The 57,671-nt window shown below is 45.3% G+C and carries 47 protein-coding genes, 14 tRNA genes and 1 pseudogene (2 of these 62 cut by a window edge); 36 read left to right on the forward strand and 26 right to left on the reverse strand.

What is annotated here, in order from left to right:
* Both L5M29_RS05520 and L5M29_RS05525 read left to right on the forward strand, forming a co-directional pair.
* Nucleotides 1–53, forward strand: the 3' end of a protein-coding gene (locus L5M29_RS05520) for a DoxX family protein (protein ID WP_263166641.1). It extends 430 nt beyond the left edge of the window; the window shows 53 of its 483 coding nt (coding positions 431–483); the start codon falls outside the window, past its left edge; it ends in the stop codon at nucleotides 51–53.
* A gap of 97 nt (nucleotides 54–150) precedes the next feature.
* Nucleotides 151–966, forward strand: coding sequence for a DODA-type extradiol aromatic ring-opening family dioxygenase (locus tag L5M29_RS05525; RefSeq protein ID WP_263166644.1), 816 nt, complete (start codon nucleotides 151–153; stop codon nucleotides 964–966).
* Between the two features lie 146 nt (nucleotides 967–1,112).
* Here the strand turns inward: L5M29_RS05525 and L5M29_RS05530 are convergent, their stop codons facing one another.
* Nucleotides 1,113–1,988, reverse strand: coding sequence for a 1,4-dihydroxy-2-naphthoate polyprenyltransferase (locus tag L5M29_RS05530; protein ID WP_028761099.1), 876 nt, complete (start codon nucleotides 1,986–1,988; stop codon nucleotides 1,113–1,115).
* Between the two features lie 342 nt (nucleotides 1,989–2,330).
* Between L5M29_RS05530 and L5M29_RS05535 the strand changes: the two genes are divergently transcribed.
* From L5M29_RS05535 to L5M29_RS23745, 4 genes are all read left to right on the forward strand, one after another.
* The gene (locus L5M29_RS05535; RefSeq protein ID WP_173243966.1) at nucleotides 2,331–3,269 is read left to right on the forward strand and encodes an SDR family NAD(P)-dependent oxidoreductase; all 939 of its coding nucleotides are present in this window, start codon (nucleotides 2,331–2,333) and stop codon (nucleotides 3,267–3,269) included.
* 236 nt (nucleotides 3,270–3,505) lie between these two features.
* Nucleotides 3,506–4,372: an acyl-CoA thioesterase II gene (tesB, locus tag L5M29_RS05540; protein ID WP_263166646.1), complete on the forward strand. Its 867-nt coding sequence runs from the start codon at nucleotides 3,506–3,508 to the stop codon at nucleotides 4,370–4,372.
* Nucleotide 4,373: 1 nt separating this feature from the next.
* Nucleotides 4,374–4,775 (forward strand): YbaY family lipoprotein, encoded by a 402-nt coding sequence (locus L5M29_RS05545; protein ID WP_028761096.1) that lies wholly within the window; start codon nucleotides 4,374–4,376, stop codon nucleotides 4,773–4,775.
* A 739-nt stretch (nucleotides 4,776–5,514) separates the two neighbouring features.
* Nucleotides 5,515–9,414, forward strand: coding sequence for a S8 family serine peptidase (locus tag L5M29_RS23745; RefSeq protein WP_317633245.1), 3,900 nt, complete (start codon nucleotides 5,515–5,517; stop codon nucleotides 9,412–9,414).
* A gap of 91 nt (nucleotides 9,415–9,505) precedes the next feature.
* Here L5M29_RS23745 and L5M29_RS05565 read toward each other — a convergent pair whose 3' ends face one another.
* Nucleotides 9,506–10,387, reverse strand: coding sequence for a LysR family transcriptional regulator (locus tag L5M29_RS05565; RefSeq protein ID WP_028761094.1), 882 nt, complete (start codon nucleotides 10,385–10,387; stop codon nucleotides 9,506–9,508).
* A gap of 162 nt (nucleotides 10,388–10,549) precedes the next feature.
* Between L5M29_RS05565 and L5M29_RS05570 the strand changes: the two genes are divergently transcribed.
* Nucleotides 10,550–11,797: an MFS transporter gene (locus tag L5M29_RS05570; RefSeq protein ID WP_219234031.1), complete on the forward strand. Its 1,248-nt coding sequence runs from the start codon at nucleotides 10,550–10,552 to the stop codon at nucleotides 11,795–11,797.
* A gap of 16 nt (nucleotides 11,798–11,813) precedes the next feature.
* Here the strand turns inward: L5M29_RS05570 and L5M29_RS05575 are convergent, their stop codons facing one another.
* From L5M29_RS05575 to L5M29_RS05630, 12 genes are all read right to left on the reverse strand, one after another.
* On the reverse strand, nucleotides 11,814–13,193 hold the full coding sequence (locus L5M29_RS05575) for a sigma-54-dependent transcriptional regulator (protein WP_173497699.1): 1,380 nt from the start codon (nucleotides 13,191–13,193) through the stop codon (nucleotides 11,814–11,816).
* Between the two features lie 4 nt (nucleotides 13,194–13,197).
* Complete coding sequence (locus L5M29_RS05580) at nucleotides 13,198–14,994, reverse strand: ATP-binding protein (protein WP_028761091.1); 1,797 nt, start codon at nucleotides 14,992–14,994, stop codon at nucleotides 13,198–13,200.
* Nucleotides 14,995–15,123: 129 nt separating this feature from the next.
* Nucleotides 15,124–16,521, reverse strand: a complete 1,398-nt coding sequence (locus L5M29_RS05585; RefSeq protein WP_028761090.1) for a TRAP transporter large permease — start codon at nucleotides 16,519–16,521, stop codon at nucleotides 15,124–15,126.
* Entirely contained in the window at nucleotides 16,521–17,177 is a 657-nt protein-coding gene (locus L5M29_RS05590; protein ID WP_173497702.1) for a TRAP transporter small permease, read from the reverse strand. Before L5M29_RS05590 ends, L5M29_RS05585 begins: the two co-directional genes overlap by 1 nt.
* 62 nt (nucleotides 17,178–17,239) lie before the next feature.
* Nucleotides 17,240–18,259, reverse strand: a complete 1,020-nt coding sequence (locus tag L5M29_RS05595; protein WP_113941003.1) for a TRAP transporter substrate-binding protein — start codon at nucleotides 18,257–18,259, stop codon at nucleotides 17,240–17,242.
* 467 nt (nucleotides 18,260–18,726) lie between these two features.
* Nucleotides 18,727–18,957, reverse strand: coding sequence for a hypothetical protein (locus L5M29_RS05600; RefSeq protein ID WP_105252063.1), 231 nt, complete (start codon nucleotides 18,955–18,957; stop codon nucleotides 18,727–18,729).
* 167 nt (nucleotides 18,958–19,124) lie between these two features.
* Nucleotides 19,125–19,200, reverse strand: a tRNA-Val gene (locus L5M29_RS05605).
* Nucleotides 19,201–19,228: 28 nt separating this feature from the next.
* Nucleotides 19,229–19,304 (reverse strand) — tRNA-Val (locus L5M29_RS05610).
* 28 nt (nucleotides 19,305–19,332) lie between these two features.
* A tRNA-Val gene (locus L5M29_RS05615) sits at nucleotides 19,333–19,408 on the reverse strand.
* 48 nt (nucleotides 19,409–19,456) lie between these two features.
* Nucleotides 19,457–19,532: transfer RNA gene (locus L5M29_RS05620), tRNA-Val, on the reverse strand.
* Nucleotides 19,533–19,569: 37 nt separating this feature from the next.
* Nucleotides 19,570–19,645, reverse strand: a tRNA-Val gene (locus tag L5M29_RS05625).
* 44 nt (nucleotides 19,646–19,689) lie between these two features.
* A tRNA-Val gene (locus tag L5M29_RS05630) sits at nucleotides 19,690–19,765 on the reverse strand.
* A gap of 615 nt (nucleotides 19,766–20,380) precedes the next feature.
* Between L5M29_RS05630 and gltX the strand changes: the two genes are divergently transcribed.
* From gltX to L5M29_RS05675, 9 genes are all read left to right on the forward strand, one after another.
* Nucleotides 20,381–21,790, forward strand: a complete 1,410-nt coding sequence (gene gltX / locus L5M29_RS05635; RefSeq protein WP_168824307.1) for a glutamate--tRNA ligase — start codon at nucleotides 20,381–20,383, stop codon at nucleotides 21,788–21,790.
* Nucleotides 21,791–21,895: 105 nt separating this feature from the next.
* A tRNA-Ala gene (locus L5M29_RS05640) sits at nucleotides 21,896–21,971 on the forward strand.
* Nucleotides 21,972–22,034: 63 nt separating this feature from the next.
* A tRNA-Glu gene (locus tag L5M29_RS05645) sits at nucleotides 22,035–22,110 on the forward strand.
* Nucleotides 22,111–22,214: 104 nt separating this feature from the next.
* A tRNA-Ala gene (locus tag L5M29_RS05650) sits at nucleotides 22,215–22,290 on the forward strand.
* A 130-nt stretch (nucleotides 22,291–22,420) separates the two neighbouring features.
* Nucleotides 22,421–22,496 (forward strand) — tRNA-Glu (locus tag L5M29_RS05655).
* A gap of 118 nt (nucleotides 22,497–22,614) precedes the next feature.
* Nucleotides 22,615–22,690, forward strand: a tRNA-Glu gene (locus L5M29_RS05660).
* Between the two features lie 131 nt (nucleotides 22,691–22,821).
* A tRNA-Glu gene (locus tag L5M29_RS05665) sits at nucleotides 22,822–22,897 on the forward strand.
* Nucleotides 22,898–23,028: 131 nt separating this feature from the next.
* Nucleotides 23,029–23,104: transfer RNA gene (locus tag L5M29_RS05670), tRNA-Glu, on the forward strand.
* A gap of 117 nt (nucleotides 23,105–23,221) precedes the next feature.
* Nucleotides 23,222–23,297, forward strand: a tRNA-Glu gene (locus L5M29_RS05675).
* A gap of 587 nt (nucleotides 23,298–23,884) precedes the next feature.
* On the opposite strand, the gene L5M29_RS05680 is transcribed toward L5M29_RS05675, so the two are convergent.
* Entirely contained in the window at nucleotides 23,885–25,714 is a 1,830-nt protein-coding gene (locus L5M29_RS05680; protein WP_263166649.1) for an ABC transporter ATP-binding protein, read from the reverse strand.
* A gap of 172 nt (nucleotides 25,715–25,886) precedes the next feature.
* Here L5M29_RS05680 and L5M29_RS05685 point away from each other — a divergent pair, with 172 nt between their 5' ends.
* The 7 genes from L5M29_RS05685 (at nucleotide 25,887) to L5M29_RS05715 (ending at nucleotide 33,157) form a co-directional block, all read left to right on the forward strand.
* Nucleotides 25,887–27,584, forward strand: a complete 1,698-nt coding sequence (locus L5M29_RS05685) for an Ada metal-binding domain-containing protein (protein WP_263166651.1) — start codon at nucleotides 25,887–25,889, stop codon at nucleotides 27,582–27,584.
* A gap of 104 nt (nucleotides 27,585–27,688) precedes the next feature.
* Nucleotides 27,689–28,246, forward strand: coding sequence for a methylated-DNA--[protein]-cysteine S-methyltransferase (locus tag L5M29_RS05690; RefSeq protein ID WP_263166654.1), 558 nt, complete (start codon nucleotides 27,689–27,691; stop codon nucleotides 28,244–28,246).
* Between the two features lie 47 nt (nucleotides 28,247–28,293).
* A complete protein-coding gene (locus L5M29_RS05695; RefSeq protein ID WP_263166656.1) occupies nucleotides 28,294–29,577 on the forward strand; it encodes a DEAD/DEAH box helicase in 1,284 nt (427 codons plus the stop codon).
* A gap of 72 nt (nucleotides 29,578–29,649) precedes the next feature.
* Nucleotides 29,650–30,120, forward strand: a complete 471-nt coding sequence (locus tag L5M29_RS05700; protein ID WP_263166658.1) for a dual specificity protein phosphatase family protein — start codon at nucleotides 29,650–29,652, stop codon at nucleotides 30,118–30,120.
* Nucleotides 30,121–30,259: 139 nt separating this feature from the next.
* Nucleotides 30,260–31,159, forward strand: a complete 900-nt coding sequence (locus tag L5M29_RS05705) for a chemotaxis protein CheV (RefSeq protein ID WP_028761082.1) — start codon at nucleotides 30,260–30,262, stop codon at nucleotides 31,157–31,159.
* Nucleotides 31,160–31,330: 171 nt separating this feature from the next.
* A complete protein-coding gene (gene sstT, locus L5M29_RS05710) occupies nucleotides 31,331–32,557 on the forward strand; it encodes a serine/threonine transporter SstT (protein ID WP_263166660.1) in 1,227 nt (408 codons plus the stop codon).
* Nucleotides 32,558–32,632: 75 nt separating this feature from the next.
* A complete protein-coding gene (locus L5M29_RS05715) occupies nucleotides 32,633–33,157 on the forward strand; it encodes a CIA30 family protein (protein ID WP_263166662.1) in 525 nt (174 codons plus the stop codon).
* 172 nt (nucleotides 33,158–33,329) lie between these two features.
* Here L5M29_RS05715 and L5M29_RS05720 read toward each other — a convergent pair whose 3' ends face one another.
* A complete protein-coding gene (locus L5M29_RS05720) occupies nucleotides 33,330–34,709 on the reverse strand; it encodes a Gfo/Idh/MocA family oxidoreductase (protein WP_263166664.1) in 1,380 nt (459 codons plus the stop codon).
* 592 nt (nucleotides 34,710–35,301) lie between these two features.
* Between L5M29_RS05720 and L5M29_RS05725 the strand changes: the two genes are divergently transcribed.
* The 3 genes from L5M29_RS05725 to L5M29_RS05735 all read left to right on the forward strand — a co-directional run bounded on the left by L5M29_RS05725 (nucleotide 35,302) and on the right by L5M29_RS05735 (nucleotide 37,231).
* Entirely contained in the window at nucleotides 35,302–35,796 is a 495-nt protein-coding gene (locus L5M29_RS05725) for a DUF4279 domain-containing protein (RefSeq protein ID WP_263166665.1), read from the forward strand.
* A gap of 143 nt (nucleotides 35,797–35,939) precedes the next feature.
* Nucleotides 35,940–36,407: a DUF3617 domain-containing protein gene (locus L5M29_RS05730; RefSeq protein WP_263166667.1), complete on the forward strand. Its 468-nt coding sequence runs from the start codon at nucleotides 35,940–35,942 to the stop codon at nucleotides 36,405–36,407.
* A 383-nt stretch (nucleotides 36,408–36,790) separates the two neighbouring features.
* Nucleotides 36,791–37,231, forward strand: coding sequence for a hypothetical protein (locus L5M29_RS05735; RefSeq protein ID WP_263166668.1), 441 nt, complete (start codon nucleotides 36,791–36,793; stop codon nucleotides 37,229–37,231).
* Between the two features lie 98 nt (nucleotides 37,232–37,329).
* Here the strand turns inward: L5M29_RS05735 and L5M29_RS05740 are convergent, their stop codons facing one another.
* Together L5M29_RS05740 and L5M29_RS05745 are read right to left on the reverse strand one after the other, a co-directional pair.
* On the reverse strand, nucleotides 37,330–38,001 hold the full coding sequence (locus L5M29_RS05740; protein WP_263166670.1) for an RluA family pseudouridine synthase: 672 nt from the start codon (nucleotides 37,999–38,001) through the stop codon (nucleotides 37,330–37,332).
* Nucleotides 38,002–38,076: 75 nt separating this feature from the next.
* Complete coding sequence (locus L5M29_RS05745) at nucleotides 38,077–38,700, reverse strand: acyl carrier protein phosphodiesterase (RefSeq protein ID WP_263166671.1); 624 nt, start codon at nucleotides 38,698–38,700, stop codon at nucleotides 38,077–38,079.
* Nucleotides 38,701–38,907: 207 nt separating this feature from the next.
* On the opposite strand from L5M29_RS05745, the gene L5M29_RS05750 reads away from it, so the two are divergent.
* From L5M29_RS05750 to L5M29_RS05795, 10 genes and pseudogenes are all read left to right on the forward strand, one after another.
* Nucleotides 38,908–39,117, forward strand: a complete 210-nt coding sequence (locus L5M29_RS05750) for a hypothetical protein (RefSeq protein ID WP_263166673.1) — start codon at nucleotides 38,908–38,910, stop codon at nucleotides 39,115–39,117.
* Nucleotides 39,118–39,179: 62 nt separating this feature from the next.
* Nucleotides 39,180–40,217, forward strand: coding sequence for a tRNA preQ1(34) S-adenosylmethionine ribosyltransferase-isomerase QueA (gene queA / locus L5M29_RS05755; RefSeq protein ID WP_263166676.1), 1,038 nt, complete (start codon nucleotides 39,180–39,182; stop codon nucleotides 40,215–40,217).
* 161 nt (nucleotides 40,218–40,378) lie between these two features.
* Nucleotides 40,379–41,503, forward strand: coding sequence for a tRNA guanosine(34) transglycosylase Tgt (gene tgt / locus L5M29_RS05760; RefSeq protein WP_006082277.1), 1,125 nt, complete (start codon nucleotides 40,379–40,381; stop codon nucleotides 41,501–41,503).
* Nucleotides 41,504–41,530: 27 nt separating this feature from the next.
* Nucleotides 41,531–41,863, forward strand: a complete 333-nt coding sequence (gene yajC, locus L5M29_RS05765) for a preprotein translocase subunit YajC (protein WP_007649452.1) — start codon at nucleotides 41,531–41,533, stop codon at nucleotides 41,861–41,863.
* Between the two features lie 17 nt (nucleotides 41,864–41,880).
* Nucleotides 41,881–43,731, forward strand: a complete 1,851-nt coding sequence (gene secD / locus L5M29_RS05770; RefSeq protein WP_263166678.1) for a protein translocase subunit SecD — start codon at nucleotides 41,881–41,883, stop codon at nucleotides 43,729–43,731.
* Between the two features lie 12 nt (nucleotides 43,732–43,743).
* Nucleotides 43,744–44,691, forward strand: coding sequence for a protein translocase subunit SecF (gene secF, locus L5M29_RS05775; RefSeq protein ID WP_263166680.1), 948 nt, complete (start codon nucleotides 43,744–43,746; stop codon nucleotides 44,689–44,691).
* Nucleotides 44,692–44,925: 234 nt separating this feature from the next.
* Nucleotides 44,926–45,243, forward strand: coding sequence for a DUF2007 domain-containing protein (locus L5M29_RS05780; RefSeq protein ID WP_028761071.1), 318 nt, complete (start codon nucleotides 44,926–44,928; stop codon nucleotides 45,241–45,243).
* Between the two features lie 129 nt (nucleotides 45,244–45,372).
* Nucleotides 45,373–45,732, forward strand: a pseudogene (locus tag L5M29_RS05785) (rhodanese-like domain-containing protein).
* 19 nt (nucleotides 45,733–45,751) lie between these two features.
* The gene (locus tag L5M29_RS05790; protein ID WP_263166681.1) at nucleotides 45,752–46,663 is read left to right on the forward strand and encodes a bifunctional precorrin-2 dehydrogenase/sirohydrochlorin ferrochelatase; all 912 of its coding nucleotides are present in this window, start codon (nucleotides 45,752–45,754) and stop codon (nucleotides 46,661–46,663) included.
* A 143-nt stretch (nucleotides 46,664–46,806) separates the two neighbouring features.
* A complete protein-coding gene (locus L5M29_RS05795) occupies nucleotides 46,807–47,352 on the forward strand; it encodes a YaeQ family protein (protein WP_113941666.1) in 546 nt (181 codons plus the stop codon).
* Between the two features lie 83 nt (nucleotides 47,353–47,435).
* On the opposite strand, the gene L5M29_RS05800 is transcribed toward L5M29_RS05795, so the two are convergent.
* The 8 genes from L5M29_RS05800 to L5M29_RS05835 form a co-directional block, all read right to left on the reverse strand.
* Complete coding sequence (locus tag L5M29_RS05800; RefSeq protein WP_263166684.1) at nucleotides 47,436–49,892, reverse strand: S8 family serine peptidase; 2,457 nt, start codon at nucleotides 49,890–49,892, stop codon at nucleotides 47,436–47,438.
* Between the two features lie 721 nt (nucleotides 49,893–50,613).
* A complete protein-coding gene (locus tag L5M29_RS05805) occupies nucleotides 50,614–51,030 on the reverse strand; it encodes a rhodanese-like domain-containing protein (protein ID WP_263166686.1) in 417 nt (138 codons plus the stop codon).
* 109 nt (nucleotides 51,031–51,139) lie between these two features.
* A complete protein-coding gene (locus tag L5M29_RS05810; RefSeq protein WP_006082265.1) occupies nucleotides 51,140–51,352 on the reverse strand; it encodes a DUF2892 domain-containing protein in 213 nt (70 codons plus the stop codon).
* Nucleotides 51,353–51,413: 61 nt separating this feature from the next.
* Entirely contained in the window at nucleotides 51,414–54,644 is a 3,231-nt protein-coding gene (locus L5M29_RS05815; protein WP_263166688.1) for an efflux RND transporter permease subunit, read from the reverse strand.
* A 36-nt stretch (nucleotides 54,645–54,680) separates the two neighbouring features.
* Nucleotides 54,681–55,694, reverse strand: a complete 1,014-nt coding sequence (locus L5M29_RS05820) for an efflux RND transporter periplasmic adaptor subunit (protein ID WP_212601835.1) — start codon at nucleotides 55,692–55,694, stop codon at nucleotides 54,681–54,683.
* Between the two features lie 176 nt (nucleotides 55,695–55,870).
* The gene (locus tag L5M29_RS05825) at nucleotides 55,871–56,587 is read right to left on the reverse strand and encodes an SIMPL domain-containing protein (protein WP_028761062.1); all 717 of its coding nucleotides are present in this window, start codon (nucleotides 56,585–56,587) and stop codon (nucleotides 55,871–55,873) included.
* Nucleotides 56,588–56,730: 143 nt separating this feature from the next.
* On the reverse strand, nucleotides 56,731–57,117 hold the full coding sequence (locus L5M29_RS05830; RefSeq protein ID WP_263166691.1) for a VOC family protein: 387 nt from the start codon (nucleotides 57,115–57,117) through the stop codon (nucleotides 56,731–56,733).
* Nucleotides 57,118–57,220: 103 nt separating this feature from the next.
* Nucleotides 57,221–57,671: the end of an OmpP1/FadL family transporter gene (locus L5M29_RS05835; RefSeq protein ID WP_263139139.1), read on the reverse strand. The gene runs 866 nt beyond the window's last position; the window shows 451 of its 1,317 coding nt (coding positions 867–1,317); its start codon lies beyond the right edge, outside the window — the gene reads right to left on this strand; it ends in the stop codon at nucleotides 57,221–57,223.

Genomic DNA, 57,671 nt, shown 5'->3' on the forward strand with positions numbered 1-57,671 from the left:
AGCGTTTAGTGCGATTTCAGCGGCAGTTGGTGCTGAATCGCTCCGCTTTTTAAGCGTGCATTGAAGTGTTATGTAGAACAGTGAGTTAAGTGAGAAATACTGAGTTTAAAGCCAGTAGTACAGATATAAGTTAATCAACACGAGAGGATTATGATGCAAGTTAACGCGAGTCGTATGCCTGTGCTATTTGTGCCCCACGGTGGTGGCCCAATGCCTTTGCTCAATGATGTTAATCATAGGGAATTGCGTGCATTTTTAACTTCAGTAATAGTGTCAATAACAGCTCCGAAGGCGATTGTGTTGATCACTGCCCATTGGGAAGAATCTGTGGTGACTTTGTCGAGTAGCCCAAAGCCAAGTATTTTGTATGATTACTATGGATTTCCACCTGAGGCTTATCAGCTGACATATCCTGCACCCGGTGAGCCAGAATTAGCCGCACAGATTGCGAATATGCTAGCGGATAAGGGCATCGCCGCCCGCTTAGATAGCGAACGCGCATTCGATCACGGTACCTTTGTACCACTTAAGTTGATGTATCCTGAGGCGAATATTCCCGTGGTGCAGATGTCGTTAGTCGATAGCCTCGATCCTAAAACCCATATAGCGATTGGGGAGGCTTTAGCTCCGCTGCGGGACCAAGGGGTGTTGATCGTGGGGTCTGGCATGTCGTTTCACAATATGCGGGCTTTTTTCTCAAGCGATCTCACAGTGCAAAGCCGCAGTGCAGAATTTGATCATTGGTTGACGCAAACTTTAACGGCAAGTGTTAGTTTTGCCGAGGTAAAAACAGCGTTAACTCATTGGCAATCAGCCCCTGAAGCGCGTTTTAGTCATCCGCGGGAAGAACATTTATTACCGCTACATGTGTGTTTTGGTGCAGGCCATAATGGTTCATCCCATGCCGAACGCAACTTTAATGGTATTTTGTTAAACACGCTGATCTCTGGTTATATCTGGCAATAAATGGAGGGTAGGATTTCCCTCGTCGATAATAAGCCAAATTGAAGTTGTGTTGCGGCCAATAAAAAAGGTTCGTATCTATCGAAGATATGAACCTTTTTATATTCAGCATTGAGCTGTGGTGTAGCATTAGCTTAGCTGATTTACTCTTATGCGGTAAACACTAAACCCACGCTAAACAAGGTACTGAAAATCATGGTTAACTTAGCTGTACGGCCGAGTAACGGATTTAAGGCTTCACCAGAAACGGCATAAAAATCGCTACTGAGTTTGCGGGCAATAAGCAGAGATAATCCCGCAAGTAGTACTGGTAAACCGGGTAAAATACCGAATAAAAAGCCTGCGATGACTAAGCCAAAGGGCAAATAGATTAAAGCTTGATAAAGCACTTTTGCCTGAGCTTCGCCGATACGTACTGCTAGAGTATGCTTGCCCGCTTGGGTGTCGGTACGGATGTCGCGAGTGTTATTCACCAACATAATCGCAGCGTTAAACAAGCCAATCGCACAGCCTAATAACCAAGCATTAATAGTTGTATCGCCCGCCTGCAGATAATAACTGCCCACCACTGCAACTAAGCCAAAAAAGACAAATGCCGCTACTTCACCGAGCCCATGGGAGGCTAGGGGATAGGGGCCACCACTGTAGCCAAGAGCACCTAAAATAGCGGCTGCGGCGAGAATGGCGATGGGCCAGCCTCCGTGCCAAATCAGATATGATCCCACGGCAAGCGCCATTAAGAGACAAAATATCATGGCATTGCGAACGCTTGTTGGTGAAATTAAACCACTTTGAGTCACGCGAACGGGCCCTAAGCGCTCGTCTGTATCTATGCCGTTTTTAAAATCAAAATAGTCGTTAGCGAGGTTGACGGCGATTTGTAATAAGACAGCACACAACATTGAAGTGGCAGCGATTAACCAGCTGTAACTCTCAAGATGCAGGGCGAGAATGTTGCCTATCAGTAGGGGACCTATGGCCGCGGGTAGCGTACGGGGTCTTATTGCTAAAATCCAAGGATTCATGGCGTCCAGTCATTATTGGTAAATGGGAATGGTACCGAGCAAGGGCTCAATTAGCGCATAGCATAACAAGATTTAACACGAAAGTGAGCACTATCTAATAAACGCATTTAACAGAGTTTGAATTGGCGCACATATGTTCACTGATGCAGGATGAGATTTGTCGTTAAGTTCAAAGAAAATCAAAAAAGTCTGTGTTTCCATAGTTAATGTTAATGGAGGCTTTGTGCTGTCCATGACATAGGCGTAACGCTAAATACTCTGTTTAGTCGATAGCATAGGTGGTTGTTACCCTATGCTCGTTATTTTTTGCCGCTACAACAATGCCGATAAGGACATATTTGGATGCGTTTTGACAATAAGGTGGCATTAGTCACTGGGGCTGCGGCTGGGTTAGGTCGAGCGTATGCCATCATGTTGGCTGAACGGGGGGCAAAAGTGATACTCGTCGACCAGCCGTTATCGTCTTATGAGTCAATTTCCACCGACGGCGCTCAGACGAGCCAAGCTAACTTAGAATTAATGCAGACCTATTGCAGCATTATTAAACTCGGTGGAGATTGCATTTATTTTGTGCTTGATGTGAGTCAGCGAAATGAAGTGAATAGCATGATTGAAGAGGTTATCCTACGCTGGCATCGCATTGATATCTTGATTAATAACGCGGGCGTTTATGGTGCTTGTCCCTTTGAGCACATTAAACTTGAGCAGTGGCAACGGCAATTGGATGTCGATCTCAATGGCAGCTTTTATCTCACTCAAGCTGTTTGGCCTTATATGCAACAACAGCATTTTGGCCGGATAATGATGACAACGGGAGCCTCGGCCTTGTTCGGTGACTTGCACCAAGTTGGTTTTAGTGCGAGCAAGATGGCGCTGGTCGGCATGGTGAATAGCTTATCATTAGAAGGTGAAATTCATAATATTCGAGTCAATAGTTTATGCCCTCAGGCCGTAACCGCGATGACGGCCAAACATTTAGCGAGTGCGATTCAGCCGCTATTTTCCTTTGAATCATTAACTGCTACTACGGCTTTCTTGGTGAGTGAACAGGCGCCAAATGGTCAACATCTACTCGCCGGAGCGGGCAGTGTTAGCCACGGCATGTTTGTCGAGTTTCAGCCTATGTATTTTAATGAAGGTCTTTTTACGCCAGATAACCTCGCGCAGCAGTGGCCACAGTTACACCAATCCTTCCCCGTGACTTTGCACTCCTGTGGAGAGGATAAGGTTTTGTCTTGGTCTAAGTTAAGTGCGCTAGAACATCACATTAAAATCGATTGATTCATCATGCTTGTATTTGAACTAAGCCTGCATCTATAGCGATTTAAATGCAGTAAGTGGCTCAATAAAGCCGTAAATGCTAAGCACAATAAATAACACAGATACTCCAACGTGCCTCGTTTAATTCCTCATCGTTGAGTGATGATTTGATTGTGAATCATCGATAGAAGACTGGTCAGCTTAAGGCTAACTGAGTTACCCTTTAAGATTAATTGCTAATTACGCCGTAGGATCCCATGAGTCAGGTATTAGACGATCTTTTATCATTACTTTCCCTTGAGCAAATTGAAATTGGCCTCTTTCGTGGTCAAAGCCAAGATCTGGTTTTTGGGCATGTGTTTGGTGGTCAAGTGATGGGCCAAGCACTGAGCGCCGCAAAACAGACAGTAGCTGCTGAGCGTAAGATCCATTCATTACACTCCTACTTTTTACGTGCAGGTGACGAGAAGTTGCCGATTGTTTATGAAGTAGAAAATATGCGTGATGGCGGTAGTTTTAGCGCTCGTCGGGTTAGTGCTATTCAAAAAGGTCGGCCGATTTTTCATATGACCTGCTCCTTCCAAGAACCTGAGGAAGGTTTTAGTCATCAAGCCGCTATGCCGCAAGTACCCGGACCTGAAGGTTTGTTGAATCAGCAGGAATTGGCGCTGACGATGCGGGATAAAGTACCGCCGAGCATACTTGAAAAGTTTATGGCCGATGCGCCAATTGAGATGCGATTGGTCAATCCACTGCACCCTTTTGCGCCTAAAGAAACCGAGCCGTACCGTTATGTTTGGATGAGGGCTAATGGTCCTATGCCAAATGATGCCCATATCCATGAATATTTACTCGCCTATGCCTCAGACTTTAACTTTTTAGTCACGGCAGCTCAGCCCCACGGTGTATCCTTCTTAAGTCCTGGGGTCCGAATGGCGACGATCGACCACGCGATGTGGTTCCATCGCCCGATTAATATGGGAGAGTGGTTGCTTTACAGTATCGATAGCCCTAATGCTAGCGGTGGCAGAGGTTACGTCAGAGGGCAGTTTTTCAATCAACAAGGCGAGTTAGTGGCTTCTTCTACCCAAGAAGGCCTGATACGCATGGTAAAAGGACGTTAGTATGTATCTGAAAATAAAATCGTTTATATTGTTCTCTCTCATGGCTGTCTTGCTCAATGGCTGCGTGACAGTAACACCTGATCAACCGATTATCATCAATGGCGCAGCTGGCTATCTAGAGAAGATCCCATTACCTCAAGGCTGCCAAATCATTATTGCCATTATTGATTTGAATACTCCAGGTGTCATCGTCGCACAAAAAACCTTCAATATCGCCAGAGCACCTGTGCCATTTAAATTTACATTGCCCGCTAAATCGATCGATAAAAGTATCCAATATGGGGTAGTGGCGATGATCAAGTTTCAAGACCAAGTGATCTTCCAAACCTATGACAGGTTCCCAGTTATCAATAATGATAAGTTCACGACAGAAGTGTTAATGAAGGCGGTGATGGCGAATTAACCACTGGCCACAACTGCAATAATATTGTTTTTATATTGATGAAGATTTAGCCCTTTCAATTCTATATTGAAAGGGCTTTTTTGTGATCATTAATCCGCTTGCTATGCTGTAAATGTGAGATTAAATATTAACTTGCTCTATACAGAATTAAGAATATTAATGCATAAGTTAGTTAATTTTTATAAGGGTATCATTTTGTAAAATATCATACAAATACAATATGTATATATTTTGTTAAATTAATGATGTGGTTTTTGTTGTTTATTATTTCGTAAAAGATCTTTTACGTTTATTTTGTAACTAATGATATGTATAAAAAAGAATATTTATTTACGGGTATTCATTCTGTTTAACCTAAGAGTATTTTTGAGCTGACACTTAAAGGTTAAGTTTAACTATATGATTTAATGTTTATTATTTGTTTTTATCGATTTTTATACTACGACTTATCGTTGGGACATAAAACAGTCTGATAAAGGTTATATGGATTTATTTTAACAAGGTATGAGCTTGTTCATTATTTACTGAATTACGTTCTGTTAACTTACTGTTTTAATTTGTATCATCACGTGTTACAAATTATCGCGATAAAACTCAGTGATCATCATCACAGTAAATTGAATGGTTATTCATAAAAAATGTCAGTTACGGGTGATGTTTTTGGTTGCCGCAGCGTTTTCATGCCACCCAAACCTGAGTTTTATAAATCATACAACTTATAAGAATTAGGGAAGTCACAATGAAAACTAAAATAGCATTAGCAGTGTCTATGGCACTGTTATCGTCGGCGGCAAATGCACAAACCGTATTATCACCTACGGGTGAAACCTTGCAGTTAGATATTCCAGTTGAGTTATTGCGCGATTCGGCTCGCGGCCAGATAACGACTGTAACGCTTAAAAATTCAGAGGCTAAATTTGTCCCTGAAGCTGATTTAGCCGATGAAGAATATACTTATATTGTTAGGTTGCGTGATAGCGCGGTGGCAAATTATCAAGGCGACATTCCTGGATTTAAAGCAACTAGCCCTCAGCGAGTAAAGTCAACCTCTCAGAGTAAAAGTTCTGGTAATGTAAAACTCAATGTTGCAGCACCTGAGGTTAAGATTTATGCCAGTTTCCTTGAGGTTAAACAGGAACGTTTTATAACCAATGCGAGCGCAGCTATTGGCAGTCGCCTCGAGCCCATCACGACTTATCAGTATGCGCTTAATGGTATGGCTGTACGTATGACTCAGGCTCAGGCAATCAAAATGGCTGAACTGCCTGAGGTTGTTTTTATCGAGCGTGAGCGTGTAGAACAGCTTGAAACCGATGTAAGTCAAGTGTTGCTTGGCTCCCCAAAGGTATGGGACGGTAGCGCCACTGGCACTAAAGCCATGGGTGAAGGCGTGATCGTCGGTATAATCGACTCTGGCATTAACTCAGATCATGCGTCATTCGCTGATGTTGGCCAAGATGGCTATGATCACACAAACCCATTAGGTCAAGGTATCTATATTGGTGATTGTAAAACTGATTTTGCGAGCATGTGTAATGACAAGTTGATTGGTGTGCGCAGTTATCCTGAAATTACCAACATTTATGATGACGCTGATATTTTTGGCGCTACGCCGCCAGAAAAAAATGGTGAAGATTATGGCGGTCATGGCTCCCATGTGGCTGGCACAGCAGTGGGCAATATTTTATTGGATGTGCCTTATTTGGATGGGGAGACTGGAAAACTTGAAGGCGACGGCATACCCAGTGGTGTTAAGTTCGCTCAGATTTCCGGTGTTGCTCCTCATGCCAATGTTATAGCCTATCAAATATGTGCGCCAGGAAACCAAGGGGATAAATACAATGGGTGTGAAACCGTACCTATTCTAAAAGCCATTGATGATGCGATTAAAGATGGTGTGGATGTTATTAACTTTTCCATCAGTGGTGGTGGTAACCCATGGAATAGTGCAACAGAGCAAGGGTTCTTAGCCGCGCGTAATGCGGGTATTTTTGTTGCTGTTGCAGCTGGCAATACTCGCACAGATATAGAGCAAGTACCTTATTCCACCCCTAAAAATGCCCCCTGGTACACATCAGTAGCAAACTCTACGCACAGTCGTGAAGTTGTACGAGAACTAGAGTTTAGTGGTAAAACCTATGACTTCACAATTGGTTCTGGTCCTGTTCAAACCGAGGTTGTAAAAGGTATTCCTATTTTTGCGGGAACGGTTGATGCGACAAATGTTGAGGGATGTAAAGAGTTTCCTGCTGATGCATTTAAGGAAAAAATTGCTGTTATTAAGCGTGGAACATGTGATTTCACTGTAAAAGTAGCAGGAGCTCTATCGGCGGGTGCAAAGGCAGTGATCGTCTTTAATAAAGACGGTGAAGGTAATAAGCATTTAAAAATGAGCTCACTTGAAAAGTTAAATGTTCCTGCAGTCTTTATTGGCAATACCGATGGTTTAGAGTTAGTTGCAGCCATTGCGGCAAATCCAGCTCACGAGTTGACATTAGCACCTATGCCTCAAATATTGAATAGAGAAGCTGATGTCTTGGCTGACAGTTCCCTTATCGGTCCTAATGGTACTAATGATGTGATTGTGCCTTTTGTTGCGGCCCCTGGTAGTGATATTTATGCCGCCAATGCGGATCAACAGTTTGGCCATGATAAAACGGGTACAGCTCCGGCTGATTTCACGTTGATGTCAGGTACTTCAATGGCAAGTCCTCACGTTGCGGGGGCAGGTGCTTTACTCAAATCACTGCACAAGGATTGGACGCCAGATAATATCCGTTCTGCGCTTATGCTGACCGCGACCACAGCCCAAGCAATGAAAAAAGCTGACGGTAAAACTGTTGCAGATCCATTCGACGTGGGAGCAGGTCGTATTCGAGTCGATTTAGCCGCAAAAACGGGCTTATTGATGGATGAAAGCGCACTGAATTATGAAATTGCTAACCCTGCTGTCAATGGCGATCCACGTAAACTCAATGTGCCAAGTATGGCGGATTCTCGTTGTGTAAATTCCTGTAGTTGGAAACGTACAGTTACTGCAGTTGAAGACGGTGCGTGGACGGCAAAAGGCGTCGCAGCTACCGATAAATTCGCGTTATCTGTATCGCCAGAGAGTTTTACCCTGAAAAAAGGCGAGAGCCAAACCATTACAGTGACCGCCGATGTGGCACAAGTGGGGGCTGATTGGGGATTTGGTAATTTAGTGCTTGAATCAGCTAGCTTCCCAACGGCAACTATGCCTATAGCCACTAAAATTGCGAAACGTAACCTGCCTACTTTAGTAAGTATTGATGCAACACGTAATGCAGATGAGCTTAATTTATCGCAGTTAAAAGCGGTTGACTTTGCGAGTGTTGGTGCAGAGGTGACGGCATTGAAGCTGAGTCGTACTATCGAGTCGAGTGTTAAACAAGACTCAGATAATTCAAGTTATCTGGATGATTTAGATGATGGAGTGCAACTCTTTAAGTTTGATGTGGATGACAACGCATTATTATTTCGTGCTTCAATCAGCTATACCACATCTCCTGATTTGGATATGTATGTACTGCGAGATAAAAACGATGGCAGTAAGATAACGAGAGTCGCCTCATCAGCGAGAATTGGTTCAGAAGAAAGTGTGCTAATTAATGCTCCAGAGAAAGGCACTTATATCGTGATTGTACAAAACTATGAAGCATCGACGGCGACAGCGGATGATGTATTTGGTTTGAAGCAATTAACGTTTTATAACAATGAAACAGCAGGAGATAATTTAACCGCAAGCCTTACCGGTGATAATAAGGACTTTAATATCAAATTTGCATGGAAGGAAGCGTTAAAAGTCGGGGATGATGGTTTGGCTATGCTGACCTTAACCACCGGTGATGACAAAATTGCCCCTATTAAGTTGCCAGTAGTATTTGAGCGTGTTGGTGACGATGTACTTCCGCCTTTAGGTAATGTACTAAGTGGTGAATTAACACCTGGCACCGCTAAAGTGATGAAGACACGTATTGAAGCGAACAAAACGCAAGAAACCCGTGTTTACACCCTAGAGGCGTTATTACCAGAAGGTCACGAAGTGGCTAATATTAGCCATCAAGGCGCACAAGTGGGCAATAAGATCACTTGGACTATCGAAATGGCCTCAGCTGCTGCGGCATTAGATGTCACCTTTGACTTAGTGCCACGTAAGGCGAGTCAAGGCAACATAGTGGCATTGACCAACAAAGTGAATAACGACTCGGCTGAAATCTTGAAGCAGGAGTATCAATTTGATGTTCCAGAAGTGGCGCCAGTAGCTGTGATTGAAGCTCCTGCCACTGTCCAAGAAGGTAAACCTTTGTTCATCGATGCGAGCAAGTCGTCGGATGCCAACAATGATCCTTTGACCTACAAATGGACTCAGTTAGGGGGCACCAGCTTTAACTTTGACGCTAATGCGGCCAAGCTTAATCTCGTTGCACCAAACGTGAGTGGCTCTGCTCAGACTGTTTCATTCCAACTGACAGTATCTGATAACCACGGCAATAAAGATTCAAGTGTTGTGTCTGTATCTGTGACTGAAACACCAGCCAAGAAAGATGATGGTGGTGCCTTAGGTTGGTTAAGCTTGTTGTTGCTACCTTTTGCTTTTGGTCGTCGTAAACAAGGCTAAACCCTCAGAGTAAAATCGGAAGGTTTAATGGTAAGAGAGAAGGGCTGATATTGATATTGATATCAGCCCTTTTTGTATTTGCTGGTTTGTGTTAGCGATTTGACATTAAAAAATCGACAAATGCGCGGTCTGCTTGGCTGACAGGGCGCTGCTTTTTCCATGCAATATGGAGGTTTAAAAATACCGGTGGATCGAAGGGTTTGGCTAAAATGTCATCTTTTGAGCTTATCGCCATCTCAAGTACACTGGTGATCCCAAATCCTTGGGAAACAATCTGTTTAATCAGATTAATCAAATTGGTCTCGAAGGCAATATTGGGCTTTTTGCCTAATTCTTTGGCTTGAGAGAGTATCCACTCTCGGTGGAAATAACCTGTTTTGAACATCACTAATTCATGGTCGAAAAAGTCATGTAGACTCACAGCGCTATGTTCCGCTAAAGGGTGTTCGGCACCCATAGCGATCACCATTTGCTCACGGATCAACAACTGACTATCAAATTCGGGCTGTAGGTCTTGGGCGGTAATGATCGCAATATCCACTTCTTCCTGTTGCAACATGCGCAGTGCATCCCGGGTACCGCCTTCAAACAGTGATAGTTTCAATTCGGGGTATTTATGCCGAAAAGCCATTAAGCGCGAGGGGAGATAGAAAGAACCCAGCATGCCCGGCACGGCAATGCGGACCTCTCCCGAGGTGAGATTGGCCATGGCGCGGATTTGCGCTTCGGCCTGCTTAACTTGTTTTAGGATCAAAGTGGCGTGTTGATGCAGGACTATACCTTCGGCCGTGAGTGTGAGCAGTTTATCATTCTTGTTGCTCGTACGATTGACTAAGGTGACGCCGAGTGCGACCTCTAAGCGTTTGATACTTTGACTTAACGCGGGCTGAGCCATATTCAGTTTCTTGGCTGCGGCGGTAAAGCTGCCGGTATTGGCTAGGGCATCTAAATGTTTGAGTTGGCGAATATCCATTAATCGGGCTCGTACTATTTTATCAGTGGCAAGATGTGCACTTTTGGCGCACTATTTCTATAACAAAAATCAATGATTACGATAGATATTATCTATTATTGTTATGTTATGCCCAGTGATAATCTTTGTCTATCCTATGAGTGATACTTGGTCGAGGCTCCCGTGCAAGCCGTATTAGATACTATGATTGACAATAAACAGCGTGACACCCGATTGATGTGGGCGCTCTGCGTCGCTTCAGTGGTGGTCTATATCAACTTGTATTTAATGCAAGGCATGTTGCCGCTGATTGCGGAACATTTTGCGGTATCAGGCTCTAAAGCAACCTTGATCCTGTCGGTGACCAGTTTTTCCTTAGCCTTTTCATTGCTCTTGTATGCGGTACTGTCAGATCGTATCGGTCGACACACTCCAATCATTGTCAGCTTGTGGTTATTGGCATTGTCTAACTTACTATTAATTTGGGCACCGGATTTTAATGGGTTAGTGCTAGTACGATTGCTACAAGGTGCATTACTCGCTGCCGTACCTGCGATTGCCATGGCGTACTTTAAGGAGCAATTATCACCAAGCACTATGCTGAAAGCCGCAGGCATTTATATTATGGCGAACAGTATTGGCGGGATTGTTGGACGTCTGCTCGGTGGTTTAATGTCGCAGTTTTTATCTTGGCAAGAATCTATGTGGTTGCTGTTTCTAGTGACGTTAGCGGGGGTGGCTTTAGTGAACTATTTGCTGCCTTCACTTGCCGATGCGCAGTCGATGTCACCCAGTAACACTGAGCCTTCCTTATCAAAACGCGCCCGTTTAGCGCAAGATCTTCATGGCTTTAGTCATCATCTGACCGATGCGCAAATGCGTTTGGTCTACGCGATTGGCGGCTTGACCTTTATGATGATGGTGAATCAATTTAGCTTTATTCAACTGCATTTGATGGCTCCACCCTATGAATGGAGTCGTTTCCAAGCCACCTTGATTTTTCTGTGTTATTCCAGCGGGACTATTGCGTCGTATTTCACTGCGAAATGGCTCGCCAAATTTGGTCAACATAAATTATATCAATGGTCTTGGTGCGTGATGTTGCTCGGCAGTTTACTGACCCTGTTTGATACCACTTTGACCATTAGCTTAGGTTTTTTAATGACCGCCTGTGGGTTCTTCCTTACCCACAGTTGCTGTAATTCCTTTGTTGCAATGCGGGCCAGTCGTGATCGAGCTAAGGCGACGTCACTCTATTTATGTTGTTATTACTTAGGTGCTGCGATTGGCGGCCCTTATTTGATGATGTTTTGGCATGAGGCGCAGTGGCGCGGTGTGGTGATGGGATCGTTAACCTTATTAGCCTTGATTGCCTTAGCAATCACCCGTTTGCATTACCATCAAACTCATGTCAAACGGGCGTTGGTCTAAAGCTTAAATATGCCCTTTAGTCATCGGAATTAATGTATTGTTTGCGGTCTAAATCGTATTTACGCATTTTGTCGTAGAGGGTTTTGCGGGGCAGTTCTAGCTGCTCCATGGTCTGCTTAATACTGCCCTTGTTGTGGCTAAGTGCTTCTTCAATCAGTACCCGTTCAAAAAACTCTACCCTTTGTAGCAGGGACATACTCGAGTGCAGGCTTGGAGTATTGCCTAACGTGCCAGCAAAGGCGGCTTCTCCGCCCAGTAGCACAAAGCGTTCAGCGAGATTACGTAACTCACGCACATTGCCTGGCCAGTCGTGGGAAGTAAGTATCGCGTTTTGCTCCGCATTTAAGGCGATAAGCGCTTTGTGATAGCGTGCCGATGCGACGCGGGCAAAGTGTAAAAAGAGTAACGGAATATCTTCACGGCGATCTCTCAAGGGAGGGATGGGCACAGTCACCAGATTTAAGCGATACAACAAGTCTTGGCGGAATTCCCCAGTGTCACACAGGCTCTTTAAATCTACTTTAGTGGCGGCGATTACCCGTATATCAAGGCTGATGCTTTTGTTTGACCCTAAGCGTTCAACCTTACGGTCTTCAAGTACCCGCAGCAGTTTTACTTGCAGCGACAGTGGCGTACTTTCAATTTCATCTAAAAATAATGTACCGCCGTTGGCGTATTCAAACTTACCAATGCGCATCTTATCGACGCCAGTAAAGGCCCCCGCTTCGGCGCCAAAGAGCTCACTTTCAATCAGGTTTTCGGGGATTGCACCACAGTTGATGGCGACAAAGTTGGCTTGGCTGCGGCTGCTGTGGTCGTGTAAATAGCGGGCGACAAGTTCTTTACCTGTACCGGTTTCGCCTTCAATTAACACATCCGCAGGCGTATCTATCACTTGCGTTATGATGTGGCGCATACGGTTGATGCCGACACTGTTGCCCAAAATACGAGGGCCCGGTACGCTTTGGCTTTCGAGATCCTTTTTAAGCTTGCGGTTCTCTAAGGTCAGACTGCGTTTTTCTAAGGCGCGTTTAACTACATCGAGTATATGTTCGTTATTAAAGGGTTTTTCGAGGAAGTCGTAGGCGCCTTGTTTTAACGCATTGACTGCCATGGCTATATCACCAAAACCAGTGAGTAGCACGACGGGGAGATCGGGATCTTGCAGACGGATTTGTTGCATTAAGCTGATGCCGTCTAATTGTGGCATGTTGACATCCGATATCACCATTCCCGCCCAATCTTTATGCAGCAACTTAGCGATACCTTTGGGTTCTGTGGTGGCGAGCGCCTTAATGCCCTCCAGTTCAAATAGTTGAACGAGAACTGTGCCTATGTGCGGCTCATCGTCGATGATGAGAACAGAATAATCTTGAATTGAATTGGGCACACTCATAAAACTAACGTTCCTCGAGCAAGTAAATAGGTAAAATAATCTGGAAAATAGCGCCACCCTCTTCGGCATTGGCAACGTTAATTTGGCCTTGCATGGATTCGATAATACGTTGTGAAATCGATAAGCCTAGCCCCAGTCCGTGCCGTTCGTTGGTGGTAAAGTAGGGTTCGAAGATTTTCTCCATTTGGCTTTCACGTACACCCGGGCCTGAATCTTGGATACTGATGCAAAACTTATCTTCACTGGTCACGCGGATAACCAATTGGCGTTTAACCGATTGTTGCATAGCAACAATAGCGTTGCTCATAATGTTGACAAACACTTGTTGTAATCTAACCTTATCGCCCCAAACCTGATAGTTGCCGTTGGGTAATTGCACATCGAGTTCAACACCCTGTTTATCAATAGCAGGTTGAACTATGGTCAGGGCTTGCTTGATACAGCGGCCAATATCGGTTGCGCTATCAGCGCCTTGGCTCTTGCGGGTAAAACTTTTAAATTGCCCAACAATATCGGCTAATCTGTCGGTAAGTTCAATAATAATCTTGATATTATCCAGTGCCTTATCTTGCATATCACGGGCGAGAAAAGTTTGGGTATTTTGGGCATAGCTGCGAAGTGCCGCGAGTGGTTGATTGAGTTCATGGTTAATACTGGCGGATAAACTGCCGATCACTGTCAGTTTTGCCGCTTGGATCAGCTCATCTTGAGTATCTTTGAGCTGATTGTTGGCCTGCTGTAAGTCCTGAGTCCGTTCTTCAACTCGCTGTTCTAACAGGCTTTGCGCTAGTTGCATTCGGTGTAGATTGCGACGGCGCTCGGCGTTAAATAGGATGCTGAGTGCCAGCAAAAGATAAATACTAGCTGACAGTAACATCAGCGCGGGCAAAGAGGTCAGTAAAGGTTTGATTGGCGCTAAGATGTGTACTCGCCAGCCTGCCTTCGCCATTGATTGGTGGATGTCCATGTATTGTTCATGGTCTGTACCCGTTTGCAGCTGGTAGAGCATAGCTTGACTACCACTTTCATAGGGCGGCTTCATCAACAACTCTCCTATGGGACGTTCTGCATAGCGTTTAGAGGCATTAAGGGCATATTGCTTGGCTTGGGTAAGCGGGGTTAGTGATTTTAACCGCCATTCATCGATACTGGAAATAAAGACGATATCTTCAGGATCACTGATAAGGAACTGATACTGACCCGCAATTGCGATACTGGTACTTTGTTGCTCTATGTCGGCAATATTAACTTTGACTATGATGGCCCCAAGTATGCCTTTACCACCTTGTTGATAAATAGGGTAAGAGAAATAAAATCCGCGCTTATCTGAGCTGGTACCCACTGCATAATAACGGCCTAGATTGCCCGAGATAGCATCTGTGTAATAGGGTCTAAAGGAGTAGTCCTTGCCAATAAAGGAAAAACTTTGTTGCCAGTTACTGGCGGCGATGGCGATACCTAAGGCATCGATCAGATAGATATCGGATGCTTCGGTGACATGCTGAATTTCTTCGAGATATAAATTAAGCTCTTGGACTTTATCAGGATTCTGCTGGTCGTTCAGGACATTGGCGAGCATTGGGTTAGTCGAGAGCACGTGGGGAATACTTTCGTAGCGCGATAGTGCACCATCGAGAAAACTGACTAATTCCTTTAGTTGTTTCTCCGATTGCTTTTGGATCTCAATTTTACCTTGATGCAAATGCACCCAGTAGGTCAGTTTGAGGGTTGCAAATAGGCCTGCAAGTAACACAACGGTCAGAAAGAGGCGTTTCTTGGCCTTAGGCGTCATGGGCAACATGGTGGTTATCCTGATAAAGCAACGGGATCAATAACTGATACTGCGCATAATAAAACAAAGCGAGCCTGACTAGGCTCGCTTAAAATCTATCTGTAATCAAGGGGTAATCTCACAACCTTGAATTGCAGACTAATATCCACGCATCGAATCCAACCATTCAGGTAAGAAGAGTGAAATCTGTGGTACGTAAGTAATCAGGGCTAAGAAGGCTAGCATCACGAGTAACCAAGGCAGAACCGACTGAATCACCCAACCAATACTGCGCCCCGTGATCCCCGCGGTGACAAAGAGATTGAGTCCCACCGGCGGCGTTAGCATACCGATCTCCATGTTTACGACCATTATGATACCTAAGTGGATAGGATCTATGCCTAATTGCGTTGCAATAGGGAACAGAATTGGCGCCATAATGAGTACAATCGCCGATGGCTCCATAAAGTTACCGGCAGCAAGCAACAGTAAGTTAACGATGATCAGGAATCCCCAGGCGGGTAAACCCATGCTAACAATATACTCAGCAATAATGTGAGGGATACGTTCTGTGGTTAATACATGCGCAAATAGCATAGCGTTAGCTATGATAAACAGCAGCATGATACTGACCTTAGCACCATCGCGCACAACATGACGTATGTCTTTGTCGATAGGCGTTTTAATCAGTCCTAAGAACATATGACCTAAGTTACGCGCAGTTGCTTTGGCTAAGTTTTCACCTTGATTACGCCATGCCACGTCTTTTAATGGCCCGATATCACGGTAGCCAAATACCGCAATAAGGTAAGCATATACACAAGCCACAGCTGATGCTTCGGTTGGGCTAGCGACGCCACCATAGATAGAGCCTAATACGATAAAGATGAGTGCTAATCCACCCATTGCCTTGGCACTTGAAATCCCCAGTTGTTTAACGCCAGGAAAAGGACGTGAGGGCAAGTTTTTAAAGCGGGCAACGATATAAATGACGATCATCAATATAAATCCCATCATTAAACCTGGGATTAAGCCTGCCATAAACATTTTTGCAGCCGACACTTCAGTTGCTGCGGCATACACTAACATGACGATTGAAGGTGGGATCAAAATCCCGAGAGTGCCAGAGGTCGTGATCACGCCTGCAGCAAATTTTTCGGGATAACCTGCTTTTACCATGCCGACTATGACGATAGAACCAATTGCCGCAACAGTCGCAGGAGATGATCCAGAAACCGCAGCAAACAGCATACACGCCATAACGGATGCCATTGCTAATCCACCACGGACATGTCCAATACTGTCCATGGCAAAATCGATAATCCGTCTAGCGACACCACCCGTTGATAGGAAGGCGGATGACAGAATAAAGAAGGGGATAGCGAGTAAAGTGTAATGCTCTGATGAAGACTCATACAGCTTGAGTGCAACTGAAGCTAAGGAGTCATTCGAGAACAATAAAATCGTCAGCATGCTGGAAAAACCTAATGCGATAGCGATAGGCATACCGAGAAACATACATACGAATAGGGCGGTAAATAGGGTTGCAATAGCCATTATTTAGCCTCCTTTTGGTCAGAGACTGGATCTACTTTAGCGTTTTTAGCGCTCTCATCGATTAAATGCATACTTTCTTTCGCTTCATCGGCAAATTGGAAGCCTGAGACTTGGTCACGCAGAATGGCGATAAAGAGTTCGACGAAACGCCAAGTCAACATAAAAAAGCCAATGATTAAAATACTTTGAGATAACCAAATCGGTATTGCGCCATCTTCAATATCTATTTTTAAAGTGTTCCAAGCAAAATCTGGATCGAGGCTTTTTAATATAAATTGTGGGAAATGAATGTCTTCCATAGGCAAACCGATTTGATACATCTGGCTTAAGTAATCCCAACTGCCTTTTAAAAAGAGTCCGCAATAGACGATACAAACAAAGGCGGTAATAAGAGATACTATCTTTTTAGCCTTTGGCGCTAAATTTTTAACAAACGCATCGACACCAATATGGGCACCGACTTTAACCCCATAGGACATACCAAATAACACAAACCAACCGCAAAAGGTTAATGTAAGTTCTTGGATCCAAAGAAAACCCGTGTTGAAGAAGAAGCGAGCGACGACTTCTGAAAACACTAACAGCGTCATCAGAGTGATCAATAAATTGAGCACACCTTCTTCAATATAACCAAATATTCGCGATATCACAGCCATAATCCCCTCGCTGAAATGGCCGCTTAAGCTCGGTTGAGCTTAAGCGGCTATCATCATCATTATTATTTATTTGCAGCTACAGCAGCATCAATCACATCTTTACCGATTTGATCTTCAAACTTAGCCCAAACAGGTTTCATTACCTCAACCCATTTTTGACGTTCAGCAGGAGACAGAGTTACTAACTGTGAACGTTTAGAATCAAGGATTAACTGTTTGTCTTCATTGTCTTTTTCAGCGGCAATCTTGTTACCTAATGCGATAGATTCGTCTAAAGCTTCTTTGATGATCTTACGTTTGTCAGCAGGTAGACCTTTCCAGAAAGTGTCAGAGGTCACGACCATATAGTCGAGAACACCGTGATTACTTTCAGTGATTTGGCTTTGCACTTCATAGAACTTTTGTGAATAAGTATTTGACCAAGTGTTTTCTTGACCATCGATAGCGCGGGTTTGAAGTAGGGTAAATACTTCAGAGAAAGGTTTTTTCACAGGGATTGCACCAACAGCATCAAACTGGGCTGCTAGAACATCAGATGCCATAACGCGGAATTTCAAGCCTTTTGCATCAGCAGGATTTTTAAGTGGTGTGTTAGATGAGAACTGTTTCATACCATTGTGTAAATAACCCAGACCGACAATTCCTTTACGGCTCATGGAGTTCAGTAATGTTTGACCAGCTTCACCTTGTTGGAAACGGTTCACGGCATCCATATCATTGAATAGGAAAGGTAAATCGAATATTTGTAGACGTTTAGTGTAACGCTCAAACTTTGAGAGTGAAGGCGCGACAAATTGTACGTCGTTTAACAGCAGTGCCGCTAGTTCGTTGTTATCCCCAAATAACTGTGAGCTAGGAAATACACTGACTTTGTATTCACCTGGTAAACGTTGTTCAACGAGTTCTTTAAATTTAAGTGCCATTTGGCCTTTAGGTGTGTTTTCTGCCACAACGTGCGAAAACTTAATTTCAATCGGTTCTGCAAATACGTTAAAACTGGTCGCAAATACGGAGGCAACAGCGAGCATTTTGACTAAGGTTTTGAGTGGACGGGTCAATCCAGTTTGTTGATTCAATATCATCTTGAGTTCCTTTTTCTGTTGTTAGGATTTGTCCTCAGTCTTGGTTAGTTTGTTACCAAGTTTGAGTAGGAATACAGCCTTGATTTCCCTGAGGTCTGTCTTACTAAAGGCAAATAGCACGCCAACTTACACTGGCTTCTGTAAGTGTTTGGTTACTAAAGTGTAGTTCATTTGATGTTTGTCACACTTTTAGTTTGGTGGGTGAGATCTCGCTCACAGTGATTTTGTGTTTGGGTGGAAACCCACCCATAGTGAAGAGCGGCCCCAAATTGACGGCTCTTGTCGTTGCAGATAAATTAAACAAACTTAGTTATTTTGAGATCAAAAAAAGCCGTAAAAGTATGCGATATAACGACAAATATTGTGGTGGGTTGCTTTAGGAGAAGAAGTGTAGGTGAGATGTGAAGTCTATGGAGGTTAAGTCGATAGCTATCGTAGTCAATCAAGACACAATTCATTTGATGCTGTTAGTCATCCTCTAAAAGAATACGTTTAAGGATAGCATCGCTAGGTAACAAGGCTAAATGGCCTTGTTCATCAAAGTACCAACCGGTAATAAAGCCTTTTTGGCGCATGCTGACGAGATTATGCATGACTTCCCGCGCTTCTTTTAGAGCTGTTTGCTCATCGCAGGCGTGGGTATGCTTTAAATAAGTGGCGATATTGGCAAGAGAAGCGGATTGACTGACGCTGGCCATAATGTAGATCTCCAAAAATGCTAAAGCAGAATGAAATCAGGCTGAGTGTCGATAGTGCTTAGTATTTAACGAAATATAAAATGCCGAACAGTACAATTTATCACTCGCTGATTGAGATCAAGCATAGTTGAGTGAGCACGTGGGTAAAGTTTATTGGGGGAGAAATATGGTGGTCGCTACTGGGCTCGAACCAGTGACCCCCTCCTTGTAAGGGAGGTGCTCTCCCAGCTGAGCTAAGCGACCTGGGATATAACGTGTGTGTTGCAGAATATGGTGGTCGCTACTGGGCTCGAACCAGTGACCCCCTCCTTGTAAGGGAGGTGCTCTCCCAGCTGAGCTAAGCGACCTGGGATATAACATGTGTATTGCAGAATGTGGTGGTCGCTACTGGGCTCGAACCAGTGACCCCCTCCTTGTAAGGGAGGTGCTCTCCCAGCTGAGCTAAGCGACCTGGGCATTCTTAAACTACACAATTTTTAAGTCATTTTTCACTAAAGAATGGTGGTCGCTACTGGGCTCGAACCAGTGACCCCCTCCTTGTAAGGGAGGTGCTCTCCCAGCTGAGCTAAGCGACCTGGGAATGACTTTTACACATTAATACATTAAGTTATATGGTGGTCGCTACTGGGCTCGAACCAGTGACCCCCTCCTTGTAAGGGAGGTGCTCTCCCAGCTGAGCTAAGCGACCTGGGATATAACATTTTGTATGCCATAATTTCTTTGTAGAAAATATGGTGGTCGATACTGGGCTCGAACCAGTGACCCCCTCCTTGTAAGGGAGGTGCTCTCCCAGCTGAGCTAATCGACCTCGCTGTGTGGAGCCGTATTATAGGGAGGTTCGATCTAGTGTCAACGCTTTTTAGTGAAAAAAGCATTGGTCGCGCTATTTTTGTCCACATTGGCTTAATGCTAATCACGCCGCCGATCAAAGTGTTATTTAATTCGCCAGTCAATGGTACGTAATTTGGACGCTCGCGATTAAATACGAGTTGAACTCATCCCATTCACCGGATTTTTTTGTGGTAAAAGTGCTGAGGAAGTGAGTGATTTATAAAAATTAGCGCACTACGCACTAATAGTATGAGTGCATTGATAGTGTATAGATGCGCGTGTTCGATGGCGCAGATATTTATAATCGAAGGAATATAGGTGTAGAGATTTAGGGGTTGGAATATAAAGCCTGAAAAATCATCTCAAGTGTTAGCATTCATCAATGGTGGCGATAGCAATAGTGCCACCTTTATATATCGCTTTATATTGGCTTCCCTATAAAAGGGAGGGATTCGCGACACGATTTAACCAGATAAGTGATACTGTGAAGCTTGTCCCATTTGCAGCGCCTGCTTTGACTGTTAGAATAAGCCCACTTTTTTTATCGTGATTGTCTTTATCTAGACGACTTTATATAGGTTAGTGTCCCATTATGACAACTAAGACGCGTTTTGCCCCTAGTCCTACCGGTTTCTTGCATGTTGGTGGTGCCCGTACTGCACTTTATTCTTGGTTACAAGCCCGTGCAAATAACGGTGAGTTTGTATTACGTATTGAAGACACTGATATTGAGCGTTCGACTCAAGCCGCTTGCGATGCGATTTTAGAAGGCATGAACTGGCTAGGTTTGACATGGGACGAGGGCCCATATTACCAAACTAAGCGTTTTGACCGTTATAACGAAATCATTGCTCAAATGTTAGAAAAGGGCACAGCGTATAAATGTTACTGTTCACGTGAGCGAATCGATGCCTTAAGAGAATCACAGGCCGCTAACGGTGAAGCACAAAAGTATGATGGTTGCTGTCGCGACTTACCCGCTCGCGAGACTGATGAACCATTTGTGGTGCGTTTTAAAAATCCAATCGGTGGTTCAGTGGTATTTGATGACCATGTTCGTGGTCGGATTGAATTTTCTAACGAGGCATTAGATGACTTGATCATCGCCCGTACCGACGGCGTGCCAACCTATAACTTCTGTGTGGTGGTTGACGATTGGGATATGGGGATCACTTGTGTGGTGCGTGGTGAAGATCATATCAACAATACCCCGCGTCAAATCAACATTCTTAAAGCATTAGGGGCGCCGATCCCAGAATATGCACACGTATCTATGATTCTAGGTGATGACGGCGCTAAGTTGTCTAAGCGCCATGGCGCTGTTAGCGTAATGCAGTACCGTGACGATGGCTATTTACCAGAAGCACTGCTGAACTATTTAGTGCGTTTAGGTTGGTCACATGGCGACCAAGAGATTTTTTCATTAGAAGAAATGAAGCAATTCTTTAAGTTGAGTGACATCAACAAAGCCGCTTCTGCTTTTAATACCGATAAACTGGTGTGGTTGAACCAACACTATATAAAGAGCCTAGATCCAGAATATGTGGCAACACACTTACAATGGCACATGGACGATCAAAAAATTGATCTGTCAAATGGCCCTGCATTAGCTGAAGTGGTCACTGCATTAGCTGAGCGCGCTAAGACTCTAAAAGAGTTAGCCGCATCTAGCCGCTATTTCTATGAAGATTTTGCTGAGTTTGATGAAGCACAGGCGAAAAAGCATTTACGCGGTGTTGCGTTAGAGCCATTGCAACTGGTGCAACAGAAATTATCGGCATTAACTGAGTGGACAGCTGAAGCTATTCATCAGGCAATTGAAGATACTGCGACTGAATTAGATGTGGGTATGGGTAAGGTCGGTATGCCTTTACGTGTTGCAGTAACAGGGGCAGGGCAGTCTCCAGGCTTAGATATCACACTATTTTTAATTGGAAGAAGCCGTTCTGAGCAAAGAATATCCAAAGCGATTGAATTTGTAGCAGATAGAATAAATTCCTAAAAAAACGAGTTGACACTTTTAGGTGCGCTGCATAGAATGCGCCACGCAGTTGAGACACAGTCGAGCAAATGCTTGCGGTGCACTTAAATGTAGTTCGATAGGTTTGGGGTTATAGCTCAGCTGGGAGAGCGCTTGCATGGCATGCAAGAGGTCCACGGTTCGATCCCGTGTAGCTCCACCAAACTTACCGTAGATGTTAAACGGGAACCTTTTCTAGTGAAAAGTTCAAATTAATATGTCCAGGGTCCCCTTCGTCTAGAGGCCTAGGACACCGCCCTTTCACGGCGGTAACAGGGGTTCGAATCCCCTAGGGGATACCAAATATTGGTTCCTAGCAAATAACTAACGTGTTGTTTGGTAAGAACAAAATCTAAATTTCTGCTGATACATATACTGCTAAAGTTAGCTGTGTTGACAAAAATTTGGGGCTATAGCTCAGCTGGGAGAGCGCTTGCATGGCATGCAAGAGGTCCACGGTTCGATCCCGTGTAGCTCCACCAATTTACTGCCTTATTAAGCAGAAACGAAAGTTTAAATTAATACACCCAAGGCACACTTTGCTACCTAGAAGAGTGCCTATGATACCGTAGATGTTAAACGGGAACGTTAAGTTCAAATTAATATGTCCGGGTCCCCTTCGTCTAGAGGCCTAGGACACCGCCCTTTCACGGCGGTAACAGGGGTTCGAATCCCCTAGGGGATACCACATTTTGGTTCCTAGCAAATAACTAACGTGTTGTTTGGTAAGAACAAGGCATTTGCTTCCTAGCCTACTGAAGCGAATGTGTTACAAAGCTCGGTTACGAGTTAAAACATAAGTCCGGGTCCCCTTCGTCTAGAGGCCTAGGACACCGCCCTTTCACGGCGGTAACAGGGGTTCGAATCCCCTAGGGGATACCATCTATATTTTATAGAGAGTGGTTCCTAGCAAATAACTAACGAGTTGTTTGGTAAGAACAAGGCATTTGCTTCCTAGCCTACTGAAGTGAATGTGTTACAAAACTCGGTTACGAGTTAAATCATAAGTCCGGGTCCCCTTCGTCTAGAGGCCTAGGACACCGCCCTTTCACGGCGGTAACAGGGGTTCGAATCCCCTAGGGGATACCATCTATATTTTATAGAGAGTGGTTCCTAGCAAATAACTAACGAGTTGTTTGGTAAGAACGAGACATTTGCTTCCTAGCCTACTGAAGTGAATGTGTTACAAAGCTCGGTTACGAGTTAAAACATAAGTCCGGGTCCCCTTCGTCTAGAGGCCTAGGACACCGCCCTTTCACGGCGGTAACAGGGGTTCGAATCCCCTAGGGGATACCACATTTTGGTTCCTAGCAAATAACTACGTGTTGTTTGGTAAGAACAAGGCATTTGCTTCCTAGCCTACTGAAGTGAATGTGTTACAATGCTCGGTTACGAGTTAAATCATAAGTCCGGGTCCCCTTCGTCTAGAGGCCTAGGACACCGCCCTTTCACGGCGGTAACAGGGGTTCGAATCCCCTAGGGGATACCAATTTTAATCAAGGTTTATCGAAACTTTGATTAAAGACAATAAACCACCTCAAGGTGGTTTTTTTGTGTCTAAATTTTGAGTATTAAATTGAGATCTCCCCGATTCATTTACGAGTCATACGCCCCGAGTTATTTGCCGAATTTACCCAACAATTCAAACCATCCACATTAAGATAAATAATGCTTCGAGAGGCTTACTTCGTGTGGTGAAGTCATTCTGTTCAATCGTGTGATAAAGATTATCGAAGCGTTTTCCTGCTTAACCTTGCGCTAATCCATGGCTAAAACTTACCTTTCGGATTATTCAGTGTGTTGGCACTTTGAATGCTGCCACTTTCAATACTGATAAGTTGAATCGTTAAGCGCGGTTTATCTCTTGTTTCCAATCGTTCAACGAGTGCAATATGAAGTGAGCCGTTCTCACGACAGCTATTGTGATAGATGAATAGCGTATTGCTGCGGTGAATATGCGGGCGAGTGTAAGAGTGAAGCTTTGCGGGAAGAGGGCAGAATTAGGCGGAAACTTATTTGAGATAAAAAAGGCGACACTCACTGCTGAGTGTCACCTTTAGTCATCTCACCTTTGGCTTAGTCTACACCTAAGAATCCACCGGTTTGGTGGGCCCATAATTGAGCATAAATACCGCCTGCGGCGATGAGTTCATGGTGCGTGCCTTGCTCAACGACTCGGCCTTGATCTAATACAATTAACCTGTCCATCGCGGCAATAGTAGAAAGTCGATGGGCAATTGCGATCACTGTCTTGCCTTGCATTAATTCATACAAACTTTCTTGGATTGCAGCTTCGACTTCGGAATCTAGCGCAGATGTGGCTTCATCAAGCAGTAAAATGGGCGCATTTTTCAATAAAACTCGCGCGATGGCGATACGCTGTCTTTGGCCACCAGAGAGTTTTACGCCGCGTTCACCCACTTGGGCATCTAAGCCATGATTACCGTTAGGATCACTGAGTTCCTGAATAAAGTCATAGGCTTGAGCTTGTTTAATCGCGCGATCAAGTTGCTCTTCACTGGCACTGGGATTGCCGTAAAGAATATTCTCGCGAATGGTGCGGTGCAAGAGGGAGGTATCTTGGGTCACCATGCCAATTTGCGAACGCAGTGAATCTTGCATAACCATCTTGATGTCTTGGTCGTCAATATTAATCTGACCTTTTTCAACATCGTAGAATCGCATTAGTAGATTCACTAGGGTCGATTTACCTGCGCCAGAACGCCCCACTAAGCCAACTTTTTCACCTGCTTTAATATTCAAATTCAGATCTTCAATCACGCCAGTCTGCTCACCGTAATGGAAACACACTTGGTTGAAATCAATCTTGCCATGATTGACGACCAGCGCCTTGGCGTTTGGCTCATCTTGGATGATCGTTGTTTTCGATAAGGTGTTCATTCCATCGGTAACCGTGCCGATATTTTCGAATAACGAACTGATTTCCCACATTATCCACTGTGACATGCCGTTTAAGCGCAGTGCTAAACTGACCGCAATGGCGATGGCGCCGACCGTGATTGCGCTATCGGTCCATAGGGCTATCGATACTGCTGCAATACTAAAGGCCAACAGATAGTTGATGATTTGCACGCTGACGCTGATGCCCGTCACTAAGCGCATTTGGCGATAAACCGTGTCTAAAAATATCCGCATACTGGATTTGGCGTATTCGGCTTCTTTTTGCGTGTGGGCGAATAGCTTCACTGTGGTGATGTTGGTATAGCTGTCGACGATACGGCCTGTCATGGTTGAGCGCGCATCTGCTTGCTCGGTAGAGACACTTTTTAGTCTAGGCACAAAGTACCATTGCAGACCAACATACAGTGCAAGCCAGACGAGCATAGGTATGACTAAGCGCAGATCAGCGCTGGCAATCATCACCAGCATTGAGGTGAAATACACTAAAATGTATACCAACACATCGAGCAATTTCATCACCGTTTCGCGCACGGCTAAGGATGTTTGCATCACTTTCGTGGCGATTCTGCCAGCAAAATCATCTTGATAAAACGATACACTTTGTTTTAGCAAATAACGGTGTGCAAGCCAGCGGATCGACATAGGATAATTGCCGAGCAAGGTTTGATGCATGATAAGCGCATGCAGTAATACCAATATTGGCATCACAATTATCACCATACCTCCCATCAGCATTAAGGTCGTGCCTTCGTCTTGGAATAAGGTTTTGGGATTTTTTTTCACCAGCCAATCAACTAATTGGCCCATGAATCCGAATAGTGACACTTCAAGCATGGCCAGCATGGCGGTCAGCACTGACATTAAGATCAGCGGCAGTTCGTAGCCTTTAGTGTAGTGGCGGCAAAAAGCATAAACCCCTGTGGGTGGCTTAGTCGGTTCATCATCGGGGAGGGCTTCAACCCAAGATTCAAATCGTTTAAACATGAATTAACTCTATGGTGAGATAAAAAATAGTCGCGTATAGCATATAGGATTTCATTCCCTAAAAGCATTGAAATGATTGAGTTCCGTTTTCCGCTAGTGCTACATGCTAGTTTTACGTAAAGTAATGAACAAGAAATTAATTGTGAGCGAATATTGTCGGGCGTGATGAAAAATGAGTACAGATAGAGCGTCTGAGAGTGCGATTAAGCGTGATGAAATAGACTCAGTGCATTCACTGGAGTCCAGTGCGGGGCAACTTTCTGCGTCTATTTGCCGTGAGGCGAGGATGAGCCGCGATCCGCGTTTTGATGGTAAGTTTTTTGTGGGCGTATTAACGACGGGCATTTATTGCCGTACCGTGTGTCCCGCCGTCGCGCCAAAAGAGCAGAATGTGCGTTATTTTGGTTCGGCCGTGAAAGCCGCACAGGCTGGATTACGCCCGTGTTTGCGTTGTCGGCCCGACAGTGCGCCAGGTTCAAATCCGTGGAAAGGCACTGGCACAACGTTGGCGAGGGCCATTAGTTTAATTGAAGCGGGCGCATTAGCGGGGAAATCATCGGGAGAGCCAGCGTCGACTGTGACACAATTGGCTGACAGATTAGGGATAAGCAGTCGTTATCTCAATAAGCTCTTTACCGAAGGTTTTGGCACTTCGCCTAAACAATATGCCTTATACCGGCAGTTACTGTTTGCAAAACAACTGCTACATCAAACCCAATTACCTATCACCCAAGTCGCGTTGGCGGCGGGTTTTAACAGTATTCGCCGTTTCAATGAGGCATTTAAGCAAACCTTACAATTGACGCCAACGCAATTAAGAAAGACCGCTTTAACTAAGGCGGCAAAGGAGCAGGATATTGATTCATCAACAGGATTCGGTGAAATTGATACTTTGGGTGAATTTGTGCCGCACTATGGATTAACCCTATATCAATACTATCGACCCCCATTGGATTGGGCATCGCAGCTGGCATTTTATCGCTTACGTGCGGTGACGGGGATGGAATGGTTCACGCCGCAAGTCAGTCATCCACAAGCGAGCGATGCAGTTCAGATTGCAGATGAAACGAACCTTGCCGCTGAAGCCAAAGCTGATGATAACGGGCTCGAATATGGTCGCTGTTTTGCCATAGGCAAGATGCGCGGCACAGTGCAAATTATCCATGAGCCTAAGCTGAATCGCTTCAAACTTGCGATTGCTTTGACCGAAGATTCCGCCGTTGATGAGCTGCAATTGCTGGTCACTGAGGTGCGACGCATTTTAGATCTCGATGCGGATATGCAGCAGATTGAGCAAGGTTTAAGTACGCTGCCGAGTTTAGGTTTAATGCCGTTTTCGGGATTGCGCATTCCTGGCGCAGGATCTTTGTTTGAAGCGGTTTGCCGCGCGATCTTGGGTCAGCAAGTGACTGTCGTGCAGGCGACTAAGCTACTGAATATATTGGTTGAAGCCTATGGTGAGCGCTTTAGTCTCAATGGTTGCGAGTATCGTTTATTTCCTACACCTGAGGCCATTCGTGAGGCGAGTCTAACTGAGCTAAAAATGCCCGGCGCTCGTAAGTTAGCCCTCAATGCGCTCGCGGCGTTTATCTGTGATCATCCTGAGGCGAGTGTCGAGGATTGGCTCAGCGTTAAGGGCATAGGTCCTTGGACAATCGCGTATGCTAAGCTCCGCGGTTTGGGCGATCCCAATGTGTTTTTGCATACCGATTTGATTGTTAAAAAGCATTTATTGGCCTTATATATCAAGAACAATAAGTTAGATGAAACGGCAGCAGCGGCAGTGAGCTATCCCAAATTGTGCGAGCAGCTGAGTCAACAAATTGCCCCGTGGGGCAGTTACTTAACCTTTCAGCTCTGGCATCAATAACCATCAAGCCGCCTTATATTGAACTGCCAGTTTAAAAAGATGAGTTAGCAGTTCAGTTAAGTACCAAATTAAGATCAAACAAAGAGCAAACGAAGAGACAGATTATGAAACATGCAATTCGTCAATTGAGCCAAGCGCCAAGCATTGCAGAATATCAACCCTGCGCCGTGGATACGTTTGTCAGTCCTGCCGGAATATTACAGTTAAATGCCAATGCCTATGGGCTGAGCCATTTAACCGTTGTCGGCTCGGATCGCACTGAGATTACGCTTGCCAAGGCGAGTGAGGATGCCCTCAATCAAGCTAAGGCGCATATTCGCGAAACTCAGACGCAGCTTGCGAATTACTTTGCGGGTGAGCGGGTTGAATTTGATTTAAAGCTCGCGCCCAAGGGCACTGAATTTCAGCGCGACGTATGGCAAGCCTTGCTCAATTTAGATTACGGCCAGAGCTGCAGTTATGGGCAGATTGCCGAGCAAATCGGTCGGCCTAAGGCAGTGCGCGCCGTGGGCGCGGCCAATGGCGCCAATCCCATTGCGATTATTGTGCCTTGCCATAGAGTAATAGGCAAAAATGGCAAGTTAACGGGTTACGCCTACGGGCTTGCGATGAAACAGCAGTTGTTAACGCTGGAAACTGACAAGCACTGCCTCGATATTTAAGCTAGAATAGCCGCCTATTAAGATATTGGTGAGCAGTTAAACTTTCTATGACTCAGGCTTCTTCCTCTGCGGCAAGCTTTGCCCAACTCGGCATTATTGCACCTTTGCTAAATCGACTAACCGAATTAGCGTATGTTTCGCCCACACCAGTACAGGCGGCGACGATTCCCGCTGTGCTCGCTGGGCGGGATGTGTTAGCCGGCGCCAATACGGGCTCGGGTAAAACGGCAGCCTTTGCCGTGCCGCTGTTGCAGCAACTTGTTGAAGCAAAAACAGACGATAAGACAGGCGCTTATGTTCGTTGTTTGGTCTTAGTACCAACCCGTGAATTAGCCCAGCAAGTCGCAGACAGCTTTTTGTCCTATGCTTCGCATTTGAATGGCAAGCTAAAAATTGTCGCCGCGTTTGGCGGTGTGTCAGTCAATGCGCAAATGCAGAGCCTACGCGCTGGTGCTGACGTATTAGTGGCAACGCCGGGTCGTTTGTTAGATCTGTTGTCCAGCAATGCCATCAAACTTAACCGCGTTAGTGCCTTAGTGCTCGATGAAGCCGACCGCATGTTAAGCCTTGGTTTTACAGAAGAATTAGCCCAAGTACTCGATGCGTTGCCCGTCAAGAAACAAACCTTATTATTCTCAGCGACATTCCCTGAAGAAGTCCGCGAATTAACGGCAAAACTGCTGAATGATCCGCTTGAATATCAATTTCAAAGTGAACAAGAAAGCACGATTCATCAACGGGTGATTACCGTTAATCGTCCGATGAAAACCGCATTATTGGCGCATCTGATTAAAGAACATCAGTGGTCACAGGCGTTGATTTTTGTGAGTGCCAAAAATACCTGTAATCATTTAGCGCAAAAATTGTCTAAACGTGGGATCAGTGCCGAAGTCTTCCATGGCGATAAAGCCCAAGGCGCACGTACGCGAGTGCTCGATGGGTTTAAAAATGGTGAGATCAGTGTGTTAATCGCCACTGACATTGCCGCCCGTGGTATCGATATCGATAAACTGCCTGTGGTGATCAACTTTGATTTACCAAGAAGCCCAGCGGATTATATGCATCGCATTGGCCGTAGTGGCCGCGCCGGTGAAGCGGGCTTAGCTGTGACCTTGATTTCCCATGAGGATTATCACCACTTTGGCGTGATAGAGAAAAAGAACAAGCTTAAGTTAGTGCGTGAGCAAATTGTCGGTTTTGAAGCCGATGACGAAATGCCAGCCGAACTGTTAGAACAAGCTAAACCTGTCGCCAAGCCCGAAGGTTCGGGTAAAAAAAAACGTAAACAGTTACCGCCTGCCAATGCTGAATTTTGGGGTAAAAAATCTTAAGTCGTTGGAAACAAGCTATTCTTAGCTTATCTCTGGCGTCCCTTGTCATCTCACTTGTCGTAGGTAAGGTTTATGCAACACTTATTCTGGTTAGTTGAAGGTAAAGTCGCAGGGCGCAGTGGTCCCAATAAAGATCCTTGGGATTTGCAGGCGCTTAAAGAGGCCGGTATTGGTGCCATTCTATCGGTCAATGGGGGCGAAGGCTGTGAGCCTAGCACCTTTAAAAAGCTCGATTTACGTTACGAATGTATTCCCTTTTCGCGCAATGTGCCGCCCCAAGATGGGGATGTGGCGATTTGTGTCGCTCAATTGCCCAAGGCATTAGCTTTTATTCAGCAGTGTGAAGCCGATGGATTACCTGTGGTGATCCATTGCCGCTCGGGTAAGGATCGCACCAGTCTTATCATGGCCTATTACTTGATGGTCAATGGTGCAGCGCCATTACATGCGGTGAGCCAAGTTCGTAATATTCGCGATATTGCTTTTACTGCCGAAGGTTGGGATCAATTCGCCTTTGATGTCTTGTATGCATTGCAAGACTAAGTATTTGTCGGTGATTGGCGTCGAACCTATTAATAAATAGGTAATAATAGTTTCATTCGTTTGACCTTAGTCATCAAAATTTTACTGTGTTAAGGTTAAGCTATCCGAAGGTTGTTTTTAGTGAGTTATTTATCTAATTATGAAAAGTAAGGCAAGTCAGTCACAGGGATTACTACTGTTTCGGTTATCACAGACTCAAGTGTTTGCCTTAGGCACGTTGAAAGTGCGTGAGCTGGTGCCGTACACACAGCTAAGCAAAATTCCCCAATCTCATCCGACGATTCTTGGCGCTTCAACGATTCGTGGCCATACGATTCCTATCATCGATATGGCGGCTGCGATTGGCTATCGGCCGATAGCCCCTGAAGAGCGCGAAAAATGCTACATCATCATCACTGACTGTCAGCGGATGATCATTGGCTTTTTAGTGCGCGGTATCGATAAGATTATTGAATGTAATTGGCGCGATATTGAGGCGCCTTCTGCCAATTTGGGCAAGAATGCTTACTTGACTGGCGTGACTCGTTTTGAGGACCAGTTAGTACAATTGCTCGATGTTGAGTTATTGCTGTCGAAAATTTTCCCGAATAACCCACAGGCAAATCGGGCAATCTTGACCGATGTGCAGCGTGAGAAACTCAAACCCATGAATATCCTGTTAGTGGATGATTCTAAGGTGGCACGTAAGCAGTTATCCGACGCCCTTGATATGATCAACATCCCTTATCGAGTGACCGCCGACGGTAAAGAAGCCTTAGTCATGATGGAACAAGCGGCACTAGAGCATCATCCCATAGATATTCTGGTGAGTGATATCGAGATGCCGGGACTGGATGGTTACGAACTGGCATTTGAGGTGCGTGATAATCCACTGACTGCCAAGGCCTACATCATTTTACACACGTCTTTATCCAGCGAAATAAGCGTGAGTCAGGCCCACCAAGTGGGGGCAAATGAAGCGCTGACTAAGTTCGATGCCCACGAGTTGATTGATGCCATGTTGCGTGGTGCCGATTTAGCCATGAAGCAGCGCCAATAAGGCGCTTGTTAGTTTTTTGTATGCTTTTTGCGGGACAAGGGTAATTTAGTTAGCTTATTTCCCCGCAAAACTAGACAAGTCTAGTCACATCCTATAAAAACCTTATTGGCCTCATTTCCGAAGGTGCGCGTTGGGGATCTCAACCGAAATATAATAACGACAGGTTAAACCATGAAACAAGAATCATCATTATTAGCTAAGTTGGCTAATGGCAGTCTCGTATTACAAATCTTATTAGGGATTATCGCTGGTGTGGTGTTAGCGAGTTTTTCACCCGATAGCGCAAAAGATATCGCCTTCTTAGGCAGTTTATTCGTTGGAGCACTAAAAGCGATTGCTCCAATACTGGTATTTATCTTAGTAGCATCGTCGATTGCCAATCAAAAGAAAAATACGCAAACCAATATGCGCCCAATTGTGATCCTGTATTTATTGGGTACCTTTGCCGCGGCGTTAACTGCTGTGATTTTAAGCTCTATTTTCCCCACGACTTTAGTTTTGGTTGCTGGTGTGGAAGGTACAAGTCCTCCACAAGGTATTGGTGAAGTGATCCATACCTTATTATTTAAACTGGTTGATAATCCAGTGAATGCGTTAATGACGGGCAACTATATTGGTATTCTTGCTTGGGGTGTGGGCTTAGGTTTAGCCTTACATCATGCTAGCGATTCGACTAAGCAAGTATTTGCCGACATGAGCCACGGCATTTCGCAAATGGTGCATTTCATTATTCGTTTAGCACCTATTGGTATTTTTGGTTTAGTTGCTGCGACGTTTGCTGAAACCGGTTTTGCCGCAATTGCGGGTTATGCGCAGTTATTGGCAGTGTTATTAGGTGCGATGGCCATTATTGCGTTAATCGTTAATCCTTTAATTGTTTACATGAAGATTAAACGTAATCCCTATCCGTTGGTATTTCGTTGTCTGCGTGAAAGTGGCGTGACGGCATTTTTTACCCGCTCGAGTGCGGCGAATATTCCTGTGAATATGGCGCTGTGTGAAAAATTAAATCTGCATGAAGACACTTATTCAGTCTCTATTCCCTTAGGTGCCACCATCAATATGGGCGGCGCGGCGATCACTATTACGGTATTGACCTTAGCTGCGGCGCATACCTTAGGCATTCAAGTCGATTTACTCACCGCATTGTTATTGAGCGTTGTAGCCGCTATTTCGGCTTGCGGCGCCTCGGGTGTAGCGGGTGGTTCATTACTGTTGATCCCACTGGCTTGTAGCTTGTTTGGTATTTCTAATGATGTCGCCATGCAAGTAGTCGCTGTCGGCTTTATTATTGGTGTGGTTCAAGATGCAGCCGAAACCGCATTGAACAGCTCTACTGACGTTATCTTTACCGCTGCTGCTTGTGAAGCCGCTGAGAATAAAGCTAAACTGCGTTAACGAGGGCTGTTATTCGTATTGAAAAGTATTATGGAAGCAGTCACTTAGGTGGCTGCTTTTTTTATGGGAGTCGTTATGATCTTTTTTGATTTTAAAGTGCTAGATGCCGCAAAGCCCTGGTATGGAATAAATGACACTGTGATGGGCGGTTTGTCCCGCAGTAAGATGACGGTGTCACCTTTAGGCTATGGTGAGTTTAGTGGCCATGTGTCGCTGGCAAATGGCGGCGGGTTTGCTTCAGTGCGTTGTGAGTTTAGCCCTATAGATGTCAGTGGATTTACTGGGATCTATGTCGAACTCGATGGCGACCGACCTAAAGATTATAAAGTGAATCTAAAGGATGTCGACACACCCCAAAGCACGGTTTATCAAGCGCCTATGCCCGCGCCAAGTCATCAAACGTTTGGCGTGAGTGGCGCTAGAGTCTTGAATTGGCAGCGGATAGAAATTCCCTTCAGTGACTTCTTGCCCCAATGTCGGGGTAAACCGATTTCCCGAGTGGCAATAGATTTAAGCCAAGTCTGTAGTCTAGGACTAGTGATTGGTGCCCAGCAGAGTGGTGATTTTTCTTTGAAAATCAAAGAAATTGGCTACTATTAGCGTTTATAGTTGGTTTCTTATCATGAGTTTATTGCCCCTAATTGCTTGTCCCTAATTACTTGCTATTGATGGTGCGGGCATCTCTAGGCTTCATTTAAGAAAAAGGATAAGGCCGAGGCACTTATCCTTATGGTGAACCCATCAAAATGATGAGTTTGGTGAAAGCCGCTGCTTAAGCGCCGACAATCCCTAAGGGTTTGGCCGTTTGCCATGCGCCGCGGGTAAAATCTGGGAAGGTGACTGAGTTACTGCGGTCATTGAGTGAATGTTCACTTAAGATATTCACCACCGACCAAGACGCGCCATCGTACACATCCTGATCTAAGGCCTCGCCATTGCGCAGGCAATAAATCATGCGCCATAACATCACAAAATCCATGCCGCCGTGGCCGCCGTTAATCTCAGCTTCTTTACCTATGCGTTGCCATAGAGGGTGATCATATTTGTCATACCACTTTTGCATGTCCATATCCCACTCGTGGTAACTCTGACCAAAGCCACCATTTTCGACGGCGATACGATTCGGGAAACCCGCAAACACGCCATTTGTCCCTTGGATTAAATTGTGGCGACTGTAAGGTCTTGGGCTCGTAGTGTCATGCTGTACCATGATGGTCCGGCCCTTAACGGTCTTAATCAGACTGGTATTGATATCCCCATTGATGTACTTGAGCTGATTACGCTCATGATCGGCGGGGAATTCACGTTTAGCATAGAGCGCACGGCCAAGAGCGGGTGAACTCATCGAGGTTAGATAATCAAATCTATCACCGCGGTTGATGTTCATATACTGGGATACTGGCCCTAAACCGTGGGTCGGGTACAAGTTACCGTTGCGCTTGGTATGCCAATAAGTTCGCCATGAGCCCGTCTTATGGTCTATTTCCTTCATCTGCCAACGTAGCTCGTGGATATAAGCGGCTTCACCGTGGAGCAACTCCCCAAACACGCCTTGGCGTACCATGTTGAGTACCATAAGTTCTTCACGGCCGTAGTTGACGTTTTCCATCATCATGCAGTTTTTCTGAGTGCGTTCAGCGGTATCCACAATTTGCCAGCATTCCTCTACTGTGAGTGCTAACGGTACTTCGACAAAGGCATGTTTACCGCTTTCCATCGTCTCTATCGCCATAGGTGCGTGCCATTCCCATGGCGTAGAAATGATCACAATATCAATATCATCGCGGCTTAAGAGATCGCGATAGCTCAGGTCATTACCTGTATAGACAGCCGGTTTTGGCCGATTCTGTTTAACGATATGATCCACGGCTCTGTCCAGCACCGCTGGGTGAGTATCACAAATAGCTTTAAGTTCAACGCCTTCTAAATGACAGAATTGCTCGACATGGCTAAAGCCACGCTCGCCAACACCGATAAAGCCAACTCGAACCACGTCCATCTTGGGTGCTATGAGTCCGATAACGGATTTACCCGTTTGTGGTTTAGGGGCGACACTACTGGCGTAGGCGTTGAGGGCAATATTGGCTGTGACGAGTCCGGCGGTAGCTGCACCCGCTGCCTTAAGAAAGTGACGACGATGAATGTTATGCATAGCGCTTCCTGCTTTATTTTTGTTTTGTAGGGATATTGAAATATCACTTGGTCTTACTTGTGCGGTAATTCACTTATGGGTTATATCAGAAACCCTATTAAAATTGGCAATAAAAGATGTAACAAGCTCCTATAAGTCCATTTGATATATGAAATGCGTACGTTATGGGGTTGTGTAAAAATTTTTAAAAAAACAATTTCTTGAGTTATTTTTATTACGAGTTCATCAATATGATCAAACCAAACTAAAAAACGAAAGTGGGCAATATATGGAGCATATTCATACCAAAGGATTGAGTTCTAGATTTGTAGAAATAACGCTACAGCCCCCTTGTGCTTAACTCTTCAACAAGAGTCGTAGAAACTGGAAGAGATACAATTGTATCTAAATTGCTTGTTTGTGAGTGCTTTCTGTCAATACACGTGCGTGTTATCTCAAACATCTAAATCTAAAAATATTTAAAATTAAACACTTACAGGTTACCGTTTTAGGATAATTGGTGTGGAAAACGCGCATGCGTGTCTTTCTGATGGATTCTTGTATATGAAAAGCGGTAGAAAGCTGATAACTTCTAGTTAATACAGATAGTTAAGTGTGTGCGTTTTTATTTTTCTATGGACGCCAACGCTACGCTGCATTGGCGCTTTTTAGCTCAGCATTAGGGCCTTTTATGGGTGCATTTGAATATTCACAAGCCACTCTTCGGATCTTCGGGGATGATTTGATACCTGAAGACGTATCAAATTTACTTGGTGGTACAGCAACTAAAAGTAAAAAGAAAGGTGATGAAGATGTCAGCAAAACCAGTGGAAAAGTGCGGATTGCCAAAACGGGTAGCTGGCATTTTCAGGCTAAAAAGAGAGAGCCAGAAGACCTAAACGCGCAGATTGAAGCAATTTTATCCCAGCTAACAAGTGACTTAGCGATATGGGAAAAGCTTTACCAAAGCTACAAAGTTGACATGTTCTGCGGCTTGTTTATGGGCAACTGGAATGATGGTTTGAGCTTGTCACCTGAAATCATGCTGGCACTTGGTCAACGTAGAATTGTTTTAAGTTTAGATGTTTATAGTGGGTCGGACAATTAAGATGGTTGTCGCCCCTAAAAACAAATGTTAAAGCCAGCAAAATTGCTGGCTGCGACCTCAACCCGCAGCACGACTTTGCGTGCTAAATTTGGGCGCTAGGCACTAAAACCTTACTTGTTTTTCATTAATTAAAGGAATAATAAATGACCCACCTAATTACTAAAGTGATGTTAACTGGACTCATAGTGGCATCAACTCATCTTTACGCTGAAAACTATGACTTCAAACCGGGTTTATGGGAAACCACTTGGAAATCCGAAATAGTAGAAATAGACGCACCTCCTGAAATGGAGAAAATGATGCGGAGCATGGCCAAAAGGCCTGATTACACGGAAACTGAATGCATAAATGACATCGCCTCTGCATTTGATTTAGAGCCTGAAGAAAATGAAGGCGAAGAATGCCAAACTAACAGCAATTGGATTAGTGCTAACAAGATGGTGTTTGAAACATCATGCACTAGCCCTGATGGTGCATCTAAAACAGTGGGTGAAATGCGTTTCAATGGGAAAACGTTCACTTCTAAGCTTGAAGTGACAATCTCTGAAGAGTCAATGAAAATCAAGTCGAAACTCGTTGGCAATGGAAAATATATTGGCGCTTGTGACTAAGTGCCATACAAACTCTTCAACTTGACGCATAACGGTTAGCAAGGATGTTATGAGGGCAGTTAGTAATATAGAGGGGATTTATTGGACTTTTGCTGACATTGCCAGTTGGTCTGTTTGGCTGCCGTTCTCATTTATCGACGTCTATACAGCGCGGTGTTTTTATTCAGCTCGCTAGATAAGTCTTTTAGCTGCCTTTACTTTAGCGATAAGTAAATAGTGATAAAGATCGCGTTTTTATTTTTAGATTGAGCTACACTGCCGATTAATTAGTCAAAGGTATTTATCTTTTATATTTTAAATATTTAGCAAATTTAAATTAACCAAAAAGTTACATTTGACGGGCGATTTGAAGTAATTTGCTGCTGTGGGGAGTAAAGAGTTAAATGGGTTCTATGCTTAATGTACTACCACAACTGACATTCACTTTAGGTGATTGGGTATTGCATAAGGATATCAGGATGTCTGGGATCGAAAAACGCCGTCGCCTTCATTGGCGGGAGACAGATATGCAAAATCGTGAAATTATAGGTCGTTGGTTAGATGGGCGTCCTTTACTGGGTGACAAAATTACCCTCTATAAAGAAGACGATAAATATTTTTTAGAAACTTGGTTTAGTGATGGCTGCCATAGTTTAGATGAAGTCTATATGACGCAAACTCCTGAGGGCCATAAGCTGGAAGATGTTGGCGGCAATTTCTTTGGTGAATTCTTTATCGTGACACAGTCACAGCAATTACAATTTTGTAATGAGCAGGGCTGTTATTTCCAAGCGGATAAATTAGCCGCCGATGCCGATTTTGCTCAAGGCATGCGCGTCGCTTAAACGACTACAGTCGAATCCGTAAATAACTAAGGTCGCATTTTAGCTCAGTGCTAAGTCGCGACCTTTTGCTTTTATGGGGTTGCAGCTATTGGATTGAGTTATTCGCTAAAGGGATGTTTGCTGCTAAAAAACAGCGGTTTAGCCGAATAGGGATGGGTCAGACTTAAGCTTTGTGCATGTAAGCATAAACGCGGCGCGGCTTTGATAACCTCGGCATCACCGTAAAACTCATCGCCTAAAATCGCATGGCCTAGGGCAAGCATATGCACACGCAATTGATGGGTGCGGCCTGTTTCTGGCGAAAGCTCGACTAAGGTGCTGTTTTCTCGGCGCTCTAGTACACGGTAGTAGGTGAGAGCGCTTTTACCGCCAGTCTCTCCTGCTTGCAGTGTCTTTTGATAGGGTGGATGCTCAGTGTCTGGCGCAATCGCGAGGTCAATCATGCCCTGATCTTGCAGCACATGTCCCATCACTTCGGCAATATAGACTTTCTTACTCTGTCTATCTTGAAACTGTGTTTTTAAATGCGACTCCGCTTTTTTATTACGGGCGAACACCATAATGCCCGAGGTCGCGCAGTCGAGCCGATGTACTAAAATTGTTTCTGGATAAAGGGTTTGTAAGCGAGTTAACGCGCAATCGAAGGTGTGAGCCGCTATACCCGGATTAGACAATAGGCCCGAAGGCTTATTGATGATAATCAGATCTCTATCTTTATAGCGGATGTCTAGCCAAGGAACTGCTGGGGGCTGGTAATCAAATATCTGCATTTTGTCCTCATTTTTGCGCGGCCATACTAGCAAAATTTACGCAGGCACACAGCATAATCTCATGCTCGCTTATTCCTAGAGGGAGGAAGGCAAATATTCTGCAGGTGTTTTACGGCTCCAGATACGGGTATAAGCCATCAGCTGCGGATAAAAAGTGCGGAATGCGGTTTCGATTTCGATCTGCATTTTATTGACGACTTTATGGGCATCTTTAAACAGTGCGGCTTGCGGATGCTGTTTTGCCACTTGTGCTAAAGCGTGTTGTAAGCCTTTTTCTGTGGTGTAGCTGCCGAACCAATCGGCGCTGCGCATGGCGGGCAAGAGCTTAGCAAGTGCTTCTGGATGGTACGGGTCTACACCTTGGGCGGCGAAAGTATCTAACGCATCATAGGCCTTGCTGCTGAATTCATCCAAGGGTTGGTGGTGATATTCTTCCCAATAGTAAGCTAAATAGTGATCGAAACTCACCGCCATGAGTTCTGCTGCTATGCTTCTTAAGGGCGCAGGGAAAGCTTCCATTAATTCAATCGTCAATTCATGGCTGGCGCAAAGGGTATTAATCTCTTGGTTTAGCCATAAAGCTTGGCGTAACTCAATTGGAGCTTGTGCAATTGGCGCTTGAATATAGTTACCTGCTACGTTGGCTGCAAGGTGGGTTTTACTGATGTCGGCGAGATGTAAGTGTGTAAGAAAGTTCATTATTTGTGCTTGGTTAACCACGTCGGTTCACGGTATCATGCACAAGCGCGCTTAGGAAAGCGCCGAAGCTAAAAATGCAGTATTTTTTCACTTTTTATTGATAATGACATTTGATTCGCCGTGAATAATTATGGCTGACTTCAACGTTGACATAGTAATCGATAAGGGAAAGTGAAATAAAATCAATAACCTTTTTTAGGATCATGGATGATGTGGAACTGGTTCACCAAAATGCTTGGTAAAGACGAGCAGCAGAAGCGCAAAAAAGTGCTAATAGAAATCCCCTTTGAACAACACCGTTTCAGCATGGATGACTTTAGTCGCTCGCGGCTAAAATTCGATGCCGATGGCAATCTGCCCCAAGATGGCATTAATCCAGTGGAACCCGAGCAAGAAGTGGACATTGGCAATAAGTAATCTTGATCTTATTGGCCTCTAACCATAGACTAGCCGCCGTTCTAAGCTATCTAGAGGCCAATATGCGCGTTGCAGACTTTTCTTTCGATCTCCCCGATGAGCTGATCGCTCGTTATCCTATGGCGCAGCGTAATGCATCCCGTCTGTTAACCTTAGACGGCAACTCTGGTGCGTTAGGCGACAAGCAGTTTACCGATCTGCTGGGGATGATTAATTCCGGCGATTTAATGGTGTTCAACAATACCCGAGTGATCCCCGCGCGCATGTTTGGTCAAAAGGCCAGTGGTGGCAAGTTAGAAATTTTAGTTGAGCGTATGCTCGATGATAAGCGCATCCTCGCCCATGTTCGCAGCTCTAAATCCCCTAAAGTGGATTCGTTAATCCATCTCGACGGTGGCTATCAAATGAAGATGGTCGCCCGTCACGATACCTTGTTTGAACTTGAGTTGTTATCCGAGTTAACCATCTTAGAAGTGCTTGAAGCAGTAGGGCACATGCCTTTGCCTCCTTATATCGATAGACCCGATGATGATGCCGACAAAGAGCGCTATCAAACCGTGTATAACCAAAATCCTGGTGCAGTTGCAGCGCCAACGGCGGGTTTGCATTTTGACGATGCCATGCTCGATGCATTAAAAGCCAAGGGCGTGAATGTCGCGTTTGTGACCTTGCATGTGGGCGCGGGAACATTTCAGCCAGTGCGTGTCGATACCATTCTTGAACACAAGATGCATTCCGAGTGGGCGAATGTGCCGCAGGATGTGGTTGATTTAATCGCGCAAACCAAAGCTGCGGGTAAACGTGTGGTGGCCGTGGGGACGACGTCAGTGCGCTCCTTAGAAAGTGCGGCACGCGCAAGCCTTGGCGAACTCAAAGCTTTTAGCGGCGATACCGATATCTTTATTTACCCAGGTTATGAATTCCAAGTGGTCGATGCTATGGTGACAAATTTTCATCTACCTGAATCAACTTTGATCATGTTAGTGAGTGCTTTTGCCGGTTTTGATCATGTTATGGTGGCGTATCAACATGCTATCACGCAAAAATATCGCTTCTTTAGCTATGGCGATGCGATGTTTGTGACGAAAAAAGCCCACTAGACCAAGATTTTGTTTTAAAATAGCCGCCCAAAGTGAGATGGTGCGGCAATTTTTTTCGTTAAAAGATTGAACCTTTTAACACTGTCCCCATCTCTATTGTTAATCAAAATGGCATTAGCCATTAAAAATGTAGTCAGACTGTTTATCTGGCGAGGTGAATTATGAAATTTGAATTAGACACTACCGACGGGCGTGCGCGCCGTGGTCGGTTAATTTTTGATCGTGGCACAGTAGAAACCCCCGCTTTTATGCCGGTAGGAACCTACGGCACAGTGAAAGGCATGACACCGGAAGAAGTACGTGCCACTGGCGCGGATATTTTGCTCGGTAACACTTTCCATTTATGGTTGCGACCAGGCGAAGAAATCATGCGTAAGCACGGTGACTTGCATGACTTTATGAACTGGCAGCGTCCTATTTTAACGGACTCGGGCGGTTTCCAAGTGTTTAGTCTTGGCGATATCCGTAAGATCACCGAAGAAGGTGTGCATTTCCGTTCGCCCATTAATGGTGAAAAAATCTTCTTAGATCCTGAAAAATCAATGCAAATTCAAGATGCATTGGGCAGTGATGTGGTGATGATTTTTGACGAATGTACCCCGTATCCTGCCACTGAAGATGAAGCGCGCAAGTCAATGCAGATGTCTTTGCGTTGGGCAAGACGTTCGCGTGATGAATTTGACCGTTTAGAGAACCCTAACTCACTCTTTGGTATTATTCAGGGCGGTGTGTATGAAGATTTACGCGACGAAAGCTTAAAAGGCTTAGTCGATATTGGTTTCGACGGTTATGCCGTCGGTGGTTTGGCCGTAGGTGAGCCTAAAGCAGATATGCATCGCATTCTTGAGCATATTTGCCCGCAAATTCCTGCAGACAAACCTCGCTATCTGATGGGGGTCGGTAAACCAGAAGATTTAGTTGAAGGTGTACGTCGTGGTGTTGACATGTTTGACTGTGTGATGCCAACCCGTAATGCCCGCAACGGTCATCTGTTTACGAGTGAAGGTGTGATCAAAATACGCAATGCGCGTCATAGAGATGACACGTCACCACTTGATACTAAGTGTGATTGTTATACCTGTAAAAATTATTCACGGGCGTATCTTTACCACTTAGATCGTTGTAATGAGATTCTGGGTGCGCGTTTAAACACCATTCACAACTTGAGATACTATCAAATGTTAATGGAAGGTTTGCGCGGTGCGATTGAGACGGGTACATTAGACGCCTTTGTGGCTGACTTCTATACCAGTCAAGGTCGCGAAGTACCAGAGTTAGTCGATTGATTTTTTGCTAATAAGAAGAGAAAAACTATGTTTATTTCAAATGCATATGCAAGCGCTGCCGGCGCACCACAAGGTGGCGGCACGATGGAACTGATTTTCATGCTGGCGATTTTCGGCCTGATTTTCTATTTCATGATTTTCCGTCCGCAATCAAAACGCGTTAAAGAGCACAAAAATCTGATGTCTTCATTAGGCAAAGGCGATGAAGTGTTAACCAGTGGTGGGATTTTAGGCAAGATTGCAAAAATCAGCGACGAAAGCGATTACGTGTTACTGAGCTTGAACGACACAACACAAATCACGATCAAAAAAGACTATATTGCAGCTGTATTGCCTAAGGGCTCTATCCAGTCGTTGTAAGCCAAGAGGGCTCAGGCGTGTTAAATAAATACCCAATGTGGAAAAACATTATGGTGATGCTCGTCATCGCCATAGGTTGTTTCTATGCCGTACCTAACCTTTTTGGTGAAGATCACGCGGTGCAAGTGGTGGCGACTCGAGGTGCCGAAGTAACAGCATCTACCCAAGCCAGTGTGAACGAGCTGTTAGCCAGTAAGAGCATTGCGGTAAAGCGCTCTGAGCTTGAAAAAGGTCAGTTGTTGGTCCGTTTGCAAAATGCGGATCAACAGCTACTGGCGAAAGAACTGATTGCTGACAGCTTAGGTGACAAGTTTACTGTGGCACTTAACTTAGCGCCTGCGACGCCTAAGTGGCTCGAGTCCATGGGTGGTAGCCCTATGAAACTCGGTCTTGACCTTCGCGGTGGTGTGCATTTCCTCATGGAAGTGGACATGGGCGAAGCGATTCGTAAGATGGAAGAAGCTAAAGTCGCTGATTTCCGTTCACAATTACGTGAAGAAACCATTCGTTATGCTGGTATTCGTGTTAATGCTACTGGAATTGAAATCAAGTTCCGTGATGCTGAAAACTTAGCGACTGCCGAGCGTTTCCTTAAGACTCGCAATAAAGATATGGTGTTCACCGACGCTAGCCGTGGCGAAGATTTCGCGCTGCAAGCTGTGATGAGTGAAGCTTATCTAAAGCAGATTAAAGAAGAAGCACTGCAACAAAACATTACTACCATTCGTAACCGTGTTAACGAGTTAGGTGTGGCTGAGCCTGTAGTACAACGTCAAGGCGCCGAGCGCATTATCGTTGAGCTGCCAGGTGTACAAGATACGGCTCGTGCTAAGGAAATCTTAGGTGCAACCGCATCAATTGAATTCCACATGGTGGATGACAAAGCCGATCCGAATGCTGCGCAATCAGGCCGTGTACCTGCAGGTTCTGAAGTGTATCAGCGCCGCGAAGGTGGCACTGTGATATTGAAGAAAGAAGTGATGTTGACGGGTGACCATATCACTGGCGCACAACCTAGCTTTGACCAGTACAGTCGTCCTCAGGTCAGTATCAACCTCGACGCTAAAGGCGGTACCATTTTCTCTGACGTGACCAAAGACAACATAGGCAAGCCTATGGCGACTTTGTTCATCGAATATAAAGACAGTGGTGATCGCAATGCCGATGGCAGCGTTAAGATGCAGAAAATCCAAGAAGTGATTTCTGTCGCGACCATTCAAGCCCGTTTAGGCCGTAACTTTGTGATCACTGGCTTAAGTCATGGTGAAGCACAAAACCTTGCGCTATTACTGCGTGCGGGTGCTTTGATTGCTCCTGTATCAATTGTTGAAGAACGTACCATTGGTCCAAGCTTAGGTGCTGAAAACATTCAAAGCGGTGTACAAGCTATGGTATGGGGTATGGCTGTTGTCTTACTCTTTATGTTGGTTTACTACCGTAGCTTTGGGCTTATTGCTAACCTGGCTTTAACCGCAAACTTAGTCATGGTTGTAGGCGTTATGTCTATGATCCCTGGCGCTGTGTTAACCCTACCCGGTATTGCCGGTATGGTGTTGACTGTCGGTATGGCGGTTGACGGCAACGTGCTGATTTATGAGCGTATTCGTGAAGAGCTTCGTGCCGGACGTGGCGTGCAGCAGGCTATCCATGAAGGTTATGGTAATGCTTTCTCAACTATCGCCGATGCGAACATCACCACCTTCATCACTGCGCTCATTTTGTTTGCCGTAGGTACTGGTGCGATTAAAGGCTTCGCTGTGACCTTAATGATAGGTATTGCGACTTCTATGTTTACCGCCATCGTGGGTACTCGCTCAATCGTTAACGCGATTTGGGGTGGTAAGCGCGTGAAGACTCTGTCTATCTAAGGGGAAGTGACAATGATTGAAGTTTTATCCTTAAAACATACAGTAAACTTCCTCCGCCATGCACTGCCTATTAGCATTATGTCGGCAGTGTTAGTGCTGGGCTCGCTGGTATCGCTCGCGACTAACGGTATTAACTGGGGTCTTGATTTCACTGGCGGTACTGTTGTTGAAATGGAGTTTACTCAGCCGGTTGATTTGAATGCGCTGCGTGTGCAACTGACGACGCCAGATTCCGAAGGTGCGATCGTGCAAAACTTCGGTTCTAGCCGTGACGTACTTGTACGTTTACAGGTGAAAGAAGGCGTTAAGAGCGATGTGCAGGTTAAGTCTGTCATGGAAGCCGCGCAGAAAGTTGACCCACAAGTGCAGCAGAAGCGTGTTGAGTTTGTTGGCCCACAAGTGGGTAAAGAACTGGCAGAGCAAGGCGCATTGGCGGTATTAGTCGCGCTGATTTGTATCATGATCTATGTGTCGTTTCGTTTCGAATGGCGCTTAGCGTTTGGTTCTGTAGCGGCATTGGCGCACGATGTCATCGTGACCTTAGGGGTGTTTTCGTTATTTCAATTGGAATTTGACTTGACCGTATTGGCGGGCTTGTTGACGGTGGTGGGTTACTCACTTAACGATACTATCGTGGTATTTGACCGTATCCGTGAGAACTTCCTTAAGCTGCGTAAGAGCGATCCTGAAGAAATAGTTAACATTTCAATCACTCAAACTATGAGCCGTACCATTATTACAACGGGCACGACTTTGGTGACTGTTGTGGCCTTGTTCCTTAAGGGCGGCACTATGATCCATGGCTTTGCGACTGCATTGCTGTTGGGGATTTTTGTGGGTACTTATTCCTCTATCTATGTGGCGAGCTTCTTGGCCGTTAAACTGGGTATCAATCGTGAACACATGATGCCAGTTGAGATTGAGAAAGAAGGCGCAGACCAACCTCCTATGATGCCTTAAAGGTTAATTTGGAGTTAAAAAGCCACCGACGAGGTGGCTTTTTTTTGCATCGATTTTGAGGCGTATCTGACATTCTGCTAGCAAACTCACAAAGTTATAGTCAGTTATGCTGTAAAAAGTGAATGTTAATTTATTTAACAACTGATGTAAAAATCAGCGCTCGACAGCCTCGGCTATTTAGCAGTAGGATGTCGGCAACCCATATTCCAGAGAGTTGTAGCCGTAGGATGTCGCATGGAAGAACGTAAAGTGTTAGTTGCTGGTGGTAATTTATTGCAGGCCCACACATGGAAAGGTTTATTGGAGGCCTGTGGCATTCATGTTGAACTCAGAGGTGAAGCGTTATTAGGCGGCATTGGTGAACTCCCTACTGGGATGCAAAACGTCGAGTTATGGGTAGGTGAGTCCCAATACGCGTCAGCACAAGTTCAATTGAATGCGTTGGATGTTGAAAGTCCGCAATGGCAGTGTGTGCAATGCCATGAGACTAATGAAGGCAGTTTTGAGCTTTGCTGGCAATGTAGCTCAGAGCGCAGCGAAAGCCACAACTAGCCTTTTCACTGGCAACCTTCTCAGCTTTGCGGTGAGGCTGAAAGATTGCGTCTGCAGGATGAGAAGATTACACTTGGCTGATAAGCTGACATTCATTATGTCATTCAATATCTTATCTAGGAGTTAGTGATGCAGCATCCCAATGCATTTTCCGCCCTTGTTGACGCTATTCTGCCTAATATCACTGAAGTGACAATCGAAGCATATCAGGCCGATGACCGCTGGCACCTTGTTGATGTGCGTGAGGATCGTGAGTGGCTGCAAGATCATTGACCCCAAGCGAAACATTTAAGCTGGGGTATTTTAGAGCGTGATATCGAAGCGCGTTTCCCCGATAAAAATACACCCATATTACTCTACTGCGCGGGTGGTGCGCGTTCCGCCTTGGCTGCCCATAATCTGCAACTTATGGGTTACGCCCACGTTGCCTCTATGATTGGTGGCTATAAGGGCTGGGTACAGCGTCAACTGCCAGTGGTGCAGGACTAAGCGTTCAGGATCTCATCTAATGCAATATTTTCCCTTGTTTGTCGATACGGTTAATTTGAATGTTCTACTGGTGGGCGCGGGCGATGTGGCGAGCCGTAAGTTAGCACTGCTGACACGTACTGAAGCCAATATCCACGTGGTAGCGCCAGAGGTGAACCTTGAAGTGCAACGTTATGCAGATGCTGGCCGCATTTTGTTATCCCAGCGTGAAGTCGTCCATGCCGACATTCAAAATTATGATTTGGTGTATTTAGCTACGGCAAACGACAGTCTTAATGCCGAGTTAGCGACCTTAGCTACCGCGCGTGGTATCTGGGTTAATGCCGTTGATAATCCCGCCTTTTGCCGCTTTATCACTCCTTCTATTGTGGATCGAGGTCGTTTAGTGGTCGCGATCAGCACTGCGGGCGCAGCGCCGGTATTTGCACGCACGATTCGCTCGCGTTTAGAATCTAGCCTACCGCAGTCACTCAAACCGTTATTCGATTTTGTCGCCGATAGACGCGTCGAAGTACAAGATAAGCTCGATTCAACCTCGAAACGCCGCTTATTTTGGGAGCGATTTTTCGATACCAATGGCGACCGTTTTGATAGTCGTACCACTGAGCATTACCATAATGCGTTTAATAACTTAGTCAGCCGCGGCGAAATCCTTTTGTTGGATGATACAACCTCTGTGGACTTACTGCCGCTCGCCGCCATGCCGCTATTGCAGCGCCTCGATTGTATATACAGCCAAGGTGATTTAAGCGTTGAACTCGCTGAACTTGTTCGCCGCGACGCAGATCGCGGTTTTTTACCCGCTTTCAGTGAGTTGAGTCAACAGTATGAGCTGGGTACGCGCATGCTACTGGTAGCGGATACGCAAAAAATCAGCTTGTTGAAAGCCCATTTCCCCATGGCTAAACATCTGCGACCCGGTGCGATTTAACCTTCTATTCGATTGCACTTTATGTTCGATTTCATGGGCGTATTCTATTGTTCGTTTGAGCTAATGCCGAGTCTCAGGTAGACTCGGCAGCCTTATTTTAGGATTTCGCTGTTTCAGGATTTCACTCTGCATTTAGGATGACTATGGCCCTCAAGGCGACCGTGTTTAAAGTCAATTTACAGATAGCCGATATGGATCGGAATTATTACCAAGACCATCAATTGACGCTTGCCCAGCATCCTTCCGAAACCGATGGCCGCATGATGGTGCGTTTACTCGCGTTTATTGTGAATGCCAGCGAAACCTTAAGTTTTAGTAAAGGTCTGTGCGTTGATGACGAGCCAGAGCTATGGGACAAAACCCTATCCGGTGAAATTGATCTGTGGGTTGAGTTTGGTCAGGCCGATGAAAAATGGCTGCGAAAGGCCAGCGGCCGTGCCAAAGTCGTGCAGCTCTTTACCTATGGTGGTCGCAGTGTACCGATTTGGTGGAAACAGAATCAGCAAGCGTTAGAGCGTTATCAGAATTTAAAAGTGTGGAATATTGCCGAAGAGTCCGTCACGGCGATGGAAGCCTTTGTTGGGCGTAATATGGCATTGCAAGTTTCGATTAGTGAAGGCCAAATTTGGTTATCGGATAATGAAACCAGCGTGTTGATTGAACCTGAAATCCTCAAAGATATTGAATAACATGTTTTGTAAAAAAAGAGCCTGCAATTGCAGGCTCTTTCCGTTTATCACTTTTAAGTATCAGTAAGAGTATCGATTTTGATTTATTTGAAGCTCAGTTCCCAGCTATCGATATAACCAGCATCACCACGGCCACTGTCTACGGCTTTTAACCTCCATACGCCGTTCGAATTCGCACCTGTCATATCTGCGGTATAGCTCTTATTGATATTGTCTGCACCAAGACCTGTGTTGTTATGCAGGGTAACCGTTTTTCCTGAAGGGCTGATCAGCTGCACTTTTAAGTCACCAATGTAAGGGTGGACTATGTTCACGACTGCAGTCACAGTACCTGAATCACCTGTGCGAGTAACCGTGATTGGGCTAGTGATCCCCGCCGCTTTGTTATCAGGAATATTATAGTTATCAGTATTGCTATAGCTCGTTGGCGTACCGCCGCCATTAGACGCTGTGTAGTTCGCCGTTAACGACACACCAGTGAAAGCCGAATCGCCTTTCACCATGGCATAGTAAGTGCCTGATTGTACGTTGGTGATTGGACAAGACTCACTATTGCCACTTTTATACGGACGGCAATCGTAATTAGTGGTGGTTGGCGCCGCGCCATATTGCACATACAAGTCCGCATCACCTGTGCCACCGTTCATCACAAAGCCTAGGTTAGTTGCACCTGCAGGAACCTCAAATGAAAAATGTAATTCTTCACCTGTTGCGCCTGCTAAACCTGTTTTCGCCACACCGTTCACCAGAACACTATCGCCCGGTTCGGTTGGATCGACAGGACCCGTTGGACCAGTACAAGATGCATCTAGGAAGGCTTTTGCTGCAACTGCATTAACTAAACCATAGCCATAGTAGTTGTCACGACCCGCAGTACCAAGATCTTCTGCAGTCATTTTCAATGCGTTACGGACTTGCGCCGCACTACATTCTGGGTGGTAGCTCCACACTAAGGTCGCAACACCTGACACATGCGGTGTCGCCATTGATGTACCGTTGTAGTACTCGTAATCTTTATTGCCTTGGTTGCTGACAGTGACTGTGGCGCCCAGTTGATTGCGCAGTGCTAAGCCTGTTGCACGATCAACAGATACAGAAACCATATTGATTTCGTTGTTAGCATCCACAAGGAAGGGGTTTTGTAAGCCGGGTAATGCCGCGTTACTGTAAACAATCGTCGCACTGGCACCCGCATTCTTACAGGCTTTAGCTGCGTTAATTTCAGGGTAGCTAGTGCCTTGATTACCAACACGTTCCACTAAACAAATCTTATTGGTCATGTTGCCGCAGTTGAAGCTTGTGCCGCTAACGGTACATTCTGCCAAAGTTGCAGTGCTGGTACCGTTAAATGGTGCGGGGACATAGCTGCCACCAGAGGATATCAGGCGATTGTGTGGCACGACACCTGAGTCAAAGTAAGACTGACTGCCGATAGTGATATCGGCTAAACGGCCTTCGCCACGGGTAACCGTCGATAGAACGGCTTCACCAGGGCCTGATATTTCCACTTGGTTAGTGTATTGGGAGAATGCTGAGTGGTCTTTATGGTTATCCACAGAGGCGACGGACATGACGCCATCGTAGGATGCTGGGTAGCTGTGAGTGCTATTCCCATCGTTACCCGCAGCAGCAATCAGGAGAACACCATTATTATAGTGGGCAGCCAGAGCGTTACGCTCAGTGGTACTAGAACCTGAACCACCTAAACTCATAGTGACAACATTGGCGCCGTTGGTGACACAAGTGTCTACGGCAGCGACTAAGGATGAAGAGTAGCCCCAGCCAGATTCATTAAACACTTTGATCACATGAATATTGGCATTTTGATTTGGCATAACGCCGATCACGCCATCATTGTTGGCGATCGCCGCAATCGTCCCCGCAACGTGGGTACCGTGGGCGTTATTATTGCCCGGCTCAAACCAGTTACCCGTGCCTGAGTTATTGGTCCCTGTGACATTGTTGCCACCTAAGTCACTGTGACTACGGTCGTAGCCTGAATCGATAATACAAATAGTGCGGTTGCCAGCTTGGCTGTCGCTTAACTGGGTTGCTCCTACAAAAGTTTGGCCCCAAGGCGTACTTTCACTTAGAAAGCGGCGTGGCATATCTTCTTCGACATATTCCACATCAGCACGGGTTTTTAAGGCATTGATCCCTTTGGCATCGAGTTTCACCGAGTAGCTGTTACTGCGGCCGATACGCTTCATTTCCTTCGCTTGTACTTTATTTAATGCGGTATGTTGGGCACTGATTTCAGCCATTTGTGGCTGATAATTCATTGTGGTTGGTAGCGTATCTGTTGTCGCGTCATTGAGTGACTGCAGATCACTCGTTGATTGCACACTATTGGCTGACATGATGGCCGTGGCATCAGTGTTTTTAAACTTCACAATGTAACGCTTTGGCAGTGGGGAGGTTTGTGCTTGTAATGCTGCGGCAAAACCTGGGACTTGTGGTGCAGCTTGTACACTGGCGGAGATCGCAATAGCTAAGCTTGAAAGGCTTAACGCTATTTTAGTGGTTCTGTTGATTGTCATGTTCTTCTTCCATGGTCAATTTAGTGTTAATCATTATTATTTTATGTTTCATAAGAATAACTACGACTCAGATGCTACTCGGTTAGTGAATTTATCTGCGACCACGTAATTTGTAAATCAATTGTTAACAGTATGGCGGTTGGTAAGTATTTAGATTTAATAGGCATTTATAGTGCATATAAATTCAAGCTGTAACGATTTGTAACCAAATTTTATTAAAATATTTGTTTTTTTATGTGATAAACGTGAATAAGTGAATACGAATTTACGACTTCATATGAGGGCTTTTGATTGATTTTACCGTTATCAATGCATTGAAATTTATATATATATTTTTTTGTAATTAAAAATAACAAAAACAAACTTTAAGTTTTCATCATAATGATAATATTTTCTCAAGTGATTGATTATGCGAAATTGTTGCAAAAGGCTGTCAATAGGGTGGCAGTTGCCAATTGATTGACTTTACTTAGGCTGTTTGGGAATACGGGTGTTACTTATTTTATAGAACTACTAAAAAATCCTGTGCTCTTTCGTCCACAATAAATCTGGTAAGAACCTATTAATCCACCCCTGCTTAATTTCGATATTTTATTTAGATAATAAAAAAGCGCCCTAGGGCGCTTTTAGTCGTTAAACCTTGAATGACTAGAGTTAGGTGACAGTATTTGAGTGATTTATCCTTACTTCCCCACACTAGAGCCAATTCGATGGTAGTAAATTACTTAGCGGGTGTTTTTTGCGCCTCAACTAAGGTGGAGTAACCGCCACCATTATAGGTTTGGGTGTATCCGGCAGCGACTAAGGCTTCGGTCGCAATACTGCTACGACGACCGCTACGGCAATACAAGATGACGGGAGCATCTTTGGCGATGCCACGCTTAGCAAACTCCTCTGTCACTTGCTCAAAGGGAATATTGACCGCATTGGCTAGATGACCTTCGGCAAACTCCTCAGGCGTTCTGACATCGAGCACCATAGCGCCTGCGGCAATTTTATCCCATGCGATTGCAGGATCTTGGTCGGCGGCGCTGGCTATCATGGGCATTAGCAGCAGTGGCATGAGTACCAGTGATTGCAGGCTTAATAGGGCTAAGCGCATTAGGCTTTGGCCACGGGTTACGAGGTTGTGGGTCACTTTATCTCTCCTTGATGGCTTTTTGGCACGCTTGTATTAGGCCAAGCGTGTACTTGCTCACCTAACTCTTATCTCTTATTTTAACTCTTAAGCAGTGACTGTATGTGGCTTAGCTTTGTTTAGCAATTTCAGCCTCTGATTTTACACCCAATTTTCGTAAAACCATGGCGGCAGGACAAAAACCGGTAAAAGCACTTTGGAATAGGTTAGCGCCAACAAATGCGGTTAACCAAAGAAAGTTGTGGTGCACATAGGCGGTTAACACCAGTGACAGTAACACCATAAATCCGGCAAAAGCCATAATACTGCGTTCTAATGACATACCTTACTCCTTGAAGCCATCTTGGTGATGGCCTTTGTTGTGGTTAATTTTGTGTTTGTGTTTATATCTGAACAGTATTCATACGGTTTTTCATGGCCGTGTAGTACAGCACAGGGATGACAACTAAGGTCAGTATGGTCGAGATAAAAATACCAAAGATCAGACTGATCGCTAAGCCATTGAAAATCGGATCATCAAGAATAAACAATGCCCCTATCATGGCTGCAAATGCAGTCAGCATGATAGGTTTAGCTCGCACGGCGCCAGAGTGGATCACTGCCCGCTCAAAGGGCACGCCGGATGCGGTTTCTTGATTAATAAAATCGACCAATAATATCGAGTTACGCACAATAATCCCCGCCAGCGCTATCATGCCTATCATGGACGTCGCGGTGAATTGCGCTCCGAGCAGGGCATGTCCAGGCATTACGCCAATCACAGTCAGTGGAATTGGCGCCATGATGATAAGCGGCACCAGATACGATCTAAACTGCGCGACCACCAATAAATAAATCGCAATCATACCGACCGCATAGGCGATACCCATGTCTCTAAAGGTTTCGTAGGTGATCTTCCATTCGCCATCCCAGAGCACGGCGACTGAGTCTAACCCTGTGGGTTGGTGAATATAATGCTGATCAAACCCTAAGCCATCGGCGCCATCGATTTTGCCCGCCATATCGAACATGCCGTAGAGCGGGCTGTCCAGTGGTCCCGACATATCGGCGACGACCATGATCATAGGGATCATATTCTTATGGATAATCGGTGCATCGATTTTGCCACGTTTGATGGTCACCAGCTCAGAGACTGGCACAGATTGCCCCGTTTGGCTCAGTAACTTCATATTCAGTACTTGCTCTAAATCGACTTTCGCGCCTTCGTTTAATTGTAGGCGGATCGGTATCGGTTGTTTTTGCTGGGCTTGATGTAAATAGCTCACATCTTTGCCGCCAACTGAGGTGGCAATCAAGTCGACAATATTGCTGTAGGGCACGGCCATCAGGCTGGCTTTACTGCGGTCGATCATCACTTGCCATTTTTGCTGGGCAGCGGGTAAGAAAATATCGATATCGACCACATCTTTGGTTTCATGGAACAGCGCCTGCATCTCATATGCGGCTTGCTCGCGAATAGCGGGACTTGGGCCATACACTTCTGCAACCAGCGGCGACCACACTGGCGGCCCTGGTGGCACTTCAACCACTTTGATATTGGCTTGATATTGCTCGCCAATTTGCTGCAGTTCGTCTCGCACCGATACCGCTATGCTGTGGCTGTCGCGCTTGCGGTGTTTCTTATCCACTAGGTTCACTTGGATGTCGCCAAGCTCTTGGCTGTGACGCAGGAAATAGTGGCGCACTAAGCCGTTAAAGTTCATTGGCGCGTTAGTGCCCGCATACAATTGTAGATGCTCGACCTCAGGGACGGTTGTTAGGTAGCGACTCAAATCCTGCAATACTCTTTGTGTTTGCTCTACGGGAGTGCCTTCTGGCATGTCCACCATCACTTGAAACTCGGACTTATTATCGAAGGGCAGCATTTTAAGCACCACGAGCTGACCGACAGGGAGCGCGACGGCGATGCCGATTAACACAAATACGCCGGCAGCCAGTCCCACTCTTGCCTTACGGGCATTTTTACCCAGCAGGAAAGGACCAATTAAGTGGGTGAAGAGACGCACCATCTTAGTTTCAGCTTCATCCTCGTGCGAGGCTTGGGTAGTATCGTGTTGGTCATTATGTTTCAGCAGTTTACGACTGAGCCAAGGAGTGACCACAAATGCCACTACGAGGGAAATTAACATGCCCATACTGGCGTTGATGGGGATCGGGCTCATGTAAGGCCCCATTAAGCCCGATACAAAAGCCATCGGCAGCAAGGCTGCGATAACAGTAAATGTCGCCAGAATCGTCGGGCCACCGACTTCATCGACCGCCACAGGAATAAGCTCGCTGAAGGAATTTTTGCCGAGCGCCATATGCCGGTGGATGTTTTCTACTACGACTATGGCATCGTCGACCAAGATGCCGATGGAGAAAATCAAGGCGAACAAGGACACGCGGTTTAAGGTAAATCCCCACGCCCAAGAGGCGAAAAGGGTGATCGCTAGCGTGATAATAATGGCCACGCCCACGACTAAGGATTCGCGTGCGCCCATGGTTAAAAAGACCAGCACGACTACGGCGCTGGTGGCAAAAATCAGTTTTAAAATAAGGGTGTTAGATTTATCCGCCGCGGTTTCGCCATAGTTACGTGACACTGTGACTTCGACATTCGCGGGGATCAACACATTGTCGACCTTAGCAATCCGCTCAATGACACTGTCGGCGATATCGACGGCATTTTGGCCCGCTTGTTTACCAATCGCGATGGTGACGGCGGGATAAATATCGGTTTTATCTGCGTGCCAAACGCTCTGTTTAGGGATATCACTTTTTAAGCTGATTTCGGCAATATCCGCCAAATAAATCGGAATAGTCTTGCCTTGTTTATCTTGATAGACACTGACGACTAATTGCTTGAGATCGTCGATGGATTGTAAAAACTGCCCAGCCTGAACTTTAATCTCTTGATTGCCTTGCACTAAGGATGCAGGCATAGAGACCATATTATTGTCATTCAGGCTTTGTCTTAACTTATCGTAGGTCAGATTAAAGCTGTTCATCTTGGCGGGATCGATACGTATGTTGGCCACCATATCGTGCTGGCCAACGGTATCGATTTCGCGAGTGCCGGGAATACGCTTAATTTCGGTTTCTAATCCAAGGGCGACATGGGTTAGCTGCTCAGCAGACACTTGCCTGTCCTTTGACCATAAGGTCAAACTGACAATGGGCACATCATCGATGCCGCGGGGTTTAATTAGCGGTTCACCCACGCCAGCGCCCCTTGGTAATTTATCCATGTTGGAATAAATCTGGTTGTATAGGCTGACGATGGCATCATTGCGCGCAACACCGACCTTAAAGATGACGATGATCAGCGCGCCATCGGGTTGGGAGAACGAGTACAGAGTATCTATGCCTTTGATTTCGGAGATCACTTGTTCCGCTGGCAGGGTGACTAAGTTTTCAACTTCCGTGGGTGTCGCGCCGGGAAAAGGGATAAACACATCGGCAAAGGTGACATCAATTTGTGGCTCTTCTTCTTTTGGTGTCACCAAAATGGCGAATAAGCCAAGTAAGAGCCCGAGAAGTGCTAATAACGGCGTGATGGCGCTATTTTGAAAGGCAGCGGCAATTCGTCCGGAAATCCCAAGTGTGGTTTGTGGTACTGGAGCATGTTTCATAAAACAACCTCGACAAAGCTTAAGTTGCTAGGGAATTTATTGCTTCTTGCTGAGCAACACTTGGTAGGCATCAACGGCCACCTTGTCACCCGACTTAAGGCCCGCAAGCACTTCTACTTCGCCATCTAAGGGCTCAGTGACACGGACTTGGGTCAGCACAAAGGCTTCGCCTTGTTTAAGGTAAACACTGCTCAGTTCGTTCATTGTGAGCAGTGCAGAGGCGGGCAGTTGGATTTTTTCCCGATCGCCATTTTTAAAGGAAGCTTTTGCCCAAGTACCGGGTTGAAGATTGGCTTCATTTTCTGGCAGATTAATTCGCACTTGATAACTGTGGCTGACAGGATCGGCGAAACTGAAAATCGTGAGGTCGGTTGAGGTGAACTCGCGCCCATCACTTAAACGGACGAGAAATTCGGGGGAATTTTTAAGTTGGTTAATGTAACGCTGTGGCACTTGGGTAATGGCGCGCATTTGACTCGCGGAAAACCCTGAAAGTAGTGCTTGTCCTGGGCTTACGGTTTCGCCAAGTTCGACAAAACGCTCAGTGACTATGCCACTAAAAGGCGCTGAAACGACAGTGTATTTTAGGGATTCGTTGGCTTTGATGACACGGGCTTGTGCTGCACTGACGGCTTGTTCTGTTGCTTTAGCATTGGCGGTGGCTTCATCCATCGCGCCCTTAGAAATCGCGCCTTGGGGAAATAGCTCTTTATAACGTTTGTATTGTGCCTGAGCTTCGACATTTAAAGCCTTCGCTTTGGCTAGATCAGCCTCAAAGCTTGCCAGTTCAGCGCCTTGCTCTTTACTGGTTATTTCTAGTAGGGCGGCTCCTTCGGGGACGACATCGTTAACATCGTAGTTGAGTTTAACAATACGACCAGAGGTTTGCGCCGATACCGTCGCTGCTTTTACTGCTTCAATGGTGGCGTCTAAGGTGACCCAATTCGGATAGGGTTTATTTAAGACTTCGATGGTTTCGACTGAGGCAGCCTGAGCTTGAGTACTGGAAAGTGCCAGCAGTAAGAAAAAAGCACGAGAAATTGATGTCATAACTTATATCACCCCAGATGTAATTTATGAGAAAATTCTAATGGAGTTGTTTTCAATAGGCAATCAATATTTATTAGAAAAATTTAATGTAGTGTTTTTACCTAATTTAGGAATAAGGAATAAGGCCTATAGCGCCTTATTCCTCGTGCTTCAGAGCTTCAAATTAAGCCTAAAATTTAGTCATTTAAATAATAGGTTAGTGTGGAAACGATGCGAATTTGTTTAATGTAAGGCGTGCTGCTGTCGCGGTCAGAAATAGTGAACTGGCCTTGACTCGCACTTTTAATTTTTCCGAGGCGAGAATCCGAATCCTTAGCAAATTTTTCAGCCACTTCGCGGGCATTTTGAGTCGCTTCTTGCACCATGATAGGTTTGACTGAGTTGAGATCGGTAAACAGAAACTCAGTGCGATTATCATAATCTTGGCTAGCGATCGCTATACCTTCTTTTACTAAGTTAATCATTTGCTTACGGGTGTTCAGCATGAGATCAATCTGTGGGGTATAAACCGATAGGTTCACTTTTGCCGAGTAACGGTATCTGACGTTGGGATCGACATAACCTTGGGCTTGGCGATCTTCAATTGAAGGCAAAGAGACAGTAATTTCGCTGTCGCTAAAGCCTTGTTCCTTTAAAAACGCTACAACACGATCGGTTTTTTGCTGAACCGTCTCGTAGAGTTTAGGCAGATTGTTATCGACCTCAGTGAAATTGATTGGCCAAATTGCCACATTGGCTTTAACTTCTTTTTCCGCTAAGCCCTTTACCGTGACAGTGCGTTCCATGGCTTTCATTTGCAATAGTGCTGAGCTTGCTGTCTGGCCTACATAAACAAGTCCAGCGCAAAGGAAACCACCTAACAGCAGGGCAGGAAGGATGTTACTTTTTTCCATAAAAAGAATCTCTTGATTAGATGAACTCAGTCTACGATACCGAATAAACCTCAGTTATGCACTGGGTTTATTCGGAATAGATGCCGCTTAAGGCAGAGGAGATTATGTTGAGAGATGAGTTTTGAAATATCTGTTTAAAGCATTTATTTTTCAGGAGGGATGGCGCTTGGCTGCCATAATTCGACTTTATTGCCATCAGGGTCAATAAACCAGCCAAAGCGGCCAAATTCTGAATCTTCAATATCACCAATCGGTTGACCGCCACCTTGCTCTACTTGTACGAGGGCTTGCTCTAAATCGTCAACGACAAAGTTGAACATAAACCCTTTATCTGAGGGGGCGAAATAGTCCGTGCTATGGGCGAAAGGGGTCCAAACATGGTAGCCAAGAGTTGATTTATCTGTGTGATAAAACGCGGCGCCGCCCCAGTTTTCAATGGGGACTTGAAGATGGGTTTTGTACCAAGTTGCCAAGGCAACGGGATCGACACTTTTAAAGAAAATTCCACCGAGTCCAATGACTTTAGCCATAGCCGTAGCTGCATTTACAGGAGTATGAATTAACTTTAGGCAATAAATGCTTAAGATACAAAAAAGCCGCAAAAAATGCGGCTTTTGGTGTTAGTAATTTATCTTAGAACTGGTAGCTGTATTGAACTGAGTAGTACATACCACTCGATTCAGTAATCGCATTAACAGGGCCTGCGATTGCGCTGTTTTCGATCAGGTGAACTTCTTCACCTTTAATATAAGCGATACCAAAGTCAACCGTGTTTTGTGGGTTGATGTGGTAGCTCATACCCGCTGTATACCAGTTACGGTCAGAGTCTGGGAATGAAATAGAGCTGATTTCGTCCACAACGCCTTGGTCATGCATATAACCCGCGCGCACGGTGAATTGTTCGTTGATTGTGTAAGTGCCACCTAGGCTGAATAACCATGAATCTTTCCATTGGTATTCTTTCAGAGCAACGTCGCCAGCTTGCAGTTGAGTACCTGCACCCGCTTGACCTGGAATAATAGTGGCTACGCCATCTTTAGCCGTGATTTGTTCAAAGTTGCTCCACTGGGTGTACTGCGCAGTG

Source organism: Shewanella sp. SM95 (genome assembly GCF_025653595.1).
In the GTDB taxonomy this organism is placed as follows: domain Bacteria; phylum Pseudomonadota; class Gammaproteobacteria; order Enterobacterales; family Shewanellaceae; genus Shewanella; species Shewanella oncorhynchi.

Bases quoted from the DNA above. Each gene is read 5' to 3' on its own strand.
- L5M29_RS05525 (WP_263166644.1), top strand. From the start codon at position 151: ATGATGCAAGTTAACGCGAGTCGTATGCCTGTGCTATTTGTGCCCCAC.
- L5M29_RS05530 (WP_028761099.1), bottom strand. From the start codon at position 1,988: ATGAATCCTTGGATTTTAGCAATAAGACCCCGTACGCTACCCGCGGCC.
- L5M29_RS05535 (WP_173243966.1), top strand. From the start codon at position 2,331: ATGCGTTTTGACAATAAGGTGGCATTAGTCACTGGGGCTGCGGCTGGG.
- tesB (WP_263166646.1), top strand. From the start codon at position 3,506: ATGAGTCAGGTATTAGACGATCTTTTATCATTACTTTCCCTTGAGCAA.
- L5M29_RS05545 (WP_028761096.1), top strand. From the start codon at position 4,374: ATGTATCTGAAAATAAAATCGTTTATATTGTTCTCTCTCATGGCTGTC.
- L5M29_RS23745 (WP_317633245.1), top strand. From the start codon at position 5,515: ATGAAAACTAAAATAGCATTAGCAGTGTCTATGGCACTGTTATCGTCG.
- L5M29_RS05565 (WP_028761094.1), bottom strand. From the start codon at position 10,387: ATGGATATTCGCCAACTCAAACATTTAGATGCCCTAGCCAATACCGGC.
- L5M29_RS05575 (WP_173497699.1), bottom strand. From the start codon at position 13,193: ATGAGTGTGCCCAATTCAATTCAAGATTATTCTGTTCTCATCATCGAC.
- L5M29_RS05580 (WP_028761091.1), bottom strand. From the start codon at position 14,994: ATGTTGCCCATGACGCCTAAGGCCAAGAAACGCCTCTTTCTGACCGTT.
- L5M29_RS05585 (WP_028761090.1), bottom strand. From the start codon at position 16,521: ATGGCTATTGCAACCCTATTTACCGCCCTATTCGTATGTATGTTTCTC.
- L5M29_RS05590 (WP_173497702.1), bottom strand. From the start codon at position 17,177: ATGGCTGTGATATCGCGAATATTTGGTTATATTGAAGAAGGTGTGCTC.
- L5M29_RS05595 (WP_113941003.1), bottom strand. From the start codon at position 18,259: ATGATATTGAATCAACAAACTGGATTGACCCGTCCACTCAAAACCTTA.
- L5M29_RS05600 (WP_105252063.1), bottom strand. From the start codon at position 18,957: ATGGCCAGCGTCAGTCAATCCGCTTCTCTTGCCAATATCGCCACTTAT.
- gltX (WP_168824307.1), top strand. From the start codon at position 20,381: ATGACAACTAAGACGCGTTTTGCCCCTAGTCCTACCGGTTTCTTGCAT.
- L5M29_RS05680 (WP_263166649.1), bottom strand. From the start codon at position 25,714: ATGTTTAAACGATTTGAATCTTGGGTTGAAGCCCTCCCCGATGATGAA.
- L5M29_RS05685 (WP_263166651.1), top strand. From the start codon at position 25,887: ATGAGTACAGATAGAGCGTCTGAGAGTGCGATTAAGCGTGATGAAATA.
- L5M29_RS05690 (WP_263166654.1), top strand. From the start codon at position 27,689: ATGAAACATGCAATTCGTCAATTGAGCCAAGCGCCAAGCATTGCAGAA.
- L5M29_RS05695 (WP_263166656.1), top strand. From the start codon at position 28,294: ATGACTCAGGCTTCTTCCTCTGCGGCAAGCTTTGCCCAACTCGGCATT.
- L5M29_RS05700 (WP_263166658.1), top strand. From the start codon at position 29,650: ATGCAACACTTATTCTGGTTAGTTGAAGGTAAAGTCGCAGGGCGCAGT.
- L5M29_RS05705 (WP_028761082.1), top strand. From the start codon at position 30,260: ATGAAAAGTAAGGCAAGTCAGTCACAGGGATTACTACTGTTTCGGTTA.
- sstT (WP_263166660.1), top strand. From the start codon at position 31,331: ATGAAACAAGAATCATCATTATTAGCTAAGTTGGCTAATGGCAGTCTC.
- L5M29_RS05715 (WP_263166662.1), top strand. From the start codon at position 32,633: ATGATCTTTTTTGATTTTAAAGTGCTAGATGCCGCAAAGCCCTGGTAT.
- L5M29_RS05720 (WP_263166664.1), bottom strand. From the start codon at position 34,709: ATGCATAACATTCATCGTCGTCACTTTCTTAAGGCAGCGGGTGCAGCT.
- L5M29_RS05730 (WP_263166667.1), top strand. From the start codon at position 35,940: ATGACCCACCTAATTACTAAAGTGATGTTAACTGGACTCATAGTGGCA.
- L5M29_RS05735 (WP_263166668.1), top strand. From the start codon at position 36,791: ATGGGTTCTATGCTTAATGTACTACCACAACTGACATTCACTTTAGGT.
- L5M29_RS05740 (WP_263166670.1), bottom strand. From the start codon at position 38,001: ATGCAGATATTTGATTACCAGCCCCCAGCAGTTCCTTGGCTAGACATC.
- L5M29_RS05745 (WP_263166671.1), bottom strand. From the start codon at position 38,700: ATGAACTTTCTTACACACTTACATCTCGCCGACATCAGTAAAACCCAC.
- L5M29_RS05750 (WP_263166673.1), top strand. From the start codon at position 38,908: ATGATGTGGAACTGGTTCACCAAAATGCTTGGTAAAGACGAGCAGCAG.
- queA (WP_263166676.1), top strand. From the start codon at position 39,180: ATGCGCGTTGCAGACTTTTCTTTCGATCTCCCCGATGAGCTGATCGCT.
- tgt (WP_006082277.1), top strand. From the start codon at position 40,379: ATGAAATTTGAATTAGACACTACCGACGGGCGTGCGCGCCGTGGTCGG.
- yajC (WP_007649452.1), top strand. From the start codon at position 41,531: ATGTTTATTTCAAATGCATATGCAAGCGCTGCCGGCGCACCACAAGGT.
- secF (WP_263166680.1), top strand. From the start codon at position 43,744: ATGATTGAAGTTTTATCCTTAAAACATACAGTAAACTTCCTCCGCCAT.
- L5M29_RS05780 (WP_028761071.1), top strand. From the start codon at position 44,926: ATGGAAGAACGTAAAGTGTTAGTTGCTGGTGGTAATTTATTGCAGGCC.
- L5M29_RS05790 (WP_263166681.1), top strand. From the start codon at position 45,752: ATGCAATATTTTCCCTTGTTTGTCGATACGGTTAATTTGAATGTTCTA.
- L5M29_RS05795 (WP_113941666.1), top strand. From the start codon at position 46,807: ATGGCCCTCAAGGCGACCGTGTTTAAAGTCAATTTACAGATAGCCGAT.
- L5M29_RS05800 (WP_263166684.1), bottom strand. From the start codon at position 49,892: ATGACAATCAACAGAACCACTAAAATAGCGTTAAGCCTTTCAAGCTTA.
- L5M29_RS05810 (WP_006082265.1), bottom strand. From the start codon at position 51,352: ATGTCATTAGAACGCAGTATTATGGCTTTTGCCGGATTTATGGTGTTA.
- L5M29_RS05815 (WP_263166688.1), bottom strand. From the start codon at position 54,644: ATGAAACATGCTCCAGTACCACAAACCACACTTGGGATTTCCGGACGA.
- L5M29_RS05820 (WP_212601835.1), bottom strand. From the start codon at position 55,694: ATGACATCAATTTCTCGTGCTTTTTTCTTACTGCTGGCACTTTCCAGT.
- L5M29_RS05825 (WP_028761062.1), bottom strand. From the start codon at position 56,587: ATGGAAAAAAGTAACATCCTTCCTGCCCTGCTGTTAGGTGGTTTCCTT.
- L5M29_RS05830 (WP_263166691.1), bottom strand. From the start codon at position 57,117: ATGGCTAAAGTCATTGGACTCGGTGGAATTTTCTTTAAAAGTGTCGAT.